The 56,335-nt window shown below is 67.7% G+C and carries 49 protein-coding genes (1 of these 49 cut by a window edge); 22 read left to right on the top strand and 27 right to left on the bottom strand.

Features of this window, described 5'->3' with window-relative positions:
- Window positions 1-518 carry the 3' portion of a YceI family protein gene (locus M2282_RS26375; protein ID WP_280811741.1) on the top strand. 112 nt of this gene lie to the left of the window's left edge, so 518 of the gene's 630 nt are visible here — the last part of the coding sequence; the start codon falls outside the window, past its left edge; it ends in the stop codon at window positions 516-518.
- Between the two features lie 19 nt (window positions 519-537).
- Entirely contained in the window at window positions 538-1,182 is a 645-nt protein-coding gene (locus M2282_RS26370) for a LysE family translocator (RefSeq protein WP_280811740.1), read from the top strand.
- A gap of 10 nt (window positions 1,183-1,192) precedes the next feature.
- On the opposite strand, the gene M2282_RS26365 is transcribed toward M2282_RS26370, so the two are convergent.
- The 7 genes from M2282_RS26365 to argS form a co-directional block, all read right to left on the bottom strand.
- Complete coding sequence (locus tag M2282_RS26365; protein WP_280811739.1) at window positions 1,193-2,794, bottom strand: phospholipase D family protein; 1,602 nt, start codon at window positions 2,792-2,794, stop codon at window positions 1,193-1,195.
- Between the two features lie 10 nt (window positions 2,795-2,804).
- Complete coding sequence (gene rpoN, locus M2282_RS26360; protein WP_280811738.1) at window positions 2,805-4,394, bottom strand: RNA polymerase factor sigma-54; 1,590 nt, start codon at window positions 4,392-4,394, stop codon at window positions 2,805-2,807.
- A gap of 18 nt (window positions 4,395-4,412) precedes the next feature.
- On the bottom strand, window positions 4,413-5,207 hold the full coding sequence (gene lptB / locus M2282_RS26355) for an LPS export ABC transporter ATP-binding protein (RefSeq protein WP_280811737.1): 795 nt from the start codon (window positions 5,205-5,207) through the stop codon (window positions 4,413-4,415).
- Complete coding sequence (gene lptA / locus M2282_RS26350) at window positions 5,204-5,920, bottom strand: lipopolysaccharide transport periplasmic protein LptA (protein WP_280811736.1); 717 nt, start codon at window positions 5,918-5,920, stop codon at window positions 5,204-5,206. Before lptA ends, lptB begins: the two co-directional genes overlap by 4 nt.
- Before the next feature lie 198 nt (window positions 5,921-6,118).
- Window positions 6,119-6,766 carry a thiol:disulfide interchange protein DsbA/DsbL gene (locus tag M2282_RS26345; RefSeq protein WP_280811735.1) on the bottom strand — a complete coding sequence of 216 codons (648 nt, stop codon included), beginning with the start codon at window positions 6,764-6,766 and terminating at the stop codon, window positions 6,119-6,121.
- 158 nt (window positions 6,767-6,924) lie between these two features.
- Window positions 6,925-7,692: an SPOR domain-containing protein gene (locus tag M2282_RS26340; RefSeq protein WP_280811734.1), complete on the bottom strand. Its 768-nt coding sequence runs from the start codon at window positions 7,690-7,692 to the stop codon at window positions 6,925-6,927.
- 11 nt (window positions 7,693-7,703) lie between these two features.
- Window positions 7,704-9,389 (bottom strand): arginine--tRNA ligase, encoded by a 1,686-nt coding sequence (gene argS, locus M2282_RS26335; RefSeq protein ID WP_280811733.1) that lies wholly within the window; start codon window positions 9,387-9,389, stop codon window positions 7,704-7,706.
- 131 nt (window positions 9,390-9,520) lie between these two features.
- Here argS and M2282_RS26330 point away from each other — a divergent pair, with 131 nt between their 5' ends.
- Window positions 9,521-9,865 carry a hypothetical protein gene (locus M2282_RS26330; protein ID WP_280811732.1) on the top strand — a complete coding sequence of 115 codons (345 nt, stop codon included), beginning with the start codon at window positions 9,521-9,523 and terminating at the stop codon, window positions 9,863-9,865.
- A 63-nt stretch (window positions 9,866-9,928) separates the two neighbouring features.
- Here the strand turns inward: M2282_RS26330 and M2282_RS26325 are convergent, their stop codons facing one another.
- From M2282_RS26325 to M2282_RS26305, 5 genes are read right to left on the bottom strand one after another with little or no spacing between them, the layout of a single operon-like run.
- Window positions 9,929-11,965, bottom strand: coding sequence for a fused MFS/spermidine synthase (locus M2282_RS26325; protein WP_280811731.1), 2,037 nt, complete (start codon window positions 11,963-11,965; stop codon window positions 9,929-9,931).
- A gap of 6 nt (window positions 11,966-11,971) precedes the next feature.
- Window positions 11,972-12,424 carry a DUF2214 family protein gene (locus M2282_RS26320; RefSeq protein WP_280811730.1) on the bottom strand — a complete coding sequence of 151 codons (453 nt, stop codon included), beginning with the start codon at window positions 12,422-12,424 and terminating at the stop codon, window positions 11,972-11,974.
- Window positions 12,425-12,476: 52 nt separating this feature from the next.
- Window positions 12,477-13,412 carry a LysR family transcriptional regulator gene (locus tag M2282_RS26315; protein WP_280811729.1) on the bottom strand — a complete coding sequence of 312 codons (936 nt, stop codon included), beginning with the start codon at window positions 13,410-13,412 and terminating at the stop codon, window positions 12,477-12,479.
- A 38-nt stretch (window positions 13,413-13,450) separates the two neighbouring features.
- The gene (locus tag M2282_RS26310; RefSeq protein WP_280811728.1) at window positions 13,451-14,641 is read right to left on the bottom strand and encodes a CaiB/BaiF CoA transferase family protein; all 1,191 of its coding nucleotides are present in this window, start codon (window positions 14,639-14,641) and stop codon (window positions 13,451-13,453) included.
- Window positions 14,634-15,569 carry a hydroxymethylglutaryl-CoA lyase gene (locus M2282_RS26305; protein ID WP_280811727.1) on the bottom strand — a complete coding sequence of 312 codons (936 nt, stop codon included), beginning with the start codon at window positions 15,567-15,569 and terminating at the stop codon, window positions 14,634-14,636. Before M2282_RS26305 ends, M2282_RS26310 begins: the two co-directional genes overlap by 8 nt.
- 118 nt (window positions 15,570-15,687) lie before the next feature.
- Between M2282_RS26305 and M2282_RS26300 the strand changes: the two genes are divergently transcribed.
- A complete protein-coding gene (locus M2282_RS26300; protein WP_280811726.1) occupies window positions 15,688-16,428 on the top strand; it encodes an IclR family transcriptional regulator in 741 nt (246 codons plus the stop codon).
- Window positions 16,429-16,566: 138 nt separating this feature from the next.
- Here M2282_RS26300 and hisC read toward each other — a convergent pair whose 3' ends face one another.
- The gene (gene hisC / locus M2282_RS26295) at window positions 16,567-17,544 is read right to left on the bottom strand and encodes a histidinol-phosphate transaminase (RefSeq protein ID WP_348541748.1); all 978 of its coding nucleotides are present in this window, start codon (window positions 17,542-17,544) and stop codon (window positions 16,567-16,569) included.
- A gap of 244 nt (window positions 17,545-17,788) precedes the next feature.
- On the opposite strand from hisC, the gene M2282_RS26290 reads away from it, so the two are divergent.
- Window positions 17,789-19,972 carry a malate synthase G gene (locus tag M2282_RS26290; protein ID WP_280811724.1) on the top strand — a complete coding sequence of 728 codons (2,184 nt, stop codon included), beginning with the start codon at window positions 17,789-17,791 and terminating at the stop codon, window positions 19,970-19,972.
- Between the two features lie 128 nt (window positions 19,973-20,100).
- Window positions 20,101-21,357, top strand: a complete 1,257-nt coding sequence (locus M2282_RS26285) for an MFS transporter (protein WP_280811723.1) — start codon at window positions 20,101-20,103, stop codon at window positions 21,355-21,357.
- Window positions 21,358-21,384: 27 nt separating this feature from the next.
- Here the strand turns inward: M2282_RS26285 and M2282_RS26280 are convergent, their stop codons facing one another.
- Window positions 21,385-22,176, bottom strand: a complete 792-nt coding sequence (locus tag M2282_RS26280) for a hypothetical protein (protein WP_280811722.1) — start codon at window positions 22,174-22,176, stop codon at window positions 21,385-21,387.
- On the bottom strand, window positions 22,169-22,396 hold the full coding sequence (locus M2282_RS26275; RefSeq protein WP_206176883.1) for a hypothetical protein: 228 nt from the start codon (window positions 22,394-22,396) through the stop codon (window positions 22,169-22,171). Before M2282_RS26275 ends, M2282_RS26280 begins: the two co-directional genes overlap by 8 nt.
- A gap of 402 nt (window positions 22,397-22,798) precedes the next feature.
- Between M2282_RS26275 and M2282_RS26270 the strand changes: the two genes are divergently transcribed.
- Window positions 22,799-23,371: a fasciclin domain-containing protein gene (locus M2282_RS26270; protein WP_280811721.1), complete on the top strand. Its 573-nt coding sequence runs from the start codon at window positions 22,799-22,801 to the stop codon at window positions 23,369-23,371.
- Window positions 23,372-23,396: 25 nt separating this feature from the next.
- On the opposite strand, the gene M2282_RS26265 is transcribed toward M2282_RS26270, so the two are convergent.
- Window positions 23,397-24,332, bottom strand: a complete 936-nt coding sequence (locus M2282_RS26265; RefSeq protein WP_280811720.1) for a LysR substrate-binding domain-containing protein — start codon at window positions 24,330-24,332, stop codon at window positions 23,397-23,399.
- 82 nt (window positions 24,333-24,414) lie between these two features.
- On the opposite strand from M2282_RS26265, the gene M2282_RS26260 reads away from it, so the two are divergent.
- From M2282_RS26260 to M2282_RS26245, 4 genes are read left to right on the top strand one after another with little or no spacing between them, the layout of a single operon-like run.
- A complete protein-coding gene (locus tag M2282_RS26260) occupies window positions 24,415-24,738 on the top strand; it encodes a DUF2917 domain-containing protein (RefSeq protein ID WP_280811719.1) in 324 nt (107 codons plus the stop codon).
- 32 nt (window positions 24,739-24,770) lie between these two features.
- Window positions 24,771-25,574: an enoyl-CoA hydratase-related protein gene (locus tag M2282_RS26255; protein WP_280811718.1), complete on the top strand. Its 804-nt coding sequence runs from the start codon at window positions 24,771-24,773 to the stop codon at window positions 25,572-25,574.
- A 54-nt stretch (window positions 25,575-25,628) separates the two neighbouring features.
- Window positions 25,629-26,885, top strand: coding sequence for a 6-phosphofructokinase (locus M2282_RS26250; RefSeq protein WP_280811717.1), 1,257 nt, complete (start codon window positions 25,629-25,631; stop codon window positions 26,883-26,885).
- Window positions 26,882-27,109 carry a cysteine-rich CWC family protein gene (locus M2282_RS26245; RefSeq protein WP_280811716.1) on the top strand — a complete coding sequence of 76 codons (228 nt, stop codon included), beginning with the start codon at window positions 26,882-26,884 and terminating at the stop codon, window positions 27,107-27,109. The genes M2282_RS26250 and M2282_RS26245 overlap by 4 nt, the downstream gene beginning before the upstream one ends.
- Here the strand turns inward: M2282_RS26245 and M2282_RS26240 are convergent.
- Entirely contained in the window at window positions 27,100-28,434 is a 1,335-nt protein-coding gene (locus M2282_RS26240; RefSeq protein ID WP_280811715.1) for a zinc-binding metallopeptidase family protein, read from the bottom strand. The two genes, M2282_RS26245 and M2282_RS26240, sit on opposite strands and share 10 nt — an antisense overlap.
- A gap of 131 nt (window positions 28,435-28,565) precedes the next feature.
- On the opposite strand from M2282_RS26240, the gene M2282_RS26235 reads away from it, so the two are divergent.
- The 5 genes from M2282_RS26235 to M2282_RS26215 all read left to right on the top strand — a co-directional run bounded on the left by M2282_RS26235 (window position 28,566) and on the right by M2282_RS26215 (window position 35,727).
- Window positions 28,566-30,059, top strand: coding sequence for a DHA2 family efflux MFS transporter permease subunit (locus tag M2282_RS26235; protein WP_280811714.1), 1,494 nt, complete (start codon window positions 28,566-28,568; stop codon window positions 30,057-30,059).
- Between the two features lie 70 nt (window positions 30,060-30,129).
- The gene (locus M2282_RS26230) at window positions 30,130-31,272 is read left to right on the top strand and encodes an ABC transporter substrate-binding protein (RefSeq protein WP_280811713.1); all 1,143 of its coding nucleotides are present in this window, start codon (window positions 30,130-30,132) and stop codon (window positions 31,270-31,272) included.
- Window positions 31,273-31,341: 69 nt separating this feature from the next.
- Window positions 31,342-32,109 (top strand): class II glutamine amidotransferase, encoded by a 768-nt coding sequence (locus tag M2282_RS26225; protein WP_280811712.1) that lies wholly within the window; start codon window positions 31,342-31,344, stop codon window positions 32,107-32,109.
- A 115-nt stretch (window positions 32,110-32,224) separates the two neighbouring features.
- A complete protein-coding gene (locus M2282_RS26220; protein WP_280811711.1) occupies window positions 32,225-34,426 on the top strand; it encodes a TonB-dependent receptor in 2,202 nt (733 codons plus the stop codon).
- The gene (locus tag M2282_RS26215; RefSeq protein ID WP_280811710.1) at window positions 34,426-35,727 is read left to right on the top strand and encodes a PepSY-associated TM helix domain-containing protein; all 1,302 of its coding nucleotides are present in this window, start codon (window positions 34,426-34,428) and stop codon (window positions 35,725-35,727) included. Before M2282_RS26220 ends, M2282_RS26215 begins: the two co-directional genes overlap by 1 nt.
- Here M2282_RS26215 and gshB read toward each other — a convergent pair.
- The gene (gene gshB / locus M2282_RS26210; protein ID WP_280811709.1) at window positions 35,690-36,643 is read right to left on the bottom strand and encodes a glutathione synthase; all 954 of its coding nucleotides are present in this window, start codon (window positions 36,641-36,643) and stop codon (window positions 35,690-35,692) included. The two genes, M2282_RS26215 and gshB, sit on opposite strands and share 38 nt — an antisense overlap.
- Before the next feature lie 182 nt (window positions 36,644-36,825).
- Here gshB and M2282_RS26205 point away from each other — a divergent pair, with 182 nt between their 5' ends.
- Both M2282_RS26205 and M2282_RS26200 read left to right on the top strand, forming a co-directional pair.
- Entirely contained in the window at window positions 36,826-37,239 is a 414-nt protein-coding gene (locus M2282_RS26205; RefSeq protein ID WP_280811708.1) for a nuclear transport factor 2 family protein, read from the top strand.
- Between the two features lie 10 nt (window positions 37,240-37,249).
- Window positions 37,250-38,173, top strand: coding sequence for a polysaccharide deacetylase family protein (locus tag M2282_RS26200; RefSeq protein WP_280811707.1), 924 nt, complete (start codon window positions 37,250-37,252; stop codon window positions 38,171-38,173).
- Window positions 38,174-38,198: 25 nt separating this feature from the next.
- Here M2282_RS26200 and M2282_RS26195 read toward each other — a convergent pair whose 3' ends face one another.
- The 6 genes from M2282_RS26195 to leuS form a co-directional block, all read right to left on the bottom strand.
- Entirely contained in the window at window positions 38,199-40,067 is a 1,869-nt protein-coding gene (locus M2282_RS26195; RefSeq protein ID WP_280811706.1) for a potassium transporter Kup, read from the bottom strand.
- Window positions 40,068-40,241: 174 nt separating this feature from the next.
- Entirely contained in the window at window positions 40,242-41,558 is a 1,317-nt protein-coding gene (gene gshA / locus M2282_RS26190) for a glutamate--cysteine ligase (protein WP_280811705.1), read from the bottom strand.
- Window positions 41,559-41,812: 254 nt separating this feature from the next.
- Complete coding sequence (locus tag M2282_RS26185) at window positions 41,813-43,105, bottom strand: glutamate-5-semialdehyde dehydrogenase (RefSeq protein WP_280811704.1); 1,293 nt, start codon at window positions 43,103-43,105, stop codon at window positions 41,813-41,815.
- Window positions 43,106-43,183: 78 nt separating this feature from the next.
- Window positions 43,184-44,257, bottom strand: a complete 1,074-nt coding sequence (holA, locus tag M2282_RS26180) for a DNA polymerase III subunit delta (protein WP_280811703.1) — start codon at window positions 44,255-44,257, stop codon at window positions 43,184-43,186.
- Between the two features lie 23 nt (window positions 44,258-44,280).
- Window positions 44,281-44,802 (bottom strand): LPS assembly lipoprotein LptE, encoded by a 522-nt coding sequence (gene lptE, locus M2282_RS26175; protein WP_280811702.1) that lies wholly within the window; start codon window positions 44,800-44,802, stop codon window positions 44,281-44,283.
- A gap of 11 nt (window positions 44,803-44,813) precedes the next feature.
- Window positions 44,814-47,444: a leucine--tRNA ligase gene (gene leuS, locus M2282_RS26170; RefSeq protein ID WP_280811701.1), complete on the bottom strand. Its 2,631-nt coding sequence runs from the start codon at window positions 47,442-47,444 to the stop codon at window positions 44,814-44,816.
- Between the two features lie 148 nt (window positions 47,445-47,592).
- On the opposite strand from leuS, the gene M2282_RS26165 reads away from it, so the two are divergent.
- Together M2282_RS26165 and M2282_RS26160 are read left to right on the top strand one after the other, a co-directional pair.
- Entirely contained in the window at window positions 47,593-48,567 is a 975-nt protein-coding gene (locus tag M2282_RS26165; protein ID WP_280811700.1) for a Bug family tripartite tricarboxylate transporter substrate binding protein, read from the top strand.
- Window positions 48,568-48,574: 7 nt separating this feature from the next.
- Complete coding sequence (locus M2282_RS26160) at window positions 48,575-49,639, top strand: NAD/NADP octopine/nopaline dehydrogenase family protein (RefSeq protein ID WP_280811699.1); 1,065 nt, start codon at window positions 48,575-48,577, stop codon at window positions 49,637-49,639.
- Here the strand turns inward: M2282_RS26160 and M2282_RS26155 are convergent.
- Genes M2282_RS26155 through M2282_RS26145 form a run of 3 tightly spaced genes read right to left on the bottom strand, consistent with a single transcriptional unit; the run spans window position 49,634 to window position 52,225 of the window.
- Window positions 49,634-50,227 carry a peroxidase-related enzyme gene (locus tag M2282_RS26155; protein ID WP_280811698.1) on the bottom strand — a complete coding sequence of 198 codons (594 nt, stop codon included), beginning with the start codon at window positions 50,225-50,227 and terminating at the stop codon, window positions 49,634-49,636. The genes M2282_RS26160 and M2282_RS26155 overlap by 6 nt on opposite strands.
- The gene (locus tag M2282_RS26150; protein ID WP_280811697.1) at window positions 50,224-50,751 is read right to left on the bottom strand and encodes a CMD domain-containing protein; all 528 of its coding nucleotides are present in this window, start codon (window positions 50,749-50,751) and stop codon (window positions 50,224-50,226) included. The genes M2282_RS26155 and M2282_RS26150 overlap by 4 nt, the downstream gene beginning before the upstream one ends.
- A 22-nt stretch (window positions 50,752-50,773) precedes the next feature.
- Entirely contained in the window at window positions 50,774-52,225 is a 1,452-nt protein-coding gene (locus M2282_RS26145; RefSeq protein WP_280811696.1) for an NAD(P)/FAD-dependent oxidoreductase, read from the bottom strand.
- A gap of 130 nt (window positions 52,226-52,355) precedes the next feature.
- Here M2282_RS26145 and M2282_RS26140 point away from each other — a divergent pair, with 130 nt between their 5' ends.
- The gene (locus tag M2282_RS26140) at window positions 52,356-54,032 is read left to right on the top strand and encodes an alpha-amylase family glycosyl hydrolase (protein ID WP_280811695.1); all 1,677 of its coding nucleotides are present in this window, start codon (window positions 52,356-52,358) and stop codon (window positions 54,030-54,032) included.
- Window positions 54,033-54,037: 5 nt separating this feature from the next.
- Window positions 54,038-56,212, top strand: coding sequence for a 1,4-alpha-glucan branching protein GlgB (gene glgB / locus M2282_RS26135; RefSeq protein ID WP_280811694.1), 2,175 nt, complete (start codon window positions 54,038-54,040; stop codon window positions 56,210-56,212).
- Window positions 56,213-56,335: the final 123 nt, after the last annotated feature.

Here is a 56,335-nt window from a genome sequence, read left to right as displayed (position 1 = left end):
AGAACGGCAACTACGTGATCGACCCCACGCACACCTTCGTGATGTACGAGATGGGCCACTACGGCACCACCACCAACCGCGGCCGCTTCAGCACCAAGGACGGCTCGGTGCAGATCGACGGTACGGGCGCGAGCGGCAAGGTCGACATCACGATGGACATCGGCACCATCAACACCGGCGTGGACTTGCTCAACCGCCACGTGCAGAGCAAGGATTTCTTCAACGTCGCCGAATTCCCCACCGGCCGCTTCGTGGCCGACCGCATCGACTTCAGCGGCGACAAGGTGGTCGACGTGCCGGGCACGCTCACGCTCATGGGCCAGACCAAGCCGGTGACGCTCAAGGCCGTTCGCTTCAACTGCTACCTGAACCCGCTGATCAATCGCCAGGTGTGCGGCGGCGACTTCGAGACCACCGTGCAGCGCAGCGACTGGGGCATCACCTGGGGCTTGAACTTCGGGTTCGAGAACAAGGTGAAGTTGCTGGTGCAGGTGGAAGCGGTGAACGTGCAGCAATGACGGCCCGCGCAGCCTTGCGATGATGGACACCACACTCTCCCTGCTCGGCATCGGCGGTGCCATGGCCCTGGGCGCGATGAGCCCGGGCCCGAGCTTCGTCATGGTTGCGCGCACGGCCGTGGCTTCGCGCAGCGACGGGCTCGCAGCCGCGCTGGGCATGGGTGCCGGCGGCATCGTCTTTGCCATTGCGGCGCTGGCCGGGCTGCAGGCGGCGTTTCTCGCGGTGCCGGGGCTCTACCTCGCGATCAAGGGCTTCGGCGGCGCGTACCTGATCTACCTGGGCTTTCGCATCTGGCGCGGCGCGCGGCAGCCGCTCGCGATGGCGCAGGACACGGACGCATCGCCCCGGCCGCAGGGCCGCGGCGGGCGCACCTTCCTGCTTGGGCTCGCCACGCAGGTCAGCAATCCGAAGACGGCGGTGGTGTACGCGAGCATCTTCGCGGCCTTCCTGCCGCGCGAGGTGCCGCTGGTGCTGGCGCTCGCGGTGCCGGTGGTCATCTTCTGCATCGAGACGGGGTGGTACACCGTCGTCGCGCTCGCGCTGTCATCGGCAGCCCCGCGTTCGGCGTACCTGCGCTACAAGGCCTGGATCGATCGCGCGGCCGGCGGCGTGATGGGGTTGCTGGGCCTGCGCCTGCTGTGGTCGGCCGTGCGCGGCAACTGAGCGATCGAAACTACAGCAGGCTCTCGGGCGTCAACGGCGCCAGCAGTTCGAGCATCGTGCGGTCCCAGAAGCCGGAGTCGGGCTCCTCGTTGAGCACCGTCGTCTTGCCCGCGTCCTCGCTGACCCACTCGATGTGCGACTCGCCACTTCCTTCGACGAAGCGCAACCGGTAGGCGCCCTGCTGTTTCAGCACATCGATGAGCTTGAGCGCCTGCTGCGCCATCTCGGCGCTGCGGATGAAGAGGCCGATCTCGGTGTTGTGGGTCTCCGAGCGCGGATCGAAATTCATCGAACCCACGAAGAGGATGCGCTGGTCGATCACCGCCGACTTGGCATGCAGCCGGCCCACCGAGGTGCCGAACAGGCCGAGCCGCACGCTGCGCCGGGTTCGGTTGGTGCTCAGCTCGTAGAGGTCGGCGCCGAGCTTGAGCATCTCGGGCCGGTAGCGGCGGTAGGCGGTGTGCACCAGCGGCTCGTCGGTGGCGGCCAGCGAGTTGGTGACCACGCTGATCTTCACGTTGCGCTGGCGGATCTCCTTCATCACCTCCAGCCCCGCGGCGCCCGGGATCAGGTAGGGCGAGACGATGGTCACCTCGCTGCGCGCGCGGCGCATCTGCTCGACCACGTTGTAGCGCACGCTGTCGACATCGAGCAGCGGCACGCCGCCGTACGACGCGGTCTTGCCGATCACGCGTTCGGGCGAATCGGCATAGGCCTCCGCCAGGGTCCAGATCAGGCCGAGCTTGCCGGCGTTCAGGTCGTCGGCCATCGGGCTGTAGCCGAGCAGGTCGTTGGGCGCGGGCTTCGGGGGCGGCGGCGTGGTCTCGGGGCCGGTGGCCGTGTCGAAGCGCTTCTGCAGTTCCTCGCGCGAGAGCTCGCTCGCGATGACCGACTGGACCGGCCGCACGTAGACGCTGTTCCAGTACTGGTCGAACAGCACGCCCAGGCGCGGGATCAGCGCGCCGGTCACGAAGGTGTCGAGGTCGATGAAGTTCTCGCCCGAGGTGCGCGTGAAGTACTGGTTGCCGATGTTGCGTCCGCCCGCCACCGCCATCGCCCCGTCGGCGATGAAGAGCTTGTTGTGCATGCGGCGGTTGACGCGGCTGAAGTCGAAGAGCGAGGCGGTGAAGCGCTTCAAGAGGCTGCCGCGCCCGGCCGGGAACGGGTTGAACAGGCGCAGCTCCACATTCGGCGTGGCGGCCAGGCCGAGCAGCAGCTCGTCTTCGCCGGACGTGTACAGGTCGTCCATCAGGAGGCGCACGCGCACCCCGCGCCGGGCCGCATCGCGCAGGGTGCGCAAGAGGTAGCGGCCGGTCTCGTCGTTCTCGATCTGGTAGTACTGCACGTCGAGCGTGCGCTGGGCGCGTCGCGCGAGCTGGATGCGGGTGTCGAAGGCGAAGTCGCCGCCGGGCATCAGGCGAAAGCCGCTGAGGTCGGGGTCGGGCTGCGAGGCCAGCGCGATCTTGCCGAGCGCGGTGTCCGCCGAGACGGCGATGGCCCTGGTGGGCGGGCGCGGCGCCTCGTCGGGCAAGGTGGCACAACCTGCGAACAGCGATGCGGCCACGATGGCGAAGACCCAATGCCCACAGCGCGACAGCAGGCTCCCGGTCATTGGCGGCTTTCTACAGGGCTTTGCGAAGGTTGGCGGGCGCGATGCGCAGCGCCTCGCGGTACTTGGCCACGGTACGGCGCGCGCACTCGATGCCCTGCTCTTTCAGCATCTCGGAGATCTGGCTGTCCGACAGCGGCTTCTTGATGCTCTCGGAACTCACGAACTGCTTGATGAGCGCGCGCACCGCGGTGCTCGATGCATTGCCGCCGGTCTCGGTGCCCAGCGCCGAGCCGAAGAAGTACTTGAGCTCGACCGTGCCGAAGGGCGTGGACATGTACTTGGCGGTGGTCACGCGCGAGATGGTCGACTCGTGCAGGCCCAGCTCGTCGGCAATCTCGCGCAGCACCAGCGGCCGCATCGCGAGCTCGCCGTGCACGAAGTAGCTCTTCTGCCGTTCGACGATGGCGTTGCTCACGCGCAGGATGGTGTCGAAGCGCTGCTGGATGTTCTTGATGAACCAGCGCGCCTCCTGCAGCCGCTGCGACAGCGCCTGGCTGCCTTCGCCCTTGTGCGCCTTGAGCGCACCGGCGTAGATGTCGTGCACGCGCAGGCGCGGCATCACCTCGGGGTTCAGCATGACGCGGAACTTGATGTTGGTGCCGCGGCCGGTCTTGGTGACGATGACGTCGGGAATGACGATGTTGCGTTCGACGTCGACAAAACGGCGACCCGGCTTGGGCTCCAGGCGCGCAATGATCTGCAGCGCAGAGCGCACCAGTTCTTCGTTGGTGCGCGTGAGCGTGGCCAGGCGCTTGAAGTCGCGCCGAGCGAGCAACTCCATCGGCTGCTTGCAGATCGCGATCGCGGTCTTGCGGATGAGCTCTTCTTCGTCGGTCTCGTCTTCGCTGGCCAGCGCACGCAGCTGGATGCCCAGGCACTCGCCCAGGTCGCGCGCGCCGACGCCGACAGGCTCCAGGCTCTGCAGCAGGCCGAGCGCCACCTGGAAGTGGTGCACCAGTTCGTCGAACTGGTCGTTGTCGTCGCCCGCAAGGCCCGAGGCCAGCGCGGGCAGCGAATCTTCGAGGTAGCCGTCGTCGTTGAGCGATTCGATCAGGAAGCGCAGCGCGGCGCTGTCGTTTTCATTGAGGCGCAGGCTCAGCGCCTGGCGGTGCAGGAACGATTGCAGCGACTCCTGGCTGCGCGCGAGTTCGGTGGCGTCGGCGCGTTCGTCGTTGCCCAGGTTGTTCTGGCGCGCGGGCGCGTCGCTGCCCCACTCGCTGTCGTCGGGCGCCATGTCGACGGTGCCGTCGCCTTCCCAGTCGGGCTCGCGCTCCGTGATCTCGGCGGCGGGGCCGTCGGTGTCGGGCGTCGAGGTGGTTTCAGTCGCGGTCGTTGCACTGCTGGTCGGGACCGGGGCGAAATCGCCTTCCCCGGTCTCGCCGCCGTCATCGCGCGGGACCGGCGTATCGACGGCATCGAGCCCGAATTCCTCGCGCGCCGCTTCTTCCGCGGTGCGCTCGAGGAATGGGTTCTCGTCCAGCATCTGCTCGACCTCCTGGCTCAGTTCGAGCGTGGAGAGCTGCAGCAGCCGGATCGACTGCTGCAGCTGTGGCGTGAGCGCCAGATGCTGCGAGACGCGAAGGGACAGCCCTTGCTTCATGAAGAACCCGACCCTCCCTTACATGCGGAAGTGTTCGCCCAGGTACACCCTGCGTACTTCGGCGTTGTCGACGATCTCCGAGGGTGTGCCTTGTGCCAGCACGTGCCCGTCGCTGATGATGAAAGCGTGGTCGCAGATGCCCAGCGTCTCACGTACGTTGTGGTCGGTGATGAGCACGCCGATGCCGCGTTCCTTCAGGAAACTGATGATCCGCTGGATCTCGATCACCGCGATCGGGTCGATGCCGGCGAAGGGCTCGTCCAGCAGGATGAAGCGCGGTTGCGTCGCCAGCGCGCGCGCGATCTCGACGCGGCGGCGCTCGCCGCCCGAGAGCGCGAGCGCGGGCGAATCGCGCAGGTGATCGACGCGCAGGTCGGTCAGCAGCTCGGACAGGCGCTCCTCGATGTGCTTCTTGGAAAGCGCCACCACCTTGCCGCTCTCGTCGGGTTCGCGCTGCAGCTCGAGCACGGCACGCACGTTTTCCTCGACCGTGAGCTTGCGGAAGATCGAGGCTTCCTGCGGCAGGTAGCTCAGGCCCATGCGCGCGCGGCGGTGGATCGGCATGTGGGCGATGGGTTCGCCGTCGATGGTGATCTCGCCCGCATCGGCGCGCACCAGCCCCACGATCATGTAGAACGACGTGGTCTTGCCGGCGCCGTTGGGGCCGAGCAGGCCGACGACTTCGCCCTTCTGCACGTCGAGCGAGACGTCCTTCACGACGGTGCGGCTGCCATAGCTTTTCTGCAGGCCGCGCGCGACCAGGCGGCTGCCCGGGACGGTGTTGGCTTCCTGGATTCCGGCGGTTTCGATCACTTGCGCCCTTCTCCCTCTCCACTCAGCGTGGTGGTCGAGCGCAGGCCGGTGCCGGGCGCGGGGGTGGGGGCCGGTGCCGCGGGCTTCGCGCCGGCCGGGGCCGAGGCGCCGGGCTTCGGTGCGGTGGCGGCCTTCGGGGTGAGGATGGTCTTGACGCGGCCGCTGGGCGTCGACGCGTTCACTGCCGTGTTCGGCGGCACGGTCGAGCCGTTGACCGTGTAGGTGTCGTTGCCCTGGTCGTAGACGATCAGCGCGCCCTGGCTCTCGTCGTTCGGCGTGGCGCCGAGCAGGCGGCGCATGGTGGCGTTGCGGATGAACTTGACGTTGTCGGCGCGGCTGTCGTACTCGATGACTTCGGATTCGCCTTCGATCCACTCGTCAGGCGCATTGCGCTTCTGCTTGTAGTAGGCGCGCTTGCCGGGTGCCGCCGTGACCACGCCGTACTGGTAGCCCTCGGCATCCTGCCGCACATCCATGCGCGCGCCGCGGATGATGATCGTGCCCTTCGTGACGAGCACGTTGCCGGTGAACACGCTGGTCTGTTTCAGGTCGTCGTAGCGCATGGCGTCGGACTCAATGTTCATCGGCTTGGCGCGGTCGGCGGTCTCGGCCAGGACGCCCGAGGCGAGGCCGGCCAGCAACAGCGCGCCGACGGCGAGGCGGCCGATGCGACGGATCAGGGGGGTGGTGGTGGAGTAGGAGGGCAATGTCATAGAGGCACGAAACTTGCTCTGAACCATTGTATGCGGCGGTTAACACCAGTTCACCAATGCAGATGAAAAAGGCCCGCCGAAGCGGGCCGGTGTCCCTCTCGGGAGACACCTGGGAACCGGCTGCGCCGGACCGCAGGTATCGCCCCCTGCAAGGGGGTGGGCGGCAGCGGACACGAAGTGCCGCGCAGCCCGAGGGGGTCAGCCCTTCTTTGCTTCGCCGACCAGGAAGTTGACGACCTGCAGCACGTTGGTCATGTTGCCGGCGGTCTCGCCGTCCACATACCAGCGGCCGGCCACGGCCATCGCCGGCACGCCGGCCACCTTGTAGGCATCGGTCATCTGCGAGGCGCGCTTGGCCTTGCTGGCCACGCCGAACGAGGTGAAGACTTCCTTGAACTTGGCGCCGTCGATGCCGTTGGCCGCGACCCAGGCAATGATGTTGGCATCGCCATTCACGTTCTGGCGCTGCTTGTGGATCGCATTGAAGACCTTCGGCTGGAATTCGTCGACCTTGCCCAGCGCCTCGAGCGCGTAGTACAGGCGCTGCTTGGCTTCGACGTCGTTGCCCACGAAAGGCACCGGGATGCGGCGGAAGGCGACTTCCTTCGGTGCCGTCTTGGCCCAGGCCTCGAGCGCCGGCTCGAAGTCGTTGCAATGGGGGCAGTTGTACGAGAAGAACTCGACCACCTCGACCTTGCCAGCCGGCGCATCGACCGGCACGCGCTTGTCGAGCACGAGGTACTCGGAGCCGGCCTTGGGGATGCGCGCCTGGGCGTGGGCCGGATTGGCGGCCAGCGAAAGCAGCCCGAGCGAAGTGGCGGCCAGCGAAAAGTCACGACGTTTCATTGAAAGGGTTCTCCTGTTGGTACGGCAGACTGAGCCGGCGTGCGGCGAGGAGTTCCTCGCAAGCGGACACGCGGCGCGCCCCCGGCGCTGAATGGTGGCGGCAAATGCCGCGCGGCGAAGCTTAAAGGCTATTTGCGGCAGCAACAGCGCCCGGTCGGTCAGCGCTGCACGCGGACCAGCGCCGATTCGAGGCCGCCGCCATCGAGCCGCTCCTTGAGGCGGTCGGCATCGTCCTTCTTGTTGAACGGGCCGGCGCGCACGCGGTAGACCGTGCGACCGGCCTGTTCGCGCTCGGTGACACGGGCCTCGACGCCCATCAGCGACAGCTTGGCGCGCTGCGCCTCGGCGTCGTCGGTGGTGCGGAAGGCGCCAGCCTGCACGAAGTACATGAACGGATCGGCGCCGGAAGACGTGGCCGCGGCGCTGTTGTTGCTGCTGCTTGGCGCGGCGGACGCCACGGTCGTGCTGCCCGAACTGGAACCCGCCCGGGCGCGGGCGAGGTCGCCCAGCGGATCGTTGGATGCGGGCAGCGCGTTGGCTTCGGCCGGCACCGGCGCGGCACGCGTCGGCTTGGGTGCGACCACCACGGGCACCGGCGCGGTGGCCGGGGGCGGCGTGCCGGGTGCGACGGCGGTGGTGCTGGTGGCCAGTTCGCCGGTGACCGGGTTGACCGGGCCGGTGGCGGCCGGCGGCGTCGGCCTGGCGGCGCCGGCCTTGCCGGCCAGCGGTGCGTTGGGGTCCCAGTCGCGGTTCTTGCGGGCTTCGGCTTCGTCCTGCTCGGCGCCGCCCTTCTGCGTCTTGGTCACGAACGGGATCGGCACCTTGGTCACATAGACCGCGATGCCCAGCGCCACGCCCAGGCCGATCACCAGGCCGATGATCAGGCCGATGACGATGTTGCCGCGTTGTCTGGTTGTCTTCTTCATGGGAGTGAGGTTCACATCTTGTTCGGCGCACTGACGCCGAGAATCGCGAGGCCATTGTGCAGCACCTGCGCGGTCGCGGCGACAAGCGCCAGGCGGGCCAGCTTGACCTTTTCGTCGTCCACCAGGATGCGTTCGGCGTCGTAGTAGCTGTGGTAGCTGGCGGCCAGTTCGCGCAGGTAGAAGGTGACGTCGTGCGGGGCGAAATCCTTCGACGCCGCGGTGAGCATGGCCGGGTACCTGGCCAGGAGCAGCATCAGCGCCTGCGCTGGAGGACTCTCGAGCGGCGACAGGTCCACATCCTTCAGCGTGGCGGCGTCGCCGCCCCAGCCAGCCAGCACCGAGCAGATGCGCGCATGCGCGTACTGCACGTAATAAACCGGGTTGTCGTTGTTTTTCGTCACCGCGAGGTCGACGTCGAAGGTGTACTCGGTATCGGGCTTGCGGCTCAGGAGGAAGAAGCGCACGGCATCGGTGCTCGTCCACTCGATCAGGTCGCGCAGCGTGACGTAGCTGCCGGCGCGCTTGCTGATCTTGACCTCTTCGCCGCCCTTCATCACGCGCACCATCGTGTGCAGCACGTAGTCGGGATAGCCCTCGGGAATGCCTTCGCCCGCCGCCTGCAGCCCGGCGCGCACCCGCGCGATGGTGCCGTGGTGGTCGGTCCCCTGGATGTTCACGACCTTGTGGAAGCCGCGCTCCCACTTGGCGATGTGATAGGCGACGTCGGGCACGAAGTACGTGTACGTGCCGTCCTTCTTCTTCATCACGCGGTCTTTGTCGTCGCCATAGTCGGTCGACTTGAGCCAGAGCGCGCCGTCTTCCTCGTAGGTCTTGCCGGCCGCCACGAGCTTGCCCACCGCGGCCTCGACGCGGCCGCTGGTGTAGAGGCTCGACTCCAGGTAGTAGTTGTCGAAGCGCACGCGGAAGGCCTGCAGGTCCAGGTCCTGCTCGCGGCGCAGGTACGCCACGGCGAATTCGCGGATGGAGTCGATGTCGTCGATGTCGCCGCTCGCGGTGTATTCGCGATCGTCTGACTTGACGGTCTTCTTCGCCTTGAAGTCCTCGGCGATGTCGGCGATGTAGTCGCCGTTGTAGGCCGGGGCTTTTTCGCCGCTCGGCCACTCGGCGTCGCCAGGCTTGAAGCCGCGGGCGCGCAGCTGGGTGCTGTTGGCCAGCGTCTGGATCTGCACGCCGGCGTCGTTGTAATAGAACTCGCGCCAGACGCTCTCGCCCTGCGAGGCGCGCAGGTTGCAGATGGCGTCGCCCAGCGCCGCCTGGCGGCCATGGCCCACATGCAGCGGGCCGGTCGGGTTGGCCGAGACGAACTCGACCAGCACCTTCTCGCCGGTGGCGGGTTGCTGGCCGAAAGTGTTACCTGCGGACAGCACCTCGCGCACGATCTGCTGCTTGGCGGCGGTCTTCAGGCGGATGTTGAGGAAACCGGGCCCGGCGATCTCGATGGCCTCGACCCATTGGCCGAAAGCGGGGGTGGCGAGCAGCGCAGCGCTCAGTTGCTCGGCCAGTTCGCGGGGCTTGCGCGCGAGCGGTTTGGCCAGCTGCATGGCGGCCGTGCTGGCGAAATCGCCATGCGCGGCCACCTTGGGCGATTCGAACGCGGCTTTGGCGCCGGCACCGGGGGAGAGGGATTCGAGCGTGTTCGCGAGCGCCGCGAGCAGCTCCTGTTTGACCAATAGCATCTGCGAATTTTACCGGGGGCAAACCCGGGCGCAGTTGACGATGGTCATCCGATCGTTGCCGCCGCCCGTTACGATGGGCAGCCCCGGGGCGGGGCACCTGTCACAACTCCACCTTGCAAGGACATATCACCATGAAGAAGTTCCTTTCCCTGATCGCCCTGGGCGCCTGCCTGACCTTCGGGGCCGCACAGGCACAAGACAAGGCCCCCGCGCCCGCTGTCGCCCCGGCCGCCGCCGCTCCCGCTGCAGCAGCACCCGCCGCCGGCGGCACCTGCGACGCCAAGGCCATCGACAAGAACGGCAAGCCCCTGGCTGGCGCCGCCAAGGCCAGCTCCATCAAGAAGTGCGAGAAGGAAACCAAGGCCGCTGCAGCTCCCGCCTGCGCCGCCAAGGCCATCGACAAGAACGGCAAGCCGCTGGCCGGCGCCGCCAAGAACAGCTTCATCAAGAAGTGCGAAAAAGACGCCAAGGCCTGAAGCCCGCGCCGCACTGAAAAAGGCCCGCCCCGTGCGGGCCTTTTTTCATGGCGCCCCGGTTCGCTACTTCAGCACGCCCAGCAGATTGTTGAAGTCGTCGGTCCAGGGCCGGGCGCCGGCCACCGGCGCAATGGCCGATGCCGCGGCACCCACCGGGTCGCGCGCCAGCGTCTCCGCCTCTCGCGCGACCAGCACCCAGTCGGTGTCGCGCAGCCAGGCGATCTCGGCGGTGTCGTCGTGCACCAGCTTCGCGTGCAGCCCCTTGGTCTCGGCGATCTTCGCGACCACAGGCGCCAGCGCGAGGAAGCGGTTGGTCACGTGGAAGGCGACGATGCCGCCGGGCCGCAGATGGCGCAGGTAGACATCCATCGCCTCCGCGGTGATCAGGTGGATCGGCACCGAGTCGCCCGAAAACGCATCGACCGCCAGCACGTCGAAGCCCTGCGCGGGCTCGCGCTCCAGCGCCAGGCGCGCGTCGCCCAGCACCCGCTCGATGCGGGCCGGGCTGTCGCGCAGGAAGCTGAATTCGGTGTCGGCCAGATCGAACACCTGCGGATTGATCTCGTAGACCCGGAAGACGTCGCCGGCCCGCCCGTAACCCGCGAGCGTTCCCGCGCCCAGCCCGATCAGGCCGACGCGGCGCGGCCCCGCGGGCGCGGCGGCGATCGCGCGGCCGATGCCCGACGTGCGGCCGTAGTACGACGTGGGCTCGCTGCGGCGCGCCGCCAGCAGGAACTGCTCGCCGTGCTTGACCGAGCCGTGGAACATCTGCCGAACGTCGTCGGCAGGGTCGTCGCGCCGGTGATCGACGGTCACCAGCGTGCCGTAGAAATTGCGCTGCATGACGCGCGCATCGGCCGAGTCGCCCTGCACCTGCAGCCAAAGGAACCACGCGCAGCAACCCGCGACGGCGACGCAAGCCACCCGCAGCCAGCGTCGGCTGGGCAGCACCGCGACCGCCAGCAGCGCCGTGAGCACCAGGCCGATGCCCAGCTCGTAGTAGGCCGGCAGCACGTGCGGCGCGACCAGCCCCACCGTCACGCCGCCCAGCGCACCGCCCAGCGACAGCATCAGGTAGAAGCGCGTGAGGTAGCGCGGCCCCGGCCGCAGCCGGGCCATCTCGCCGTGCAGGAACATGCACAGGGCGAAGAGGCCCGCCGCGTAGATCGGCAGCGCCGCCTTCACGCTGGTGCCGATGGCGTCCTGCAGGCCGAAGGCGCACAGCAGCAGCATCGCGGCGGCGAGCGGCAGGAACACGCCGCGGCGATACCAGCGGTCGCTCTCGAAGCACAGCACGAAGGTCAGCAGATAGAGCGTGAGCGGCAGCACCCAGAGAAAGGGAACGGCTGCCACGTTCTGGGTGATGTGGTTGGTCACCGCCAGCAGCAGCCAGGAGCCCAGCGCGGGCAATGCGAGCCACAGCAGGTAGTCGGCGGTGCGCAGCGGTTTCTCAGGGGCCGTGGCCGTATCGCCGGAAGCTTGATGCAGCGGCACGTCGGCCCAGCGGCGCGCCACGTACAGCGTGGTGCCGCTGCACAGCGCCACGAACGCCCCGTAGCCCCACGACCATCCGTGCGCCTGCTGCAGCAGCGAACTGCGCGGTTCGATCAGCACCGGATAGCTCAACAGCGACAGCAGCGACGCCAGGTTCGACAGCGAGAAATACCGGTACACCTGCGCGCCCCACGGCGTCCGCGCCACCCACGACTGCACCAGCGGTCCCGTGGTCGAGAGCAAAAAATAAGGCAGGCCGATGGTGCCGAGCAGAAGGCCCAGGATCCACAGCGTCGGGTCTTCGGCGCCGGTCGGCTTCCAGCGCACACTGGTCACGATCGGCAGGAAAGCCAGGCTCGCGAGCAAGAGCGCGACGTGCAGCGCCGCCTGGGTGCGCACCCGCAGATGGCGCGTGATCCAGTCCGAATATGCGTAGCCCGCGAGCAGCACGACCTGGAAGAACACCATGCAGATCGACCACACCGCGGCCGAGCCGCCGAACCACGGCAGGATCTGCTTGGCGATGAGCGGCTGGACCAGGAACAGCAGGAACGCGCTGCTGAAGATCGTGCCGGCAAACAGGAGCTGGATGCCGGCGGGTCCCATGCCGGCTTACTTGCCGAAGCCGCGCGCGAGGAACACCGCGACCAGTGGGATCAGCGCGATCAGGTGGGCCTGCACCATCACCAGCTTGCGCGTCTTCCTGATGTCGTCCTCGGCCGGCAGCTTGCCGGTGGCGCGCAGCGTCTTGCGCCAGCGGAAGTAAGTGAGCGTCGGAAAGATCGACAGCACGCCCACGATGATGAAGAGACCCAGCTTCACGTGCAACAGCGGGTTGGTCCAGTACCAGGCCGTGCCCTTCACGCCCCACCAGGTGCGCGCGATGCCGGTGGCAAGCACCGCGATGGCGGCGATGCCGTAGACCATGTCGACCTTGGCAAGCCGCTCGACCACGGCGGCGTTGAGCCACTGAACCCGGCACAGCGCCGCCTCGCTGGAGATGAACACGACCATCGTGAGGATCGCGAGCAGATGCACATAGGCGAGGATGGCTTCGAGGGTCATCGATGGCTTTCTTCCGGTACGGGTTGCAAATGCGAACAGATTGTGACGCTGCTCACGCTTCTTCCGGCCGTCCGCCCCAGAATTCCGGTTTTCCGTACTGGTCCTTGAGGAAATCAAGCCACAGTCGCACCCGCAGCGGCAGGTGCTTGGCGCCCGCGAACACCGCGTAGATGCCGTTGGGCGGTGCAGCGAATTCGTCGAGCACCGGCACCAGCAGGCCGGCGTCGATCTCGGCCTCGACTTCCCAGGTGCTGCGCCACGCGATGCCATGGCCGGCCAGGCACCAGTCGTGCAGCACCTGGCCGTCGGAGCAGTCGAGCGGGCCGCTCGGACGCAGATGGATCAGCTCCTGCACACCGGCTTCGGTGGTAATGCGAAAGGCCCAGCCGCGCGTCTGCGAGGCGTCGCTCGAGAGCGTGAGGCAGGCAAAGCGCGACAGCTCGCCGGGGTGCTTGGGCGCCCCGTGGCGGCGCAGGAAATCGGGCGTCGCCACGCAGCGGCGGCGGTTGTCGGCCAGGCGCACGCTCACGAGCGACGAATCGGGCAGGTCGCCCACGCGCACCGCGCAATCGAAGCTTTCGCCGGTCACGTCGACCACGCGGTCGCTGAGATTGAGCGAGATCGTCACCTCCGGATGCAGCGCATGAAAGCGCGGCACCAGCGGCGCGACGTGCCGTCGCCCGAAGCCGGCCGGCGCCGTCACGCGCAGATGCCCGCTGGCCTTGACACCGCCGGCGCTCACGCTGGCCTCGGCATTCGCGAACTCGGTCAGGAGGCGCTGGCAATCTTCGAGAAACGCACTGCCCTCGTGCGTGAGCGTGATGCGCCGCGTGGTGCGCACCAGGAGCTTGACGCCCAGCCGCTCCTCCAGCGCATCGAGCCGCCGCCCCATGATCGCGGGCGCCACGCCCTCGGCCTTGGCCGCGGCGGTGAGGCTGCCGCGGGCCGCGACCGAGACGAAGGATTCGAGTTGCTTCAGGCGGTCCATGGGGCGGGAACTATATAGATAGAGTCCGCCCCCCGGGGTCAGTCGCCCGCAGTGACGCCACCGGCCCTGAGCGCCGCGATCTCCGCGTCGCCGTAGCCCACTTCTTTCAGCAACTCGTTGCTGTGCTCGCCGATGTGCGGCGGCTGCAGCCGGATGCCGGGGCGCTGGCCACCCAGCGTGAACGGCGCGAGCGGCACCTTGGCCATGTGGCCGTCGTTCATGCGCACGGGCGCGAGGCCGCCGGTGGCGTTCAGGTGCGGGTCGTCGAACAGCTCCTCTGGCTTGGTGATGGGCGCGAAGGGCAGCTCGTTCTGCTCGAACACCGCGGCGAGCTCGGCCGCGCTGCGGTCCGCGAGGTGCGAGCGCAGGATCGGCATCATCCATTCGCGCGCGCGCACGCGGTCGTTGTTGGTCTTCAGGCGCGGATCGGCCAACATGTCTTCGAGGCCGAAGGCCTTGCAGAAGATGGCCCATTGCTTGTCGCTGACGGCCGCGAGGAAGATCTGCTCGCCGTCCTTCACCGTGAACACGTCGTACACGGCCCAGGCCGAGATGCGGCTGGGCATCGGGTCGGCGGCCTTGCCGGTGGCGGCGAACTGCATCATGTGCTGCGCGACGAGGAACACGTTGTTCTCGAACAGCGCGGCCTGCACCTCGCAGCCCTTGCCCGTGAGTTCGCGCTGGCGCAGCGCGGCCATGGCGCCGATGGCGCCGAACATGCCGCCCATGATGTCGTTCACGCTGGTGCCCGCGCGCAGCGGGTCGCCCGAGCGGCCGGTCATGTAGGCCAGGCCACCCATCATCTGCACCACCTCGTCGAGGGCGGTGCGGTGGTCGTAGGGGCCGGGCAGGAAGCCCTTGTGGCTCACGTAGATGAGGCGCGGATTGAGCTTGGCGAGCGTGTCGTAGTCGAGCCCCAGCTTCTTCATCGTGCCGGGCTTGAAGTTCTCGCTCACGATGTCGGCGGTGGCGATCAGGCGCAGCGCGGCTTCGACGCCCTCGGGCTTCTTCAGGTCGAGCGCGATGCTCTTCTTGTTGCGGTTGAAGGTTGGAAAGAACCCCGAGCCCGAGCCGAGCAGGCGGCGCGTGTTGTCGCCCTCGATGGGCTCGACCTTGATGACCTCGGCGCCCAGGTCGGCCAGCAGCAGGCCGCAGGTCGGGCCCATGACCATGTGCGTGAATTCGACGACGCGGATGCCGGCGTAGGGAAGAGGATTGGCTTCAGACATGTGCGATGTGTTCCTGGACAAAACCTTTGGGCAGCCCGGCTTCGGGCGTCATGCCGTAGACCGGTTCGCCGGGCAGGCCGGCCATGAGCGGCGCGCGCGCCGCGATGAGTTTCTGGATGTCGATGCCGGTGCGGACGCCCATGGCCTCGAACATGAAGACGAGGTCTTCGGTCACGGCATTGCCTGAGGCCCCGGGCGCATAGGGGCAGCCGCCGAGGCCGCCGAGCGAGGCGTCGAAGGTGCGCACGCCTTCGTCCCAAGCCGCCAGGCAGTTCGCGATGCCGAGGCCGCGCGTGTTGTGCATGTGGGCGGCGCCGGCGTGCACGCCGATTTCCGCGCGCAGGCGCTTGAAGAGCCGGCGCACCTGCGCGGGATTGGCGTAGCCCACGGTGTCGGAGAGGCCCGCCTCTTCGGCGCCGGCCTCGATGCATTGCGCAGCGAGGCGGATCACGTCGTCCTCGGGCACAAGCCCCTGCAGCGTGCAGCCGAAGGCGGTGGAGATGCCGGCCTCAAGCCTCACCTGCGGTGCGATCGCGCGGCGCAGGTCGGAGATGGCGCGCACCTCCTCGACCATCTCGGTGGGGGTCTTGCGCACGTTGGCCAGCGAATGGGCCACGCTGGCCGACACCGGCATCGTGAGCTTGTGCACGCCCGCTTCGAGCGCGGCCTGCGCGCCCTTGCGGTTGGGCACCAACGCCATCACGGTGAGGCCGGGCAGCGTGATCGCATGGCGCACCACCTCGGCGGCATCGGCCATCTGGGGCAGCAGCTTCGCGGGCACGAACGAGGCGACTTCGATCTCGCGCACGCCGGCGGCGTAGAGCGCGTCGATCCAGCGCAGCTTGTCTGCCGTGGGCATGGTGGCCTTGACCGATTGCAGGCCGTCGCGCGGGCCGACCTCGCTGATGAGGACATCGGGGGGTGTCATCGACTTCGTCTCCTTGGCGCGATCATGTTGCGGATCGCTTGACAGTTCTATCTTACAGAACTAAATTCTGCCAAACAGAATTAGACTGCCGATCGACTTTCCCTGTCAAGTCACGCCCATGCCCCGCAAAGCCCAGACTGAATCGGTTTCCGACCTCAATGCCGCCCCCGGCGGTGCCGCCGCGGTCGATCGCGCGCTGAGCTTGCTGTCGGCGTTCCAGGCGGGCGACGAGGCGCTGTCGCTTGCGCAGTTCGCCGAGCGCACACAGCTCTACAAGAGCACGGTGCTGCGGCTCCTGGCATCGCTCGAACATGCGCGGTTGATCCGCCGGCAGGACGACGGACGCTACGCGCTGGGCATGGAGATCGCGCGGCTGCACGGGCTCTATGCCGCGTCTCAGTCACTCGACCGCATCGTGCTGCCGGTGCTGCGCGCGCTGGCTGCGGCCACCGGCGAAAGCGCCGCGTACCACGTGCGGCAGGTGCAGGGCGAAAGCTGGGTGCGCCTGTGCCAGTTCCGCATCGATTCATCGCATGTGGTGCGCGACCATGTGCGCGCGGGTGACCTGCTGCCCAACGACCGCGGCGCCGGCGCGCGCGTGCTGATCGCCTTCGGGCCCGAGGCCGAGCGGCCGAGCGGTGCGAAGGAGCGCAAGCCCTACGACGCGATCCGCGCGCAGGGCTATTGCGCGCTGGTGGGCGACCGCACGGCCGAGCTCGCGGGCATTTCGGCGCCGGTGTTCCATGCGGATGGCGGGCTTGCCGCGGCCGTCACGCTGACGATGCCGACGCACCGGTATGACGAGGGCTACATCGAGCCGGTGCGGGCGGCGGCGAAGGAACTCGGCGGACAGGTCTGAGGCGTCTTCTTTCTTGCTCCTTCCCCTCCCGGGGGAAGGCTGGGATGGGGGCAAACGGCCTTCGATGAGCCGCTGGTCTTTGTTACGCCGCCGTGCCCCCACCCCAACCCTCCCCCGGGAGGGGAGGGAGAAATACGGTCAGCGCAGGGCGGCGAGCACGGCCCTGTTCTGCTCGGGCAGACCGACACTCACGCGCAGCCATTGCGGCAGTCCATAAGGCCCGAGCAGCGAGACCTCGATGCCCGCAGCCAGCAACCGCGCATGCACGGCCTGCGCATCGCCGACCTGCACCATCAGGAAGTTGCCGGACGACGGGACGTACGCGAGGCCCAGTTCGGTGAAGCCGGCAGCGAGCTGATCACGCCCGGCGGTGTTGAGTTCGTAGGTGCGCGCGAGGAATTCCGTGTCCCCCAACGCAGCCACCGCTGCGGCCTGGGCCGGCGTCGTCACATTGAAGCGCGGGCGCTGCGCATTCATGCGCGCCGCGAGCGCCGGCTGCGACACGCCATAGCCGATGCGCATCCCCGCCAGGCCGAAGGCCTTGGAGAAAGTGCGCGCCACGATCAGGTTCGGCAGGCGCCGCACCCATTCGATGCTGTCGTAGCGCTGCGCGGGCGAGAGGTACTCGGTGTAGGCCTCGTCGAGCAGCACCGTCACGTGCGTGGGCACCGATTGCAGAAAAGCCAGCAGCGGCGCAGCATCGATGAAGGTGCCCGTGGGGTTGTTCGGGTTGGCGACGAAGACCAGCTTCGTGTCGTCGGCGATGGCGGCCCGCATCGCGTCGAGGTCATGGCCGAAATCGCGCGAGGGCACGACGGTGGCGCGCGCATGGGCCTGCGCCGCGGCCTGCGCGTAGACGATGAAGCCGTACTGCGAATAGACGACGTTCTCGCCCGGCTTCAGAGTCACCTGCGCCGCGAGCGTGAGGATTTCGCTCGATCCGCTGCCCAGCGTGAGCCACTCGGGCGACACATCGAGCCGGGCGGCCAGTGCATTCTTGAGCGCGGTGCCGTTGCTGTCGGGGTAGTTGCCCGCGCCTTCAAGGGCGGCAGCGGCGGCGCGGCGGGCCGACTCGGGCATGCCGAGCGGGTTTTCGTTGGAAGCCAGGAGGATCATTTCGGCGGGGTCGGTCTTATTTAAGAAGTTAAATATATCCCGCGCCGGCGGCGCCTCCATCAGTGCCTACCCTTTGGGCAAAAAGCGGCGCCGTGCGGCCATTACCTTCATTTTTGTCATTGATAAATCCCGCTTTCGGCTCTTACTCCTTCGTAAAGTATCGAATAAAGTTGACCTACGTCATTGCGACACCCACGTCTTTAGCTTCCGTATTCCGCCGTATCCCGATTTCCAGGAGAGAAAAATGACCGCCCGCACCACCGCCCACGGACTCCAGGTCGCGACCGAGCTCCACCGCTTCATCGAAGAAAAGGTACTGCCCGCCACCGGCGTGGCCAGCGACGTCTTCTGGAAGGGCTTCGACGCCATCGTGAGCGACCTCGCGCCCAAGAACATCGCGCTGCTCGCCGAGCGCGACCGCCTGCAGGCCGAGCTCGATGCCTGGCACAAGAAGAACCCCGGTCCGATCGCCGACATGCCGGCCTACCGCGCCTTCCTCGAGAAGATCGGCTACCTGCTGCCGCAGCCCAAGGGCGCGAAAGCCACGACCGCGAACGTCGACGCCGAGCTCGCGCTGCAGGCCGGTCCGCAGCTGGTGGTGCCGATCCTGAATGCGCGCTACGCACTCAACGCCGCCAATGCGCGCTGGGGCTCGCTGTACGACGCGCTCTACGGCACCGATGCCATCCCCGAAACCGGTGGCGCTGAAAAGGGCAAGGGCTACAACCCGGTGCGCGGCGCCAAGGTCATCGAATTCGCGCGCAATGTGCTCGACCAGGCCGCGCCGCTGGCCAACGGCTCGCACAAGATGGCGACCGGCTACAGCGTGAAGGACGGCAAGCTGGTCGTCGCGCTGCAGAGCAGCAGCACTGGCCTCGCCGACCCCGCGCAGTTCATCGGCTACCAGGGCGATGCCGCAGCGCCGTCGTCGGTGCTGCTCAAGCACAACGGCATCCACCTGGACATCCGCATCGACCGCAGCACCGCCATCGGCAAGAGCGATGCGGCCGGCGTGAGCGACCTGGTGCTCGAAGCCGCGCTCTCGACCATCCTGGACCTGGAAGACTCGGTGGCCGTGGTGGACGCGGCCGACAAGGTGGTGGCGTATGCGAACTGGCTGGGCATCGTCGAGGGCTCGCTCACCGAAGAAGTCGCCAAGGGCGGCAAGACCTTCACGCGCGGCCTGAACGCCGACCGCGAATACACCGGCGCCGACGGCAAGCCGGTGAAGCTGCACGGCCGCTCGCTCATGTTCCTGCGCAACGTGGGCCACCTGATGACCAACCCGGCCATCCTGTATGCCTCCGGTCAGAGCGTCAAGGAGATTCCGGAAGGCATCCTCGATGCCGTGGTGACCACCACCATCGCCACCATCGACCTGAAGCGCAAGGGCAATTCGCGCACCGGCAGCATCTACATCGTCAAGCCCAAGATGCACGGCCCGGCCGAAGTGGCCTTCGCGAGCGAGCTGTTCGGCCGCGTCGAGCAACTGCTCGGCCTGCCCGCCAACACCGTCAAGCTCGGCATCATGGACGAGGAACGCCGCACCAGCGTGAACCTGAAGGCCTGCATCGCCGAAGCCGCCGCGCGCGTGGCCTTCATCAACACCGGCTTCCTGGACCGCACCGGCGACGAGATGCACACCGCCATGCAGGGCGGCCCGATGATCCGCAAGGGCGACATGAAGTCCAGCGCCTGGATCGGCGCTTATGAAAAGAACAACGTGCTGGTCGGCCTCTCGTGCGGCCTGCGCGGCAAGGCGCAGATCGGCAAGGGCATGTGGGCCATGCCCGACCTCATGGCCGCGATGCTCGAACAGAAGATCGCGCACCCCAAGGCCGGCGCCAACACCGCCTGGGTGCCCTCGCCCACCGCCGCCACGCTGCATGCGCTGCACTACCACCAGGTGAGCGTGACCGCGGTGCAGCAGGAGCTCGAAAAAATCGATGCCGACGGCGAACGCGACAACATCCTCAACGCGCTGCTGCAGGTGCCGATCGCACCCGAAGCCAAGTGGACCGCCGAAGAGCGCCAGCAGGAAATCGACAACAACGTGCAGGGCATCCTCGGCTACGTGGTGCGCTGGATCGATCAGGGCGTGGGCTGCTCCAAGGTGCCCGACATCCACAACGTGGGCCTGATGGAAGACCGCGCCACGCTGCGCATCTCCAGCCAGCATATCGCCAACTGGCTGCTGCATGGCGTGGTGACCAAGGCACAGGTCGACGAGACCTTCCAGCGCATGGCCAAGGTGGTGGACGAGCAGAACGCGGGCGATGCGCTGTACCAGCCGATGGCCGGCAACTTCGCGACCTCGGCCGCGTACAAGGCGGCGCAGGACCTGGTGTTCAAGGGCATCGAGCAGCCGAGCGGCTACACCGAGCCCCTGCTGCATGCATGGCGTTTGAAGGTCAAGGGCGAGGCCTGATCGGCGTGCGTCCGGCACTGCGCCGGACTTGAGCGAACGGACGGCGCCTTCGGGCGCCGTTCTGCATGGCGGGCGGCATGCCATTAGCATTCGTGCCGCCTCCCCTTCTTCCGGACTCTCCCTTCTCGATGAACACGAACGCGGCATCGCCGCCTCCGCCGCGCTGGTCGACCTCCGCGGCCGCCATGCTCGTGGCACTGGCCTCGGCCTTCGCACTGAGCCAGGCCTTTCGCACCGTCGGCGCCATGATGGCCACGCCCCTGAGCAGCCACTTCGGTCTCTCGCCGCAGCAGCTCGGTACCTGGGCCGGCACCTTCCACTTCATGTTCGGGATCATGCAGCTCGCGATGGGCGTGTCGATCGACATGTTCGGCGTGCGGCGCACGGTGCTCACCGCGTTTCCGCTGGCCATCGCGGGCGCCGCGTTGTGCGCGGTGGCGTCGAGCTTTCACATGCTGCTGCTGGGACAGGCGCTGATCGGCGTCGGCTGCGCGCCGGCGTTCCTCGCGTGCACGGTGTTCATCGCGCGGCACTTCGATGCCTCGCGCTTCACCGCGATGTCGGGGCTGGTGATGAGCCTCGCGGGCATGGGCATTCTCTTCACCGGCACACCGCTGGCGCTGCTGATCGAGGCCGCGTCATGGCGCGCCGGCTACACGGTGCTGGCCGCGTTCGCGGTGCTGTCGTGGATCGTCGTCTTCTGGCGCGTGCACGAACCGGCGCGCGCGGTGGATCGGGTTGAACCGACCGAACGCCAGTCGCTGCGCAAGGCCGTGCGTGAACTGCTGCCGTTGTTCGCGATGCCGCACACGCTGGGGCTGCTCTGCTTCGCCTGCGTGTCGTATGCGGCCTTCATCACGCTGCGCGGCCTGTGGCTCGGGCCGGTGCTGCACGAGCGACATGGCCTCTCGCTCGTCGCCAGCGGCAACGTGGCACTGGTGATGACGGTCACCGGCATGATCAGCCCGGCGCTGTTCGGCCGCCTGGACCCGGGCCCCGCACGACGCACGCGCTGGATGATGGGCTGCGCCTCAGCCGGCGCGCTGATGTTCGGCGCAATGGCGTTCACGCATTCGCGCGCGATCGATATCGGTTTGCCGATCGCCTACGGCCTGATCTCTGGCTACAGCGTGCTGCAGTACGCGTACACCAAGAACGGCTACCCCGCGGCGATGACGGGCCGCGCGATGGCGTTGATGAACATGGCGATGTTCCTCGGTGTCTCGCTCATGCAATGGACGACCGGCGTGGCCGCATCGTGGGGCGTGGCGCATGGCGTGGAGCCGTTCCGCGCGGTGTTTCTTACCGTGGCGGGGATGCTGGCTGCGGGGACGCTTGCGTTCTCTCTATTGCCGCGTGCGTCGGTGCCCGCACGCGCGTCCTGAGCGCACGGAGGACCGGAAGCACATCGCTCAGGCGCCGCCGCCGAGACGCGCCCGCACTTCGCGTCGACCCAGTTGCCGCTTGCCGATTGCGTAGACGTCGCTGCGACCGTACATCGCACGGTGGGTGGGCAGGGCGGGCGCAGGACGCTGGGCGGCGCCACTGGGGGTAACGAGGCAGCGACGCAGCACGTCGTAGCGCTTCTCTTCCGCCTGCGTCGCGCACGCTCTCTCAGGAAACTTCGCGAGCGTGATCTCGAACCAGCAGCCATCGACGCGATGCCATTGCGTGGTCTCGTCGATCACGTGATAGACCGCGCAGGGCTCGTCGCCACGTTGAGCGGCCCACGTCTTGCGGGCGGCCTTTCGTGCCGCCTTTGCCTCGGCCAGTCGCCGGTTGGGCAGCAGGATGCCGGTGACCGGATGCACGAACAGTTCGACGTTCGGCGCCTCGCGCAGCGGCACGCTGCGATGTGCGCCCCAACGATGCGGCGGAACGCACACCTCGCCGTCGCGCAGCTCGGCACGCCGCTCCACGAAGTCGTCGATGTGCAGGAAGATGTGCGCCTGCACGGTGCTGCGGCGGTCGATGCCGCTGTTGAGTTCGGCATACACCTTGTCCCAAGGTCGGTGCACCTGCTTGTGCAGCCAGCGCTTGAGCGGCGCGAGGTTTTCGTTGAACCCCTTCGGATGGTCGTAGCCGCGCTTCATGCCCAGGTGCGAGCCGCGATCGCGGCTGTTGCGAAAACCGCGCCCATCGCCTTGCACGCGCCAGCCGCGGCGCGGCCGCTCGACGATGACCTTGTCCATGTCGTCACGCATCGTCGCCCCCTCGCCCGACGCTGCGCGCAGCCTTCTGCAGCGCCACCTTCTGCGCACGCCGCTCCGCGCGATGCGTACGCAGGTGACGCCCGGCGCCCTGGCTGGATTCGCGGCGCGCCATCGCGGCCACCACGGGATTGCGAGGTGCCGAGGACGGCACCGAAAAGTAGAACCGGCCCAGGCGTTTCTCGTCGTCGCGGGCCTTTCGTTGAGCACTCATGTGCGCACACTCCAAAAACAAAAAGGCCCCGGCGAATGGCTGCGCGGGGCCTTTGTCGACGGGCCTCGGGCGGATGCATGGATGCACATCCGGCCGGGGCGGTCGGTGTGCGGGTCAGGTGTTCAGGAAACGGTTCATTGAGTTGGTTTGTCGCCCGGGAGGTTGCAGGTCGCCAGGCGCGGTGGAAAGAAACTGTTGCTGAAAAACGAAGGGCGGATTCTGGCGAGCACATGCGCGATGCGCAAGCGCCGGCCGCATGGCTGTGGCGCAAAGCCGACGCGCTGCCGCACGCTGAATCCAGTTGCATGGCCCCCCCGTATTGATCTCAAGCGCATCGCGCCTCCGAGCTGTTGGCGGTTTCCACAGAGAACCTCGACAACCATTTCTTTCCAGGAGACTTCCATGAAAAAACTCGTGATCGCACTCGGCGTTTCGGTCCTGCTCGGCGCTTGCGCGGGCGGCATGGGCATGAGCGGCAGCTCCGGCATGTCGTCGAACCCGATGGTCGGCGGCGCCGCGATGTACCCGACCAAGGACATCGTCGACAACGCCGTGAATTCGAAGGACCACACGACGCTGGTCGCCGCCGTCAAGGCCGCGGACCTGGTCGGCACGCTCAAGAGCCCGGGCCCGTTCACCGTGTTCGCGCCGACCAACGCCGCGTTCGCAGCCCTCCCCGCCGGCACGGTCGACACGCTGCTCAAGCCCGAGAACAAGCCGACGCTGACCAAGGTACTGACCTACCACGTGGTGCCCGGCAAGATGGACGGCCCGGCGCTCATGAGCGCGATCAACGCAGGCGGCGGCAAGGCCGTGCTGAAGACCGCGAGCGGCGGCACGCTCACGGCAACGATGAGCGGCAGCAACGTGCTGGTGACCGATGCCAAGGGCGGCACGGCGACGGTGACCATCGCCAACGTGTACCAGTCGAACGGCGTGATCCACGTCGTGAACAAGGTGCTGCTGCCGGGTTGATCGCCCGCGCTGCAGCGGACCTGCGTCAGGTCCGTTGCGCAGCCTCGGCTTCGTCGCGCAGCCACTGCGCGAAATCCTGCGCGTCGCGGTTGCTCGCGGCGCGCCTGGACATCTCGATGAAGTAACCGCGGTGCGATGCCGCGCCCTCGCCGAGCGGCGCCACGAGCCGGCCGTCGCGCACCAGTTCGCGCAGCAACGGCAAGCGCCCGATCACCACGCCCTGCCCCGCCACCGCGGCGGCCACCGCATCGGCGTACTGCGTGAAGCGCAGCGTGCTCTTCACGCGCAGGTCTTGCAGCCCCATCACCTTGAGCCACGGCTCCCAGTCGGCGGTCGGGGCTTCGCTGTGGTCCGGGTATTCGATGGTGAGGAGCGTGAGCCCGGAAAAGTCGGACAGCTCCCGCAGCGATGCGGCAACCTGCGGCGCGCACAGCGGGATCACCGATTCCTCGAACAGCGCCGGCCCGACACCGCGGGCAATGGGCGCGAAGCGCACCGCAAGGTCGAGCCGGCTCACGTCCAGGTCGAGCACGTCGAGCGTGGCCGACAGGCGCACGTCGACCTGCGGATGCGTGCCGGTGAAGCGCGCGAGTTTCGGAATGAGCCAGAGCGATGCAAAACCCGGCGTGCAGGTGATCGCCACCTGCCGCGGCGCGGCGCTCGCGCGCACGCGGGCCGTGGCGTCGCGCAGGCGCTCCAGGCTGTCGGTGACTGCGCGCTGCAGCACGCCGCCGGCCTCGGTGAGCGCCAGCGCGCGATGGCGGCGCTCGAACAGCAGCACGCCCAGGCTGGCTTCGAGCTGCTGGATCTGCCGGCTCACCGCCGACTGGGTGAGGTGCAACTCACCGGCCGCCAGCGTGAAGCTGAGCCGTCGCGCAGCGGCCTCGAAACTGCGCAGCAGCTCCAGCGGCGGGAGCTCGCCGCCGGGGGCGCCATGGGCTTTCGCATTCTCAGCAAGCATGCAACGAGTTCCGAATGACCGCGTGTAAGAGAGGGGCCGACTCACTATATTCATTCGTATCCCGAATGCAATGGAGCTTGCCATGAGCACCCAACCGAATACATCCTCCCGCTTCCACGTCAGCCTGCAGACGCGTGCCGTCTTTGCCGTGCCCGATGGCGCGGGCGTGGGCATCGAATGCCGCAGCGGCACTGTGTGGGTCACGCTGGACCGCGATCCACGCGACATCGTGCTCGAGGCCGGCGACCGCTTCGAGGGCACAGAGCACCGGCGCATCCTGGTGTCGGCGCTGCAGTCCTCGTGCATCACCGTGTCGGATGCGCAGCCGGCCGCGATGCCGCTCGCGCGGCCCGCCCGTGCGTGGTCGCCTTGGCGACTTCTGCCCCACGGGTTGTCCCCGGCTTGACCCGGGTGCCATCGGCATCGAACCTCGATGCCATGGACTCCCAAGCATTGATCCTCTACGAACTGGCCGACGGCATCGCGACGCTCACGCTGAACCTGCCGGCCAAGCTGAACCCCATCGCGCATGGCCTGCAGGTCGAACTGCGCGACGCGCTGGAGCGCATCCGCGACGACCACGCGGTGCGCGCCGTGATCCTCACCGGCGCCGGCAAGGCCTTCTGCGTCGGCGCCGACCTGAGCGCGATGGCGCCCGGGGAAGAAGGCAAATCCCTCGGCACGCAGACGGCCGAATGGATGCAGTCGCTGAGCAATCCTCTGATCGAGACGCTGCGCACGCTGCCGGTGCCGGTGGTGGCTGCAGTGAACGGGGCGGCGGCCGGTGCGGGCGTCGGATTGGCACTGGCGGCGGACGTGACGATCGCTGCACGCAGCGCGTACTTCTATCTGCCCTTTCTCCCTAAGCTCGGCATCGTGCCGGACCTGGGCTGCACCTGGGCCATTCCACGGCGTGCCGGCAAGGCGCGTGCGATGGGCATGGCGCTGCTCGACGAACGGCTGAGCGCAGGCCGCGCGGCGCAGTGGGGCCTGATCTGGGCCTGCGCCGACGACGAACAGTTGATGGACGAAGCACGCGCCATCGCACAGCGCCTTGCACGTCTGCCCGCGCATGCGGTCGTCGAGGCACGCGAAGCCTTCGAGGCCTCCGAGCGCCACACGCTGAAGGAACAGCTGCACTACGAAAGCGAACGCCAGCGCGAGCTGATCGACCGCCCGAGCTTCCGCGAAGGCGTGAACGCGTTCCTGCAGAAGCGGCCTCCCGCTTTCGAGAGCCGCTGACATCCCGACACGCCGGCACTGGCGCCTGTCATGGGCCTGCGGGAGAATGCCCGCATGCCCATCCTCAACGCCTTCTACGCCCAGTCGGGCGGCGTCACCTCGGTCATCAATGCGTCGGCCTGCGGCGTGATTGAGACGGCGCGAAAACACCCGGACCGCATCGGCAAGCTCTACGCCGGACGCAACGGCATCATCGGCGCGCTGACCGAAGAGTTGATCGACACCGGCGCCGAATCGGCCGAGGCCATCGCGGCCCTGCGTTCTACGCCTTCAGGCGCGTTCGGCTCGTGCCGCTACAAGCTCAAGTCGCTCGAGAAGAACCGCCGTGAATACGAGCGGCTCATCGAGGTCTTCAAGGCGCACGGCATCGGCTATTTCTTCTACAACGGCGGCGGCGATTCGGCCGACACCTGCTTCAAGGTGAGCCAGCTGTCGCAGTCGCTGGGCTATCCGCTGCAGGCGATTCATGTGCCCAAGACCATCGACAACGACCTGCCGCTGACCGACTGCTGCCCGGGCTTCGGCTCGGTCGCCAAGTACGTGGCGGTGTCCACGCTCGAAGCCTCGTTCGACGTGCGCTCGATGGCGGCCACATCGACCAAGGTGTTCGTGCTCGAAGTGATGGGCCGGCATGCAGGATGGATCGCCGCGGCAGGCGGACTCGCGGCGGACCACGGCATTCCGGTGGTGGTGCTGTTTCCGGAGATCGAATTCGACAAGCCGCGCTTTCTCGCGCGTGTCGATGAACTGGTGAAGCAGCACGGTTACTGCTCTGTCGTGGTGTCCGAGGGATGCCACCATCCCGACGGCACCTTCCTCGCCGAGCAAGGCACGCGCGATGCGTTCGGCCACGCGCAACTCGGCGGCGCTGCGCCGGTGGTGGCGCAGATGATCAAGGACGCGCACGGCCACAAGTTCCACTGGGCCGTGGCCGACTACCTCCAGCGCGCGGCGCGACACATCGCCTCGGCCACCGATGTGAAGCAGGCCTACGAACTGGGGCAGCGCGCGGTCGAACTCGCGCTCGAAGGCCGCAACGCGGTGATGCCGACGATCGAGCGCACCTCCGACGTGCCCTATGCGTACACGATCGGCAGCGCGCCGCTCGAATCGGTGGCCAATGTCGAGAAGCCGATGCCGCGCGATTTCATCTCGGACGACGGCTACGGCATCACCGAGAAATGCCGGCGCTACCTGCTGCCGCTGATCGAGGGCGAGGACTACCCCGCTTACCGCAACGGCTTGCCGGTGTATGTGACGCTGCAGAACGTCGCGGTGGCGAAGAAGCTGCCGGCCTTCGAACTCGCATGACGACCACCGCCGCTGCGGTCATCGACGCCACGCGCTGCCCGCTGTGCGGCGAGTCGAACCGCTGCGCGATGGAAGTGGAACGCGAAACGGGCCAGACGCAACCGCCCTGCTGGTGCATGCAGGTCGACTTCAGCAACGCCCCGCTCGCCCAGCTGCCGGCGTCGATGCGCGGCCTGGCCTGCATCTGCGCGCGCTGCGCCGCGGGAACGCCGCCTCAGGACTGAACGCCGCCCTGCGACTGCGATTGCGTTTGCGACTGCCCCTGTCCGGGTGCAGGCTCGACCGGCTCGGGCGCCGCCACATCGCTGGCCACCACCATCGTCGGCGCCGCCCCGGGCCGTTGCTCGGTGATCACGAGGTGGATGAACTGCAGCTTGCCCACCGCTGTGCGCGGCATCACGAAGGGGTAGTAGTCCGGCTGCCCCATGCTGCGCGACAGTTCGTTGAGCACGTTGGTGAGCAGCACCCAGCCGTTGACGAAATCCAGGAATTTCGCGGCGTCGGGATGCTCGGGCTGCCACAGGTCGTCGGCGGTGAAGAGGTCGCTCGCGAGTTCCACATTGGTTGCGTCGACGCCGAAGCTCATGGCGGTGTCCGCGGTGTCGGCCATGTGCAGGTAGTGGGCCCAGGTCTCGGCCCAGTCCTCCCACGGGTGCGTACTCGCATAGCTGCTCACGAAGCGGTCGGCCCAGTCGGGCGGCGGGCCTTGCTCGTAGTGCTTCTGCAGCGAGGCCGCGTAGTCGGCGCGCTCGTCGCCGAAGAGGGCGCGGTAGTCGTCGAGCCAGTGCGTGGGCTGCACCAGCAGGTCCCAGTAGTAGTGGCCGATCTCATGGCGAAAGTGGCCCAGCAGCGTGCGGTAAGGCTCGCGCATTTCGGCACGGATGCGTTCGCGCACCGCGTCCTCGGCCTCCTCGGCGTTGAGGGTGATCACGCCGTCTTCATGACCCGTCATCACGTGCGGTCCGCCCGGCATGTTGCTGAGGAAGTCGAAGGCCAGGCCGTGCACCGGGTCCGCATGCCGGCTCACCACCGGCAAGCCGAGTGCGAGCAGTTGCGAGATCAGGCGGCGCTTGGCCTGTTCGAGCTTGCCCCAGAAGACCCCGTGGGCCTCGACCGAGAGATCGGGAATGGTCCGCGTGACGCTGCAGGCCAGGCAGTAGCCGGGCGCCAGGCCATGCACGTCGACCGGCACCTCCTCGCCCTCGCGCGCGGCCGGCACCATCCAGCTGCAGGCGGCGGGGGTCATGAGGTTCGTGCAGCGGCGGTAGGTCTTGCCGTGCGGGTCGCCGAAGACGGTGAAGGTGTCGGGCAGCGCGCCGTCGCCTTCGGCGGGCGCCAGCGGCATCACGCCGAGGCGGTCGATCACGTAGCCGAGCGGCGTGTGGCAGGCCAGGCACTCGCTGTTGCGCAGGAACACGGGGCGGCCGCACTGACAGCGGTAGGCGCGGCTCATGGTGGGCGCGGCGAGTTCGGTCGCGAGCGTGGGCGCGGCATCCGGCCCGGCGTCGCCGGCCTGTTCGTTGATGGGATCGTTGATCGGGGAATCCATGTTGTTCTCTTCTTGCTGGGCTTGACGCGGAGGGGACAGCCGCTGCATTGTGGGGCGTGCCCCCGCGCCGTTCGCCAAGCAAACACCGATATGCTTGTAGGACGACGGACCCCGAGACATTCCGCCGCTCCATGACATCCCCACCCACGCCCGAAGCCACCGCCACGCCGGCCCCGCCCTCCATGGGCATCCTGCGCGAACGCTACGGCGAGCGCTATCGCTGGTATCTGCTGCTGTCGGTGATGGTGGGGACGATGGCCTCGATCATGTCGTCGACCATCGTCAACGTCGCGATCCCGGGCATGAGCCATCACTTCTCGCTCGGGCAGGAGCGCGCGCAGTGGGTGAGTTCGGGCTTCATGGTGGCGATGACGGTCTCGATGCTCACCACGCCGTGGCTGCTGTCGCGCTACGGCTACCGCCGCACCTATGTGGGCACGATGGTGCTGCTGCTCGTGGGCGGCGTCGCGGGCGGGCTGGCCAACAACTTCTCGCTGGTGCTGTTCGCGCGCGTGGCCGAAGGGCTCGCGGCCGGCGTGGTGCAGCCCATTCCGGCCATCATCATCCTGCGCGCCTTCGAGCCCCACGAGCAGGGGCGCGCGAGCGGCATCTTCGGCATGGGCGTGGTGCTGGCGCCCGCCATCGGGCCGAGCATCGGCGGGGTGCTGGTCGACCTGTTCGGCTGGCGCTCGATCTTCTTCATGGTGGTGCCCTTCTGCCTGGCCTCGATCTGGCTGGCCTACAAGTTCGTGCCCAGGACGGCACCGGGCGGCGTGGCCGCAGTGCGCGGCGGCGGGCTCGATGCGCGAGGCCTTGCGCTCGGCACCGTCGGCACGCTGTGCCTGCTGAATGGACTGGTCGAGCTGCGCGGCGATTCGCCGCTGCAGGCCGCGCTGCTGCTGGCCGGTGCGCTGGTGTCTTTCGTCGCCTTCGTGTGGTGGCAGCGACGGCTCGCGGCCTCGGGCGGCACGCCGTTGATGAACCTCGCGCTTTTCCAGTACCGGCAGTTCGCGATGGGCAGCGTGGTCGCCTTCATCTACGGCACGGCGCTGTTCGGCTCGACCTACCTGCTGCCGGTGTACATGCAGGTGGGGCTGAGCCTGTCGGCGTCGCATGTGGGCACCATTCTTCTGCCGGCCGGCATCGTGCTGGCCGTGACCATCGCGGGCGTGGGCCGGCTGGCCGACCGGCATCCGACCTGGGTGCTGGTGACCGTCGGCCTTGCGCTGCTGGCGGCCTCGTTCGCGCTGATGATGGTGCTCAGGCTCGACAGCGCGCTGTGGCTGCTGGTGGCATTCGCGATCGTCGGGCGCATCGGGCTGGGGTTCATCCTGCCCTCGCTCAACCTGGGCTCGATGCGGCCACTGGCCAAGCCGCTGATTCCGCAGGGCGCGAGCGCCATCAACTTCGTGCGCATGCTGGGCGGTGCGGCCGGCGTGAGCCTGTGCGCCATCGTGCTCGAGTGGCGGCTTGCCGCGCATGGCGATTCGCTGGCCAATCCGGTGAGCAGCCCGGCGCGGCTGGCCGCCTTCGACGAGGTGTTCGCGATGCTGGCCGGGCTGTGCGCGCTGGCCATCATTGCGGCATGGCAACTGCGCGAAGGGCCAACACGCAACACGGGGTAAACCCCGGCGGACCGGCGGGGCGGTTTCGCTTTCAATTGTTATCAGTTGTATCTGATAACGAAACGGTTCCATGCATCGCAGAAATTTCATTGCCGCCTCGGCTGCGGCAGCGGCCGGACTCGGCCAGTTTTCCCTTTCGGCCCAGGCGGCCGACAACGGCGTCACCGACGGTGAGATCGTCCTCGGCCACACCGGCATCCTGAGCGGACCGCTCGGCGTGCCGGTCAAGGTGGTGATGGCCGGAGCCGGGTTGGCCTTCGATGCGGTCAACGCGCAGGGCGGGCTGTCGGGCCGCAAAATCCGGGTGGTTTCGCTCGACGACGAGCTCAAGCCCGAGAAGGCCGCGGCCAACTACGAGAAACTGCTCGCGGAGCATCGCGTCTTCGCCTTCTTCGGTTGCGTGGGCTCGGGCACCACCGCCGCGGGCGCCAAGATCGTCAACCAGAGCGGCGCGCCGACGGTGGGCGGCTATGCGGTGTCCGATTCGGCCCGCGAGAAGATGGGCGCCGCCGGCTATTTCGTGCGCGCCACCTTCGCACGCGAGGCCCAGGCGCTGGTGCAGCACCTGACGACCATCGGCGTTTCGCGGATCGCGGTGGCCTATCTGGACAACCCCGGCGGCGCGGAAGTCGCCAAGCTGGTCGAGGTTGCGCTGGACACGCTCAAGCTGAAGCCCGAAGCCGCGGTGGCCGTCAAGGGCGACGGCACGACCAACGAGGCGGCCGGCAAGGCGCTCGCCGAGAGCAAGGCGCAGGCCGTGATCATGTACCTGGGTGGCGGCATCGGCGGCGAGGTGATGAAGGCGGCCTGGGCCGCGGGCGGGCGCCAGATGTACTACGGCATGTCGATCGTGCCGGGCGACGTCACCGCCAAGCTCGTGGGCGACAAGACCAGCGGACTGGCGATCTCGCAGATCGTGCCGTATCCGTGGAGCGAGGTCGACGCCACCGCGCGCGAATTCCGCCAGCTGGCCGAGCGCGCCAAGGTTGACCTGGGCTACCTGAGCTACGAGGGTTATGTGAACGCGCTCGTGATGATCGAGGGCCTGCGCCGCACCGGCCGCGACCTGACGCGCGCCAGGCTGCACGCTGCGATGAAGGCGATGAAGCTGCGCATCGGCGGCATGGAGATCGACTTCACCGGCGCGAGCAACACGGGCTCGCGCTTCATCGAGATGGTGCGCGTGACCAAGGAAGGCAAGTTCATCCGCTAGCTGCAGCCTCGCGGTCGGGTAAATGACACCGCGGACGAGGCCGGCGGGAATCGCGGTCTAATCGCCTGCATGTGTCAATTGCTAGGGATGAACTGCAACACGCCGACCGACGTGACCTTCAGCTTCACGGGGTTCGCGCAGCGTGGCGGCCGCACCGACCACCACGCCGACGGCTGGGGCATCGCGTTCTTCGAAGACCGCGGGCTGCGCCATTTCGTCGATCACCAGCCGGCCTGCGAATCGCCGGTGGCGGAACTGATCCGGCGCTACCCCATACAGAGCCGCAACGTCATCGCGCACATCCGCAAGGCGACGCAGGGCGAGGTCAATCTGCAGAACTGCCATCCTTTCGTGCGCGAACTGTGGGGGCGCTACTGGGTGTTCGCGCACAACGGCGACCTGAAGGACTTTCGTCCGCGCCTGCATGGCAACTTCCATCCCGTGGGCAACACCGACAGCGAACACGCCTTCTGCTGGCTGATGCAGGAACTGGCGAAGTCGCACGCGGGCGTGCCCAGCATCGAGGAGCTGACGCTCACGCTGCGCGAACTGGCGCCGCAACTCGCGAGCCACGGCACCTTCAACTTCATGCTGTCCAACGGGCAGGCGCTGTGGGCGCATGCATCGACGAACCTCTGGTACGTGGAGCGGCGGCATCCGTTCGTGACCGCTCAGCTGTCCGATGAAGACCTGGAAATCGATTTCGCCCAGCACACCACGCCGACCGACCGCGTGGCCGTGGTGGTGACCACGCCGCTCACGACCAACGAGACGTGGACGCAATTTGCGCCGGGCGAATTGCATGTGTTCGTGGACGGGCAGCGGTCAGTCACCTGAGGTTTGACGAAACCTTTTGGTTGACACTTTTTTGCAACAATGCAAAAAAGTATCGATGGATCGGGTGTGCGAGAGAATAATAACCGTTCTCATTTGCACCCTATCAGACCGTTCCATGCCCGCTCGTTTCTTCCATCTGCGTCCGACCGCGGTCGCCTCGCTGCTTGCCCTCAACGCCCTGACGGCGATGGCCCAGACCTCCGGCGCCGAACCGGCATCCAGCGGCACCCTGGCCACCGTCAACGTCGAAGCCAGTGCCGACGCGTCGGCCGAAGGCCTGACCAAGCCCTACGCCGGCGGCCAAGTGGCGCGCGGTGGGCGGGTGGGCATCCTGGGCAACCAGGACATGATGAGCACGCCGTTTTCGAGCACCAACTACACCAACGAACTGATCCAGGACCAGCAGGCCAAGAGCGTCGCCGATGTGCTGCTCAACGATCCCTCGGTCCGCCAGGCGCGCGGCTTCGGCAACTTCCAGGAGCTCTACGTGGTGCGCGGCTTCCCCGTGTACTCGGACGACGTGGCCTACAACGGCCTCTACGGCATGCTGCCGCGCCAGTACATCGCCTCCGAATTCTTCGAGCGCGTGGAAGTGTTCCGCGGCGCCAACAGCTTCCTGAACGGTGCCGCGCCCGGTGGCAGCGGCATCGGCGGCGCGATCAACCTGCTGCCCAAGCGCGCGCCCAACGAGCCGCTCACCCGCGTCGGCTTCGGCGTGCAGAGCGGCGGCCAGGGCTTCGTGAACCTCGACCTGGCACGCCGCTTCGGTCCCGACGACAGCCTGGGCGTTCGCGTGAACGCCGTGCGCCGCGAGGGCGGCACGGGCGTGTTCAAGGAAAGCCAGCAACTGAGCGCCTTCGGCGTGGGCCTCGATTGGCACAGCCGCAACGTGCGCCTGTCGGCCGACTTCGGCTACCAGGACTATGACCTGAAGGACGGGCGCCCGAGCCTCACGCCCTCGTCGACGCTGCCGATCCCGCGCGCGCCCGACGCCAGGAGCAACTTCGCCCAGCCCTGGACCTACTCGAAGGAAAAGGACAAGTTCGCCACATTCCGCGGCGAGGTCGACATCACCGACAACATCACGGCCTGGGCCGCCGGCGGCGTGCGCCGCAGCGACGAAGACAACGTGCTGTCGAACCCGACGCTGGTCAATTCGTTCGGCAACACCAGCAACACGCGCTTCAGCAACACGCGCAGGGACCGCATCGGCACCGCCGAGATCGGCGTGCGCGGCAACTTCGTCACCGGCCCGGTGAAGCACACCGTGGTGGCCTCGGCCGCCACGTACAGCAACGACCGCGACAACGCCTACACGATCTCGCGCGGCGCCGTTCTCAACAACATCTACGCGCCCTTCTTCTCGCCCTATCCGGTCGCCAACAGCTTCACCGGCAACACGCTGGAAGACCCGCGCCTGACCGACAAGATCGACACCTCGAGCATCGCCATTGCCGACACCATGTCCTTCATGGACGACCGCCTGCTGGTCACGCTAGGCGCACGCCGCCAGACCATCGAGCAGACCAGCTTCGCCTACACCACGCTCAAGCAGTCGAGCACCTACGACAAGAGCAAGACCACGCCCGTGGCCGGCGTCGTGTTCAAGATCACGCCGACCGTGTCGGCCTATGCCAACTACATCGAAGCCCTCGTCAAGGGCAACGTGGCGCCCGGCACGGTAAACAACCGCCCGGTCACCAACGCAGGCGAGGTATTCGCTCCTTACCAGGCCAAGCAGAAGGAAATCGGCATCAAGTACGACGGCGGCACGCTGGGCGCGAGCGCCGCGTTCTTCACCACCGACCAGCCGGTCTACCAGTACTCGGGCCAGAGCTACGGCCTCTACGGCAAGCAGCGCAACCAGGGCCTGGAGTTCTCGGTGTTCGGCCAGCCGGCCAAGGGCCTGCGCCTGCTCAGCGGCCTGACGCTGCTGGACGCCAAGCAGAAGAACACGCAAGGCGGCGCCACCGACGGCCTGGCCGCCATCGGCGTGGCCAAGCAGCAGGCCAACCTCGGTGCCGAGTGGGATGTGCCGGGCGTGCGCAACCTGTCGCTGAATGCGCGCCTGCTGTACACCTCCAAGCAGTACGCCAACGCTGCCAACACGCAGCAGATCCCGGGCTGGACGCGCTTCGACATCGGCGCGCGCTACCTCGTGGACCTGGGCAACGGCCGCGCGCTCACGCTGCGCGCGCGCATCGACAACCTGTTCAACAAGTCGTACTGGGCCTCGGTGGGTGGCACGCAGGGTTCCAACTACCTGACGCTGGGCGCACCGCGCACCTTCGCAGTGAGCGGCACCATCGACTTCTGATGCGCGCCTTCGCGACCGCCATCCACCGCTGGGCGGGCCTGGCGGTCGCCCTCTTCCTCATCGTCTCGGGCCTGACCGGTGCCGTCATCTCGTGGGACCACGAGATCGACGGCTGGCTCAACCGCAAGCTCTACGACACGCCAAGCCGCGGCCCCTTCAAGGACCCGTTCGATCTGGCCGCAGCGGTCGAGGCGCACGACCCGCGCGCACGGGTCGCGTACATGCCGCTGGGCTTCGAGGAAGGCCACGCGGCCGGCTACTTCGTGCAGCCGCGCACCGACCCGGCCACGGGCAAGCCCTTCAAGCTAGGCTACAACCAGGTGTTCGTCGATCCGGTCACGGCCGAAGTGCGCGGCCGCCGCGACTCGTCGGCCGTCTCGCTCAAGCCCGAGACGCTGATGCCGTTCCTGCGCAAGCTGCACTACATGCTGCACGTGCCGGCGATGTGGGGCACCGACCGCATCGGCTGGTGGATCATGGGGACGGTGGCGCTGGTGTGGCTGCTCGACAGCTTCGTTGCGCTCTACCTCACGATGCCCCGTCGCCTGCGCCGGGCCGTGCATCCGGCGCACCGGCCGGCAACCGCCTGGTGGCAGCGCTGGAAGCCGGCGTGGACCGTGCGCTGGGCGGCCGGCGGCTACAAGCTCAACTTCGATCTGCACCGCGCGGGCGGGCTGTGGATCTGGGGGCTGATCATCGTCGTGGCCTTCACCTCGTTCTCGCTGAACCTCTACAAGGAGGTGTTCCACCCGATGCTCTCTCTGGTCTCCAGGACCACGCCGGGGCCCTCGGCGCTGGTGCCGCTCGCACCGCTGGGCACGCGCATCGAGCCCACCATCGGCTTCCGGGAGATCGTGGCCGAGGCCGAGGCCGAAGCCCGGCGCCGCGGCTGGACGACCCCGCTGGGCGGCGCGTTCTACAACGCGCGCGGCGGCTTCTACAACATCTCTTTCTTCGACCACGCCACGCACGACGACAGCGACGGCATGGGCCTGTCGAACCTCTATCTGGACGGGCGCGACGGCCACATCATCGGCAGCAACCGGCCGTGGCACGGCACGGCAGCCGACGTGTTCGCGCAGCTGCAATTGCCGCTGCACGGCGGGCGCATCCTGGGCATGCCGGGCCGCATCATGATGTCGGCGCTGGGGCTGGTGGTGGCGATGCTGTCGATCACCGGCATCGTCATCTGGGCGCGCAAGCTGCGCTCACGGCGGCTGCAGGCCCGGCGCGAGCGCGAAAGCCGCGCGTCGGCGCCTGTGCTCAGGCAGGACGCAGCGTTTTCTCCAGCGCGTCGATGAACATGGCCGGCACGTCGAAGCCGGTCTGCTCCGTGATTTCCTGAAAGCAGGTCGGGCTGGTCACGTTGATCTCGGTGACCGAATCGCCGATCACGTCGAGCCCGATCAAGAGCAGCCCGCGCGGCGCGAGCACCTTGCCGATCGCCTCGGCGATCTCGCGGTTGCGCGCGGTCAGCGGCTGGGCCACGCCCTTGCCGCCCGCCGCCAGGTTGCCACGCACCTCGGTGCCCTGCGGAATACGCGCCAGCACGAACGGCGCCGGCTCGCCCGCGATGATCAGGATGCGCTTGTCGCCCTGCACCACCTCGGGCACGAAGCGCTGCACCATGATCGTCTCGGCGCCGTCCTTGTTGAGCGTCTCGACGATGGAGCCCAGGTTCAGCGCGTCCTGTTTCACCCGGAAGATGCCCATGCCGCCCATGCCGTCGAGCGGCTTGAGGATGATGTCGCCGTGCTCCGCATGGAAGTCGCGCACCGCCTGCGCACTGCGCGTGACCAGCGTGGGCGTGACGAACTGCGGAAACTCCATGATCGCGAGCTTTTCGGGGTGGTCGCGCAGCGCGCGCGGCGAGTTGACCACCTGCGCGCCCTCGCGCTCGGCCTGCTGCAGGAGGTGCGTCGAATAGATGTATTCGGCGTCGAAAGGCGGGTCCTTGCGCATCAGCACCGCGTCGAAGTCCTTCAGCGCCTTCGACTCGGTGATGTCGACGGTGTACCAGTCCTTCGGATCGCCAGTCAGCGTGATCTGCTGCACCGTCGCCGTGACCAGCCCCCCCGACTTCCACTGGATGTCCTGCGGCAGGCAGGCCGCGATGCGGTGGCCGCGGCGCTGGGCCTCGCGCATCATCGAGAAGGTGGTGTCCTTGTAGATCTTGAAGTGATCGAGCGGGTCGGCGACGAAGAGGATGTTTTTCACGAGACGTTCTTTCCGGCGCCGGGTGCGGCGGCCGCGTTGGTTTCTGGCGCGATGTTGCCGCAAGCGCCGATGCCCTTGCCGATGGAGGCCTTTGCCATTTTCTCCATAAGGCACAGGAATTGCGGCGGTTCGGGGTTCGCTTTTTCGCCATGCATCGCCTTGGCCCCCACGATGGAGACCCCATGAACACACCCGTCCTGCCAGATCCCGCCGCAGTGGTCGACGAATTCCTCCGGCTGGTGATGATCCCCGACCCGCAATCGGCCTCGCGTTTCACCGCGCCCGACATCCGCATCCGCTTCACCGGCAACCGCGAGATGCACGCCCCCGGCGACACCTCGGCCTTCAACGCCAAGCGCTACGCCTGGGTCAAGAAGAAGATCGAGCGCACCGAAACGGTGGCCGGCGGCACGCCCGAGGCCACCGTGGTCTACAGCCTGGGCACGCTCTACGGCGCCTGGCCCGACGGCACGGCCTTCGAAGGCAACCGGTACGTGGACCGCTACGTGGTGAGCCACGGGCTCATCGTGCAGATGGACGTGTGGAACGACAGCGCCGAGTGGCTGCTGGTGCGCGCCGGGCTCGCGGTGCTGTGAGGCGAACCGCATGACCACGCGCTGGCCCGATCTGCTGCCCACGCACGACCGCTTCGACTACCGGCCGATCACGCGCCGCCCCGACTACGTGTGGCCGAACGGCGCGCGGCTGGCCGTGTACCTCGGCTTCAACATCGAGCACTTCGCCTTCGGCGACGGCCTGGGCGCCTGCATCGGCCCGGCCTCGCCGCAGCCCGATGTGCTGAACCACGGCTGGCGCGAGTACGGCAACCGCGTGGGCGCGTGGCGCTGCCTCGAGCTGTTCGATGCGCTCGCGCTGCCCACCGGCGCGCTCATCAACACCGCGCTGTACGACCACTGCCCGGAACTGGTCCAGGCCTTCGTGGCGCGTGGCGACGAGCTGATCGGCCACGGTCACAGCAACGCGGAGCGCCAGGGCGCGCTCGCCGAAGAACACGAGTGTGCCCTGCTGCTGCGCTGCCGCGAACGCATGCTGCGCGAGAGCGGGCAGGCGCCCGCGGGCTGGCTGTCGCCGTGGATCTCGGAGAGCGCCGTCACGCCCGACCTGCTCGGCGAGACCGGCTACGGCTACACGCTCAACTGGTGCCACGACGACCAGCCGGTGCGCATGCGCACGCGCGGCGGCGGCTCGATCTGGTCGGTACCCTATCCGCAGGAGCTCAACGACATCCCGATGATCGTGGGCCGGCTGATGGACGCGAAGGATTTCAGCGCGATGGTGGTCGACAACTTCGACGAGATGCTGATGCAGTCACGCGCGCAGCCGCTGGTGATGGGGCTGGCGCTGCATCCGTACATCGTGGGCCAGCCGTACCGGCTGCGCCGCCTGCGCACGGCGCTCGCGCATCTGGCGCGTGCGCGGGATCGCGGGGAGATCTGGTTCACGACGCCGGGGGCGATCGCAGCGCACATGACGCAGCTTGCGGCAGAGCGGCCGGAAGACTTCGGCTGAAGAGGCACCCGCCCCTTCTTCCGCTTCAGATCTCGATCTTCGACCCCAGCTCCACCACCGCATTGTTCGGCAGCCCCAGGAACGCGGCCGCGCCGCTCGCGTTGTGGTGCATCTGCGCGAACAGCTTCTCGCGCCACGGTGCCATGCCGCTGCCCAGCGTCGGGATCACGACGTCGCGCGAGAGGAAGTAGCTCGTCGCCATCGGCTCGAGCTGGCATCCGCGCAGGCGCGCATGCTCGAGCGCGCGCGGCAGGTCGATGTCGTTCTTGAAGCCGTAGTGCACGATGACCTGCCAGCAGTGGTGGCCCAGCGCCTCGATCTCGATGCGCTTGTCCATCGGAATCCAGGGCACCTCGTGGTTGCGCACGGTGACGAACATGTTCTGCTCGTGCAGCACCTTGTTGTGCTTCAGGTTGTGCAGCAGCGCGTTGGGCACGACGCCCGGCTCCGCGGTAAGGAACACCGCCGTGCCATCCACGCGCGCCGGCGGGCTCACGAACACGGAATCGAGAAACGATTTCAGGTCGATCGCATCCGCATGCTGCGCCTCGCCCATCAGGCGCCGGCCTTCCTTCCACGTGATCATCAGCGTGAACACGAAGCCGCCGATCAGCAGCGGGAACCAGCCGCCTTCGAACAGCTTGAGCAGGTTCGACGCGAAGAACAGGAAGTCGACCACGAAGAAGACCGCGGTCGATGCGATGCACAGTGCCAGCGGCAGCTTCCACGCATAGCGGATCACGAAGAAGGTCAGGATCGTGGTGATCAGCATGTCGGTTGTCACCGCGATGCCGTAGGCCGCGGCCAGGCTGCTCGAGGTGCGGAACATCACCACCGCCAGCACGATGGCCACGAACAGGCCCCAGTTGACCAGCGGGATGTAGATCTGCCCGGCCGTGCGCACGCTGGTGTGCTCGATGTTCAGGCGCGGCAGGTAGCCCAGCTGGATGACTTGGCGCGTCACGCTGAACGCACCGGTGATGAGCGCCTGCGATGCGATCACCGTCGACAGCGTGGCCAGCATGACCAGCGGAATCAGCGCCCACTCGGGCGCCATCATGAAGAACGGGTTCTTCACCGCCTCGGGGTTCTCCAGCAGCAGCGCGCCCTGGCCGAGGTAGTTGAGCGTCAGCGCCGGCATGACGACCGAGAACCATGCGATGCGGATCGGCTTCTTGCCGAAGTGACCCAGGTCGGCGTACAGCGCCTCGGCGCCGGTCACGCACAGCACCATCGCACCCAGCAGGATGAAGCTGGTGCCCGGGTTGTCCCAGATGAACTTCAGCGCATACCAGGGGTTCAGCGCCTTGACGATTTCGGGGTGGTGCAGGATCTGCCACACGCCGAGCACCGCGATGGCAGCGAACCACGCGAGCGTGACGGGCCCGAAGAACTTGCCGATGCCCGCGGTGCCGCGCTTTTGCACGGCGAAGAGGCAGAACAGCACGACCAGGGTGATCGGGATCACGTAATGCGCGAAGTGCGGCGACACCACCTCCAGGCCCTCGACCGCCGACAGCACCGAGATCGCCGGGGTGATGACCCCGTCGCCGTAGAAGAGCGACGTGCCGAAGATGCCGACCACCAGCAGCAGATGGCGCAGCCTGGGCTTGTCGGCCACCGCCCGGGAGGCCAGTGCGAGCATCGCGACCAGGCCGCCCTCGCCTTCGTTGTCGGCGCGCAGCACCAGCACCACGTACTTGATCGAGACGATGACCGTGAGCGTCCAGAAGAACATCGACAGGATGCCGTAGACGTTCTCGACGGTGAACGGCACGTGGCCGTGGCCGAACACTTCCTTGACCGCATACAGCACGCTGGTGCCGATGTCGCCATAGACAACGCCGATGGCGCCGACGATCAGGCCGGCAGAGATTGATTTGGGGGCTGACACGAAGTCGATGGGAAAAGGGCTGGCCGTTGTGGATCGACGCGTCAGACACGCGGGGGCGTCGTGGCGGCGGAACATTCGTTCCACCGCGCGTCACCCCTCCCGCCCTTTTGTTTCCGTTGCTGTGGGGCCGCTATTTTGCCGTTGCCCGGTGACGCCGCAAGCCGACGACGGCAATCATTCGTAGATTTCGGCGTCCGGGTCGGTCGCTTCCATCTCGTAGCTGGCCGCGACCATGGCCAGGCGGCCGACCACGCCGTACATGTAGAAGCGGTTCGGCGCGCTCGCGCCGGGCTTGGCACCAGGCTGGGGCATGTGCGTGCTTTCCGAGAAGGCCAGCGGCACGTAGCTCGCGCCCGGCAGCTTGAGGTTTTCGTCGGCGGCCTGCTCGGCATGCACCCGGTAGAAGCCGCCGACCACGTAGCGGTCCATCATGTAGACCACCGGTTCGGCCACGCCGTTGTGCACGCGCTCGTTGGTCAGCACGCCTTCCTGGACGATCAGTTCGGTCGGCTCGCGCAGGTCGCGGCCCGCGGACGTCTTTGCCGCCGAGGAAGTGCTGGTGCGCGACTTGCCGATCAGCGATTCGACTTCCTTGGCATCGCGCACCGTCACGACGCCCGGGCTGCCGCTGCCGCTGTGGCCGCCCTTGACGACCACGAACGGCTTTTCGTTGATGCCGTATTCCTTGTACTTGCGGCGCACCTTGGTGAGCACCGCGTCCACATGGCTGGTGAGCACGTCGATGCCGCGGCCCTCGGCGATGTCGACGCCTTCGGCCCGCGCATAGATCGGGTTGATGAGCCAGGGGTCGATGCCCAGCAGCTTGCCCAGGCGCTTGGACAGCTCTTCATAGCTGTGCAGGTGATTGCTCTTGCGACGAACCGACCAGCCCGCGTGCAGCGGCGGCAGCAGGTACTGCTCGTGAAGGTCTTCGAGGATGCCCGGCGTTCCCGCAGAAAGCTCGTTGTTGAGCAAAATTGTGCAGGGATCGAAGTTCTTCAGCCCCAGTCGACGCTTGCCGCGCACTACCGGCTCGAGAGTCACGGTCTCACCGTTGGGCAGCTCGATCTTCTTGGGCGACTTGATGGCCGGGTCGACGGAGCCGATCCGCACGTTGAGCCCCGCCATGTGGAAGATGCGCACCAGTTGCGCGATATTAGCGAGATAAAAGGTATTTTTGGAGTGATTTTCCGGAATGACGAGCAGGTTGCGCGCCTCCGGACAGATCTTCTCGATGGCCGCCTGCGCGGCCTGCACCGCCAGCGGCAGCATCTCCTTGGTGAGGTTGTTCCAGCCGCCCGGGAACAGGTTGGTATCGACCGGCGCAAGCTTGAAGCCCGCATTGCGGATGTCCACTGAGCTGTAGAACGGCGGCGTGTGCTCCATCCATTCGAGGCGGAACCAGCGCTCGATGGCGGGCATCGAGTCGAGCACCCGCTGCTCCAGTTCGTTGATCGGGCCGGTCAGGGCGGTGACTAGATGCGGAACCATGCGGCGGCCTTCTTCGATTTGTTAGAGGCTGAGAGGCAATTCGGCGTGGCCGAGCAGCCTCCGCGAATGGGTCCAATCAAGGCGCAAAGCGCAGCCATAGCTCGGGCTATGGCGAGCATTTGCAACGCAGAGTGGGCCCGTTTGCGGGGGATGAGCGGTCATGTCGGATTGCCTCTCAGCCTCTCAGAGGTGGAGCGGGATTGTAGGAATTGGGGGTACATGCCCCAATGACAAGACCGCGGGAGCAGCACGCATCAGCTTCGCACTTCGCCCTGGCCGAGCACCACGTACTTGAGCGAGGTCAGCCCTTCGATGCCGACCGGTCCGCGGGCGTGGAATTTGTCGGTGCTGATACCGATCTCGGCACCCAGGCCGAACTCGAACCCGTCCGCGAAGCGGGTGCTCGCATTGACCATGACGCTGGCCGAATCGACCTCGCGCAAAAATCGCTGCGCATGCACATGGTCGCGCGTGACGATGGCATCGGTGTGGTGGCTCGAATAGCGGTTAATGTGCGCAATGGCCTCGTCCACGCCGGCCACGACCTTGATGCTGATCACGGCGGCGAGGTATTCCTCGGACCAGTCGGACTCGACCGCATCGACCACCTTGGCGGCCGGATCGGCGCCCTCGTCCGCTCGCAAGATGCGGGCGGCGGCCGGGTCGCAGCGCATTTCCACGCCCTTGGCGGCGAAGATGGCGGCGATCTTGGGCAGGAAGTCTTCCGCGACCGCCTCCGACACCAGCAGGCCTTCGGCGGCATTGCAGGGGCTGTACTTCTGGGTCTTGGCGTTGTCCACGATGCGCAGCGCCATGTCGAACTCGGCCGTGTCGTCCACGTAGACGTGGCAGTTGCCGTCCAGGTGCTTGATGACCGGCACCTTGGCATCGCGGCTGATGCGCTCGATCAGCCCCTTGCCGCCGCGCGGAATGATCACGTCCACGAACTCGGGCATGGCGATCAGCTGGCCCACGGCCTCGCGGTCGGTGGTCTGCACCAGTTGCACCGCCTCGACCGGCAGGCCGGCTTCGGCCAGCGCCTCGGACACCAGCAGCGCGAGCGCCTTGTTCGATTCGATGGCTTCCGAGCCGCCGCGCAGGATGGCCGCGTTGCCGCTCTTGATCGCCAGGCTCGCAGCCTCGATGGTCACGTTGGGGCGGCTCTCGTAGATCATGCCGAACACGCCGATCGGCACCCGCATCTGGCCCACGCGGATGCCGCTGGGCTGCTGCTTCATGCCGATGATCTCGCCGATCACGTCGGCCATGCCGGCGAGCTGCTCGCAGCCCAGGGCCACGGTCTCGATGACCTTCGGGGTGAGCTTGAGGCGGTCGACCATCGGGGCCGAAAGGCCGGCGGCGGTGGCGCGTTCCAGGTCCTTCTGATTGGCGACCGCCAGCACCGGGCCGGCTTCGCGCAGACGCCGGGCGAGCGCCTTCAATGCTATGTTTTTAGTAGCTGCATCCGCACGGGCCATGAGGAAAGCAGCGGTCTTTGCCTGCAGCCCGAGGGCCTGCATGTGCTCGCTGACGTTGAACGCATTCATGCAAACATTTTCCCACGCCGACCTGTGGCCCGGCTTACACAGGCCTTTTGGTGCCTGGAGCCACCAAAGAAAGAAAGCTCAGGCGCGGCGCGCGGCCGCCGGTGCGCTGCTGCACGCGCGACACAGCATCAGCGCCAGCCGCTGCAGGGCCTGCCAGCCGCTGGCGGGCCAGTCGGGCTGCTTCAGGCCCTTGCAGATGCCGTCCACCAGATGCGCCGCTCGCAGCAGCCGGGCCAGCATGCGGTCGTCCAGCCGCGGCAGCACGCGCTCGAAGGCACGCTCGCGCGGGCCCCAGATGCGGTTCTCGCGCAGCGCCATCGGCAGCGGGCGGCCGGCGGCCATGGCGTCTTTCACCCGCTTGAGCGCGCGGATGTCTTCGGCGATGGTGTAGTGCACCAGCACCTCGGCCTCGCCCTCGGCCTGCAGGCCGTCGAGCATGCGCGCCACGCGCTGCGGATTGCCGGCCAGCACGGCTTCGGAGAGCTTGAACACGTCGTAGCGCGCCACGTTGTTGACCGCGCCCTCGACCTCCTCCCAGCTCAGTTCGCCTGCCGGATGCAGCAGCGCGAGCTTCTGGATTTCCTGGTGCGCCGCGAGCAGGTTGCCTTCGACGCGATCCGCAAAGAACTGCAGCGTGCGCTGGCCTTCGTCGCCCGGCATCACGCGCTGGCCCTGCAACCCCAGGCGCTGCGCGATCCACTGCGGCAGCGCGGCGCGCTCGATGGGGTCGACCTGCAGGCTCACGCCGTTGTTCTCCAGCGCCGAGAACCAGGCGCCGGTACGCGTGGCCTTGTCCAGGCGCGGCAGCATCACCAGCGTGAGCGTGCTGTCGTTGCCGGGGGCGGCCTCGGCCAGTTGCTGCAGGGCCGCGCTGCCGTCCTTGCCGGGCTTGCCCGAGGGGATGCGGATCTCGACGATCTGCTTGTCGGCGAACAGCGAAAGCGAGCCCCCCGCCGCCAGCACCGCGCTCCAGTCGAAGTGCGCGCCAGCCACGGTGTAGGAGCTGCGCTCGGTGTAGCCCTGCGTGCGCGCGGCCGCGCGGATGGCATCGGCCGCTTCCTGCGCGAGCAAGGGCTCGTCGCCGTGGATCGTGTAGAGCGGCTTGAGCCCCTTCTGCAGGTGGGCCCCGAGTTGGGCGCTGGCAAGTTGCATGGAATCGCTGCGGCGCGGGGCGCCTAGAGTTCCTTGACGGCCGCGAGGCGGCGCATCAGCTGCTGCGCGATGTCCGACTGCATGTCGCGGAACAGCAGCTCGGCCTCGCCTTCCTTGGCGAGCGCATTGGTCTCGTTGAAGCTCAGGTCTCGCGTCTGCGACACCTCGGAGGCCGCCAGCAGTTCCTTGCCGCCGGGCGTCTTCAGGCTGAAGCGCACGCGCAGGCGCAGTTGCAGCTCGCGCAGCGCGCCGGCGGAGTTGGTCGAGATGACGAAGCGGTCGCGGTCTTCGCCGAGCACCACCAGCACCGCGTCGGCGGTCTTGGCGTCTTCCTTGGGCACCAGCGTCACCGTGCCGGCCGCGCGCAGTTCGCGGCGGACCTGGTTGATCAGCGCGGAATTGCCCTCGACCGACAGCGTCTTGAATGCGAAGACCGGCGCCTTGCGCAGCTCGAAGCCGCAGCCGGCCAGGCCCACGCTGGCGCCCACGGCTGTCAGGCCGAGAAGAAAGCCGCGGCGCGGCAACGAGGCATTGCGTTTGTTCATGCTTCTATCGTTCAAAGGACCACGTTGACCAGACGGCCGGGAACCACGATCACGCGCTTGGGCGGCGCGCCCTCGGCGAAGGCGACGAAGTCGTCGCAGGCGAGCGCGAGCTTCTCGATCTCGTCCTTGGAAGCGCCGGCCGGCACCAGCAGCTTGCCGCGCAGCTTGCCGTTGACCTGCAGCATGAGCTCGATCTCGTCCTGCACCAGCGCCTGGACATCGACCGTCGGCCAGGCCGCATCGAGCAGGCCGCCCAGGTCCTTGTCGTAGCCGAGTTCGTTCCAGAGCTGCTGGGCGATGTGCGGGGTGGCGGGGTACAGGCAGCGCAGCAGGATGCCCAGGCCCTCGCGCACCGCGGCCGCATCGCCCGCGCTGCCGTCGGGCTTGAAGCCTTCGAGCGCGTTGAGCAGCTTCATCGCGCCCGACACCACGGTGTTGTATTGCATGCGCTGGTAGTCGTAGTCGACCTGGCGCAGCACCGTGTGCACCTCGCGGCGCAGCGCCTGCGCGCCCTTGCCGAAAGTCTGTCCGCCCGCCTTGGCCGGCGCGACATCCGCCTGCGCCACGCCGAAGTTCCACACCCGGCGCAGGAACCGGTAGCTGCCTTCGACGGCCGCGTCGTTCCACTCGAGCGTGGCTTCGGGCGGCGCGGTGAACATGGTGTACAGGCGCGCGGTGTCGGCGCCGTATTTCTCGATCAGGTCCTGCGGATCGACGCCGTTGCGCTCGCTCTTGCCCATCTTGCCCACGCCGCCGTATTCCACCTTCGTGCCGTCGGCCGTGGTGCCGCCGGTGATGCGGCCTTGCGCGTCGAGCACAGGCGTGACTTCGGAGGGCGGGAAGTAGTCCTTGCCGCCCTTCTCGTTGCGCTTGTAGAAGATGTGGTTGAGCACCATCCCCTGCGTCAGCAGCTTGGCGAAGGGCTCGTCGGCCTTCACCAGGCCCAGGTCGCGCATCACCTTGGTCCAGAAGCGCGCGTACAGCAGGTGAAGAATCGCGTGCTCGATGCCCCCGATGTACTGGTCCATCGGCATCCAGTAGTCGGCGCCCTCGGCGACCATGGCCTGGTCGTTCTTCGGATCGCAGTAGCGCATGAAGTACCACGACGAATCCACGAAGGTGTCCATCGTGTCGGTCTCGCGCCGCGCGGCCTTGCCGCAGACCGGGCACACCACGCCGGCGTGAAAGCCTTCGTGCTTGTTCAGCGGATTGCCGGAGCCGTCGGGCACGCAGTCGGTGGGCAGCACCACCGGCAGGTCCTTCTCGGGGACCGGCACCGCGCCGTGCTCGTCGCAATGGATGATCGGGATCGGCGTGCCCCAGTAGCGCTGGCGGCTCACGCCCCAGTCTCGCAGGCGCCAGGTGGTCTGCAGTTCGCCCAGGCCCTTCTGTCCCAGCGCATGCGCCACGGCGGCCACGGCCTCCTTGTACGACATGCCGCTGAAGTTGTCGGAGTTGATGGTCACGCCGCGCTGCTTGTCGCCGTACCAGTCCTGCCACTTGTGATAGTCGAAGTGCGGCTCGTCGTCGACCAGCACGACCTGGATGATCTCGATGCCGTACTTGTTGGCGAAGGCGAAATCGCGCTCGTCGTGCGCGGGCACGCCCATCACGGCGCCATCGCCGTAGCCGATGAGCACGTAGTTGCCGACCCACACCGGCACCTGTTCCTCGGTGATCGGGTGCTTCACGGTCAGGCCCGTGGGCACGCCCTTCTTCTCCTGGGTGGCGAGCTCGGCCTCGGTGGTGCCGCCGTTCTTGCACTCCTCGATGAAGGCCGCGACCTTCGGGTCGAGCGTGGCCGCGTGCGCGGCCAGCGGATGCTCGGGCGCCACGGCGCAGAAGGTCACGCCCATGATCGTGTCGGCACGCGTGGTGAACACGTACATGCGGCCGTCCTGGATGAGCTTTCCGCTCGCGTCCTGGATGTCATGCGTGAAGGCGAAGCGCAGGCCCTCGCTCTTGCCGATCCAGTTCTCCTGCATCAGCTTCACGCGCTCGGGCCAGCCCGGCAGCTTGTGCTGGGTGTGCTCGAGCAGTTCCTCGGCGTAGTCGCTGATCTTGAGGTAGTAGCCGGGAATCTCGCGGCGCTCGACCGTGGCACCGGTGCGCCAGCCCTTGCCGTCGATCACCTGCTCGTTGGCCAGCACGGTCTGGTCGACCGGGTCCCAGTTCACCACCTGGGTCTTGCGGTAGGCAATGCCCTTCTCGAGCATCTTCAGGAACAGCCACTGGTTCCATTTGTAGTAGCTCGGATCGCAGGTGGCGATCTCGCGGCTCCAGTCGATGGCCAGGCCCATGGCCTGGAGCTGGCCGCGCATGTAGTCGATGTTCTCGTAGGTCCACTTGGCCGGGGGCACGCCGTTTTTCAGCGCCGCGTTCTCGGCCGGCAGGCCGAAGGCGTCCCAGCCCATGGGCATCAGCACGTTGTAGCCGCTCATGCGCAGGTAGCGCGTGAGCATGTCGTTGATGGTGTAGTTGCGCACATGGCCCATGTGCAGCTTGCCGCTGGGGTACGGCAGCATGGAGCAGGCGTAGTACTTCTTGCGGCTCGCGTCCTCGGTGACGCGGTAGGCATCGGCGGCGGTCCATTGCGCCTGGGCAGCGGACTCGACGTCGCTGGGTTTGTAGCTGGGGTTCATGTCGGCTCGGCAAGAGCCCGGCGCGGGGCGCACCGGGAAGGCGGATTATCGCTTTCAGGCGGGCGTCCGGCCGCCAGACTCTAGACTTGAGGCACGTAACCTGCGTGTTGCGCGGGTAACGCCTGCTTTTCGCCCCGCCTGGAGCCCCATGAAACTGCGCCTCAAACACCTCGCCCTGGGCCTCGCGGCCGCCGCCAGCCTCGCCGCCACGCCCCTGTGGGCACAACAGAACGACAAGCCGCTGCGCATCGTCGTCCCGTTCGCCCCCGGCGGCGCGCAGGACGTCATCGCCCGCTACCTGGGCGCCAAGCTCACCGACCGGCTCGGCACCCCGGTGATCATCGACAACAAGGCCGGCGCCGGCGGCATCGTCGCCGCCGATGCGGTGGCCAAGGCGACCGACGGGGCCACCGTGCTGCTGGCCACGGGCGGTGCGGTCACCATCGCCCCCCATCTGCAGGCCAAACTGCCCTACGACCCGGTGCACGAGCTGGTGCCCGTGGCCCTGGTCGCCGACACGCCGATGACGCTGTCCGTGCGCACCGAAAGCCCCTACAAGACCATCGCCGACGTGCTGCGCGACGCCAAGGCCCGGCCGGGGCAGGTCACCTACGCATCGACCGGCAACGGCACGGTCTCGCACCTCACCGGCGCGCTGCTGGCGCAGGCGAGCGGCGTGGACCTGCTGCATGTGCCCTACCGCGGCGCGGCGCCGGCGCTGACCGACCTGCTGGGCGGGCAGGTGGCGGTGATCGTCACCAGCGTCGCCTCGATCGAGCCCATGGTCGCGAGCGGCAAGGCGCGGGTGCTCGGCACCTTCTCGCGCGCGGCCCTGCCCAGCATGGGCACGGCGCCGACGGTCGGCGAAGCCACGCGCCTCGCGGGCATGGAGGTGCCGGTCTGGGTCGGCGTGATGGCGCCTGCGCGCATGCCGGCCGCGGGCATCGACAAGCTCTCCGCAGCATTGGTCGAGGTGTGCAACCTGCCGGAAACGAAGCAGCGCTTCGCCCAGCTGGGCGCGATCAACACCTGCGGCAATGCGGCGGCGCTCGGCAAGGTGGTGACGGAAGACAGTCAACGCTGGGCCAAGGTGATCAAGCAAGGTGGAATCAAGGTTGACTGAGGCTGCGATGGAAAAGTATCGCGTCGGCATCGCGGGCACCGGCGCCATCGCGCTGGCCTGCGCCGCATGGCTGCGCCAGGCGGGCCACGGCGTCACGCTCTGGTCGCCGGGCGGACAGGGCGCCGAGGCCTTGCGCACGCAGCCGCTGGAGGCGGGCGGCGTGCAGCCCTGCACCGTGACGGTCGAGGTCGCCGACGATGCGGCGCAACTCTGCCACGCATCGGACGTGCTGCTGCTCGCCCTGCCGGTCAACGGGCACAAACACGTGATGGACGCGCTCCTGCCCTTCCTGCGCGACGGCCAGACCGTGATCGTGAGCTCGATGGCTTCGCTGTCGTCGCTCTACCTCCACGAAGCCGCACGGCGGGCAGGCAAGCAGGTGACGGTCGCGAGCTTTGGCACGACCGTGCTGACCGCGCGCCGCGAATCGGGCACGCAGGTCAAGGTGATGACGCGGCGCAAAGCGGTCGGCGTGTCGGCGCTTCCGGGCACGGACGTCGCAGAGGCCGTGGCCCTCTGCACCGCGCTGTTCGGCGAAGGCTTCTTCCCGCAGGACAGCGTGCTCGCGAGCGCGCTGGCCAACGTCAACCCGCAATCCCACGGCCCGCTCGCTGTCTTCAACTGGACCCGCATCGAACGCGCCGAGAACTGGCCGCAGTACCACTGCATGACGCCCGGCGTGTCGCGCGCGATCGAGGCGCTGGACCTGGAGCGCCGCGCCGTGGCGAAGGCCTTCGGCATCGAGCTCGGACCCATCGAAGAGCACTTCGCGCGCTCCTTCGGCACCGCATCGGCGCGGCTCGAGGACATCGCCGCCGAACTGCACGCCAAGCGCGGCGGCCCGCCCGGCCCGGTGCGCACCGACACCCGCTACGTGACGGAAGACATGCCCTACGGCCTGGCCTTCGTCGAGGCGCTGGGGCAGATCGCCGGCGTGCCCACGCCCGCGACGCGGACCATCGTGGACGCCGCCTCGCTGGTCAATGGCATCGACTTCCGCCAGCAGAACGATCTGCTGGCGCCGCTGGGCCTGGCGCGCGAAACCATCGCCGGGCTGCTCTCGCGCCTATGACCCGTCGGCGGGAAAGACCGGCTCGCCCAGGTTGAGCATCAGCCGGTTGGCCCAGGCGAACAGGGCCACCGAATGAATCAGGTCGAGGATTTCGAGTTCCTGGAGCCCGGCCTCTTTCAGCACCCGGATGTCCTCGGCCGACACCTTGTCCGGCTCCGCGCCCAGCTTGATCGAGAACTCGACGATCGCTTTCTCGCGCGGCGAGGTGCCAGCCGACGCGGGCTCCTCGAACACCTGCCCGATCACGTCGTTGCGCTTGGCCAGTTGCTCGAAGCGCTGCGCATGCACCGACGCGCAATACACGCAGCCGTTGACGCGCGACTCCACCGTGGCACCCAGCTCGCGCTCGGCGCGCGGCATGCCGCCCGGCGCGAACATGATCGCGTTGAAGGCGATGGAGCGCTGCAGCAATATCTCGGGCTGGTGCGCGAGCAACAGGAAATAGGGCGAGGTGCGCGCCTGCGGGCTCATCTCGTCCAGCGCGGCCAGCTGGGCCGGCGTGGCGGTGTCGACGCTCACGGTGTCGAGCCACGGCTTCCACTTCAGCACCTCGGTGGTGAAGCCCTTGATGCGGATCGGAGCCGTCATGCCGAAACCTCCGCGGCGGCCAGCGCCTTGAGGCCCGCGACGAGGCGGATCTGGTAGGAGAGAAAAGCGATCAGCTGGCTCAACGCCACGAGCGCCGGCGTCGAGAGGCCATGCGCAGCCAGGGCCTCGATGGCCGCGCGGTCGCCCTCGATCGGGCGTTCGATGAGCTTGCCGGTGAAGCTCAGCATCGCGCGCAGCCGTGTATCTGCGAGCGAGGCGATGTCGCCGCGCTCCACCGCATCGGCCACCGCGGCGTCGGCGTTCTCGGCGGCCAATTCCTCGCGGTAGTGCGCGGCCAGGTTCGGCGCCTTCGAGACGCGGCAGGCATGCAGCGCGACCAGCAGGCGCTCGGTGCGGGTCAAGCCCTCGACCGCGTGCGAGAACATTGCGTCGTGGCTGCTCTGGGTGGCGGCCACGACCTTGTCGCGCTGCCGGCGCAGCGTCCAGGTCGGCTGGTCTGGCGCGAGGGGCACGGCGTCATCGACCACGTCGATGGCCGGCAGCGCCACGGAAAGATTCGTCATGCGGTTCCTTGATGAAGAAAGTTCAGATGCGTTCACCGGGCGGCAGCGCCGGCACCCACTCGTCGCCGAACAGCTCGGGCTCGCTGTAGGCCTCGAGGTTGGCGAAGTGATGGTCGAAGTCCTCGCGATAGAACAGGCTCGCGATGCCGCTCGCCAGCCGCCTGGCGCCATCGCTGATCGCGGGGATGTCACCCGACACCGTGCCGTGCGACAGCGCCGCCGGGTAGCAGAAGCAATGGATGCGCTCAAGCCCCGGGCATTCGCCCGCCACGCGCTCCTGGAATTCGAAGACGGCTCCGAGGTCCGGCGAATCGGACAGCTCCTGGTCCTCGTCGCCGGGCGCGGGCACGAAACGGTCCTTCCACGCCCGGATGTGGGCGGCAATGGCATCGAACTCGGGGCGGTTCGGCCAGTCGACCTTGAAGCCGGTCGAGACGATCAAAAAGTCGAATTCGAAATCGCCCTTGGGCGTCGCCACGCGCATCGAATCGCCCTCGGGCGTGACCGAAAGGATCGGGCAGCCGAAGTTGAAGAACGCATTCGGAAATGCCGACACCCGCAGCGTGCTGCCGTGCGGCGGCGGCACGTTCGCGACGTTGATGTAGTGGCGGATGCGCCATTTCAGTTCGTCGGGCAGATCGAAATGCCCCTGCGTGAGGCCCGGCACGCCGGCGCCCTTGCCCTTGTTGACGCGCGGAAGATCCGGCCGGCGGATCAAGAGCTCAACGCTGCGCGCGCCGGCCTCCAGCGCGGTGGCCGCGCTGTCCATGGCCGAGGAGCCCGCGCCGACCACGCCGACGCGCAGGCCGGCGAGCTGCCCGTAGTCCATCTCGTCGGACGAGTGCGCCCATTGCGAGCGCGGCAGCGCGTTGACGAACGCCGGAACCGCCGGGCCGCCCAGGCCGTCGCGGCCGGTGGCCAGCACGACGCGGCGCGCGAGCACGCTGCGGTCGCCGGCCGGCGTTCGCAGATCGAGCCGCACTGCCGTGCCATCGGGCAGCGGGTGGATGCCGGTGACCGCGGTGTCGTTGCGTACGTCCACGTTCATCACGCGGCGATACCAGCTCAGGTAGTCCATCCACTGGAGGCGCGGGATCTTGTCCATCGCCATCCAGGCTTCGCGCCCGAACTGCGCTTCGAACCACGCGCGGAAGGTGAGCGCCGGCAAGCCCAGCGCGGGACCGGTGAGTTCCTTGGGCGAGCGCAGCGTCTCCATGCGGGCGGTGGTGGCCCAAGGGCCTTCGCGGCCGGCGGGCGAGCGGTCGAACACCACGGCGCGGATGCCCTGCTGCGCCAGCGCCACCGAGGCGGCGAGGCCGGCCTGCCCGCCGCCGATGACGGCCACGTCCAGCATGGCCTCGCCCGCCACCTGCCGCACGGGCATCCACTGGCGGCCGGGGAAGCCGAGGTATTCGAGGTCCTGGGCAAGGCGCGCCTCGAGCGCGGCGAGGGATGAAGCGGAATCTGATGTCATTTGGAAGAACGGAAACAGCGCCCAGTGTAGAAAGCTTCGCGGCCTGCCGAATCGCGCCCGATTGCCCGCAAGTGCGTATGACTGGCCCGGATTTCGCATGCCACAATGAATTCCGACCACAGGGGCAGGCATGGGCAGCAGCAGCAAGAGCAGCAACAGCGAATGGTGGCGTGGCGCAGTGATCTACCAGATCTACCCGCGCAGCTTCATGGACAGCAACGGCGACGGCATCGGCGACCTGCCCGGCATCACGGCCCGGCTCGACCATGTGGCCAGCCTCGGGGTCGATGCCATCTGGGTCTCGCCTTTCTTCCGCTCGCCGATGAAGGACTTCGGCTACGACGTGTCCGACTACCGGGCGGTCGATCCGATCTTCGGCACGCTCGCCGACTTCGACGCGATGCTCGCGCGCATGCATGCGCTGGGGCTCAAGCTCATCATCGACCAGGTGCTCTCGCACACCTCCGACCAGCACGCATGGTTCGTCGAAAGCCGCAGCTCACGCGACAACCCCAAGGCCGACTGGTACGTGTGGGCCGACCGCAAGCCCGACGGCACGCCGCCCACCAACTGGCTCTCGGTCTTCGGCGGCTCGGCCTGGCAGTGGGATTCGCGCCGCAGGCAATACTACCTGCACAGCTTTCTCACCGAGCAGCCCGATCTCAACTTCCATTGCGCCGAAGTGCAGGAGGCCTTGCTCGGCGAGGTGCGCTTCTGGTGCGAGCGTGGCGTCGATGGCTTTCGCTTCGACGCCTGCAACCACCAGTTCCACGACGCGCTGCTGCGCGACAACCCGCCGGCCTCGCTCGCATCCATCGACGAAGTGAGCACGGTGCGCGCCGACAACCCGTACGCGATGCAGCAGCACCTGTACGACAAGAGCCAGACCGAGAACCTGGCCTTCCTCGAAAACCTGCGCCGGCTGCTCGACGGCTACGGCGCGGTCGCGCTCGGCGAGGTCGGCGACGAGAACGCGCCGCCCGTCATGGCGCAGTACACCGAACTGGGCAAGCGCCTGCACCTGGCCTACAGCTTCAGCCTGCTGACGGCGGACCACAGCACAACGCACCTGCGCCACCAGGTCGAAGCGCTCGACCACGCGCTGGCGCCCACGGGCGGCTGGGGCTGCTGGGCGGTGTCGAACCACGACGTGCCGCGCGTGGCCACGCGCTGGAGCGGCGGCGGTGCGCCCGACACACGGCGCGACCGGCTCTGGCTCGCCCTGCTGCTCGCGCTGCGCGGCAGCGCCAGCATCTACCAGGGCGAGGAGCTCGGCCTGCCCGAAGCCGAGGTGCCCTTCGGACTGCTGCAAGACCCCTACGGCCGCGCCTTCTGGCCCGAGTTCAAGGGCCGCGACGGCTGCCGCACGCCGATCCCGTGGCAGGCCGACGCACCCCACGGGGGCTTCACCGCCGGCACGCCGTGGCTGCCCGTCTACGGCCCGCACCTGCCGCTTGCCATCGACAACCAGGCCGACGACCCGGGCTCCATGCTGGCGTTCAGCCGCGCCCTGCTGCACTGGCGCCGCACACAGCCGCTGCTGCGCACAGGGGCCATTGCGTTCATCGACGCGCCCGATCCAGTGCTGTGGTTCGAGCGGCGCGAGGGGAACCAAAGGCTGCAGGCGATCTTCAACCTGGGGAGCGAACCCGTGTGGCTCCCGCTGCGCGATGCGCTGGTGCCGCTGCCGGGCCATCCACTGGGCGCGACCGCCTACGTGCAGGGCAATGGCGAAAGGCGCATGCTGGCGCTGGCGCCCTACGGCGTCTTTTTCGGAACACCTGCCAACGACGAAGGACACAGCTGACCGCCATGCCACCCAAGCCCCTGCCCGCCTCCGAAGTCCGCGCGCTGATGCGCGCCGAACATGGCGACCCGTTCGCCGTGCTCGGGCCGCACGAAACCCGCGAAGGGCTCGAGGTGCGCGCGCTGATGCCCGGCGCGCAGAGCGTGGCGGTGATGCATTCGCGCACCGGCTGGCCGCTGGCGATGCTCGCGCGGCAGGAAGGCTCCGACCTGTTCCGCGGGCTGGTGCCGGCCGCGGAGGCGCGCCTGGGCTATTCGTTTCAGGTCGACTGGGGCTCGCACACCTCGCGGCTCGAAGACCCGTACCGCTTTCCGTTCGTGCTCGGCGAAACCGATGTGTGGCTGCTGGCCGAGGGCACGCACCTGCGGCCCTGGGAGCGGCTGGGCGCGCACCTGCGCGAGATGGATGGCGTGAAAGGCGTGGCCTTCGCGGTCTGGGCGCCGAATGCGCGGCGGGTGTCGGTGGTGGGCGACTTCAACAACTGGGACGGCCGTCGCCACATGATGCGGCTGCGCCGCGAATGCGGCGTGTGGGAGATCTTCGCGCCGCATGTGGCGACGGGCGACAGCTACGAGTTCGAAATTCTTTCCTCGCAAGGCGAGGTGCTGCGCAAGGCCGACCCGTTCGCCTTTTCCTCGCGGCTGCGGCCCGACACCGCCTGCGTGGTTGCGCCGTTGCCGGCCGCGGTGACGATGCCCGAGGGCCGCGCCGAGGCCAACGAGCGCCATGCGCCGATCAGCATCTACGAAGTGCACCTGGGCTCGTGGCGCCGCAAGAACGACGGCCAGGAGTGGCTCGACTACCGCGAGCTGGCCGACACGCTGGTGCCTTATGTGCGCGACATGGGCTTCACGCACATCGAGCTGCTGCCGGTCAGCGAGCACCCGTTCGACGGCTCCTGGGGCTACCAGCCGATCGGGCTCTACGCGCCGACCTCGCGCTTCGGCACGCCCGGCGACTTCCGCCATTTCGTGGAGGCCGCGCATGCGGCCGGACTGGGCGTGATCCTCGACTGGGTGCCCGCGCATTTCCCGACCGATGCGCACGGGCTCGGCCGCTTCGACGGCACGGCGCTGTACGAGTACGCCGATCCGCGCGAGGGCTTTCACAACGACTGGCAGACGCTGATCTTCAACTACGCGCGCACGGAGGTGCGCAACTACCTCGTCGGCAATGCGCTGTACTGGCTGGAGCGCTATGGCATCGATGGCCTGCGGGTCGATGCGGTGGCCTCGATGCTGTACCGCGACTACAGCCGCAAGGCCGGCGAGTGGGTGCCGAATGCGCAAGGCGGCCGCGAGAACCTGGAGGCCATCGATTTCCTTCGCCGCATGAACCGCGTGGTGGGCATCGAGCGGCCCGGCGCGGTGACGCTGGCCGAGGAATCGACGAGCTTCCCCGGCGTGACCCGTCCGCCGGAAAACGGTGGGCTGGGCTTTCACTACAAGTGGAACATGGGGTGGATGAACGACACGCTGGCCTACGCCGGCACCGACCCCGTCTACCGCAAGCACCATCACCAGCAGATCACCTTCGGGCTGATGTATGCGCACACCGAGAACTTCGTGCTGCCGCTCTCGCACGACGAAGTGGTGCACGGCAAGGGTTCGATGATCGGGCGGATGCCGGGCGACGAGTGGCAGAAGTTCGCGGGGCTGCGCAACCTGTACGGCTATCTCTGGGGGTATCCGGGGAAGAAGCTGCTGTTCATGGGTTGCGAGTTCGCGCAGGTCGCCGAGTGGAACGCGGACCGCAGCCTCGACTGGCACCTGCTGGAGCGGGCGTCGCACCAGGGCGTACGGCGGCTGGTGCGGGACCTGAACAATGTGTACCGGCATTTTCCGGCGTTGCATGAGCTGGACAACGAGGGGGCCGGGTTCGAGTGGATCGTGCATGACGATGCGGATCAGTCGGTGTTTGCGTTTGTTCGTCGTGCGCGCGACGGAGCGTTTGTGATGGTGGTGTGCAACTTCACGCCGTTGCCTCGGCATGCGTATCGGCTTGGGGTTCCTGTTGCGGGGGCTTACCGGGAGATCATCAATACAGATGGCGCCGTTTATGGCGGAAGCGGTGTGGGGAACGGGATTGTTGAAAGCTCGCCTGTGGCTTGGCATGGGAAGGCGGATTCGGTTTCTGTCAGCTTGCCGCCTCTTGCTACTGTGATGTGGGTGTTGGTTTGATGGGGTTGGGATTGTTTTTTTTCCCGGAGCCGGGTCTCGCCCCGGCGGGCGACTTACTTTCTTTTGCTTCGCCAAAAGAACGTAAGCAAAGAAAAGGCGACCCTGCTGTCTGCGTCCCTACGC

It is taken from the genome of Variovorax boronicumulans (genome assembly GCF_029892485.1).
GTDB classification, from domain to species: domain Bacteria; phylum Pseudomonadota; class Gammaproteobacteria; order Burkholderiales; family Burkholderiaceae_C; genus Variovorax; species Variovorax boronicumulans_B.
This window is presented reverse-complemented; position numbering and strand designations above follow the sequence as displayed.

What these genes read in the sequence shown, in the direction of transcription:
- M2282_RS26370 (WP_280811740.1), top strand. Translation starts at nt 538, where the DNA reads ATGATGGACACCACACTCTCCCTGCTCGGCATCGGCGGTGCCATGGCC.
- M2282_RS26365 (WP_280811739.1), bottom strand. Translation starts at nt 2,794, where the DNA reads ATGACCGGGAGCCTGCTGTCGCGCTGTGGGCATTGGGTCTTCGCCATC.
- rpoN (WP_280811738.1), bottom strand. Translation starts at nt 4,394, where the DNA reads ATGAAGCAAGGGCTGTCCCTTCGCGTCTCGCAGCATCTGGCGCTCACG.
- lptA (WP_280811736.1), bottom strand. Translation starts at nt 5,920, where the DNA reads ATGACATTGCCCTCCTACTCCACCACCACCCCCCTGATCCGTCGCATC.
- M2282_RS26345 (WP_280811735.1), bottom strand. Translation starts at nt 6,766, where the DNA reads ATGAAACGTCGTGACTTTTCGCTGGCCGCCACTTCGCTCGGGCTGCTT.
- M2282_RS26340 (WP_280811734.1), bottom strand. Translation starts at nt 7,692, where the DNA reads ATGAAGAAGACAACCAGACAACGCGGCAACATCGTCATCGGCCTGATC.
- argS (WP_280811733.1), bottom strand. Translation starts at nt 9,389, where the DNA reads ATGCTATTGGTCAAACAGGAGCTGCTCGCGGCGCTCGCGAACACGCTC.
- M2282_RS26330 (WP_280811732.1), top strand. Translation starts at nt 9,521, where the DNA reads ATGAAGAAGTTCCTTTCCCTGATCGCCCTGGGCGCCTGCCTGACCTTC.
- M2282_RS26325 (WP_280811731.1), bottom strand. Translation starts at nt 11,965, where the DNA reads ATGGGACCCGCCGGCATCCAGCTCCTGTTTGCCGGCACGATCTTCAGC.
- M2282_RS26320 (WP_280811730.1), bottom strand. Translation starts at nt 12,424, where the DNA reads ATGACCCTCGAAGCCATCCTCGCCTATGTGCATCTGCTCGCGATCCTC.
- M2282_RS26315 (WP_280811729.1), bottom strand. Translation starts at nt 13,412, where the DNA reads ATGGACCGCCTGAAGCAACTCGAATCCTTCGTCTCGGTCGCGGCCCGC.
- M2282_RS26310 (WP_280811728.1), bottom strand. Translation starts at nt 14,641, where the DNA reads ATGTCTGAAGCCAATCCTCTTCCCTACGCCGGCATCCGCGTCGTCGAA.
- M2282_RS26305 (WP_280811727.1), bottom strand. Translation starts at nt 15,569, where the DNA reads ATGACACCCCCCGATGTCCTCATCAGCGAGGTCGGCCCGCGCGACGGC.
- M2282_RS26300 (WP_280811726.1), top strand. Translation starts at nt 15,688, where the DNA reads ATGCCCCGCAAAGCCCAGACTGAATCGGTTTCCGACCTCAATGCCGCC.
- hisC (WP_348541748.1), bottom strand. Translation starts at nt 17,544, where the DNA reads ATGATCCTCCTGGCTTCCAACGAAAACCCGCTCGGCATGCCCGAGTCG.
- M2282_RS26290 (WP_280811724.1), top strand. Translation starts at nt 17,789, where the DNA reads ATGACCGCCCGCACCACCGCCCACGGACTCCAGGTCGCGACCGAGCTC.
- M2282_RS26285 (WP_280811723.1), top strand. Translation starts at nt 20,101, where the DNA reads ATGAACACGAACGCGGCATCGCCGCCTCCGCCGCGCTGGTCGACCTCC.
- M2282_RS26280 (WP_280811722.1), bottom strand. Translation starts at nt 22,176, where the DNA reads ATGCGTGACGACATGGACAAGGTCATCGTCGAGCGGCCGCGCCGCGGC.
- M2282_RS26275 (WP_206176883.1), bottom strand. Translation starts at nt 22,396, where the DNA reads ATGAGTGCTCAACGAAAGGCCCGCGACGACGAGAAACGCCTGGGCCGG.
- M2282_RS26270 (WP_280811721.1), top strand. Translation starts at nt 22,799, where the DNA reads ATGAAAAAACTCGTGATCGCACTCGGCGTTTCGGTCCTGCTCGGCGCT.
- M2282_RS26265 (WP_280811720.1), bottom strand. Translation starts at nt 24,332, where the DNA reads ATGCTTGCTGAGAATGCGAAAGCCCATGGCGCCCCCGGCGGCGAGCTC.
- M2282_RS26260 (WP_280811719.1), top strand. Translation starts at nt 24,415, where the DNA reads ATGAGCACCCAACCGAATACATCCTCCCGCTTCCACGTCAGCCTGCAG.
- M2282_RS26255 (WP_280811718.1), top strand. Translation starts at nt 24,771, where the DNA reads ATGGACTCCCAAGCATTGATCCTCTACGAACTGGCCGACGGCATCGCG.
- M2282_RS26250 (WP_280811717.1), top strand. Translation starts at nt 25,629, where the DNA reads ATGCCCATCCTCAACGCCTTCTACGCCCAGTCGGGCGGCGTCACCTCG.
- M2282_RS26245 (WP_280811716.1), top strand. Translation starts at nt 26,882, where the DNA reads ATGACGACCACCGCCGCTGCGGTCATCGACGCCACGCGCTGCCCGCTG.
- M2282_RS26240 (WP_280811715.1), bottom strand. Translation starts at nt 28,434, where the DNA reads ATGGATTCCCCGATCAACGATCCCATCAACGAACAGGCCGGCGACGCC.
- M2282_RS26235 (WP_280811714.1), top strand. Translation starts at nt 28,566, where the DNA reads ATGACATCCCCACCCACGCCCGAAGCCACCGCCACGCCGGCCCCGCCC.
- M2282_RS26230 (WP_280811713.1), top strand. Translation starts at nt 30,130, where the DNA reads ATGCATCGCAGAAATTTCATTGCCGCCTCGGCTGCGGCAGCGGCCGGA.
- M2282_RS26225 (WP_280811712.1), top strand. Translation starts at nt 31,342, where the DNA reads ATGTGTCAATTGCTAGGGATGAACTGCAACACGCCGACCGACGTGACC.
- M2282_RS26220 (WP_280811711.1), top strand. Translation starts at nt 32,225, where the DNA reads ATGCCCGCTCGTTTCTTCCATCTGCGTCCGACCGCGGTCGCCTCGCTG.
- M2282_RS26215 (WP_280811710.1), top strand. Translation starts at nt 34,426, where the DNA reads ATGCGCGCCTTCGCGACCGCCATCCACCGCTGGGCGGGCCTGGCGGTC.
- M2282_RS26205 (WP_280811708.1), top strand. Translation starts at nt 36,826, where the DNA reads ATGAACACACCCGTCCTGCCAGATCCCGCCGCAGTGGTCGACGAATTC.
- M2282_RS26200 (WP_280811707.1), top strand. Translation starts at nt 37,250, where the DNA reads ATGACCACGCGCTGGCCCGATCTGCTGCCCACGCACGACCGCTTCGAC.
- gshA (WP_280811705.1), bottom strand. Translation starts at nt 41,558, where the DNA reads ATGGTTCCGCATCTAGTCACCGCCCTGACCGGCCCGATCAACGAACTG.
- M2282_RS26185 (WP_280811704.1), bottom strand. Translation starts at nt 43,105, where the DNA reads ATGAATGCGTTCAACGTCAGCGAGCACATGCAGGCCCTCGGGCTGCAG.
- holA (WP_280811703.1), bottom strand. Translation starts at nt 44,257, where the DNA reads ATGCAACTTGCCAGCGCCCAACTCGGGGCCCACCTGCAGAAGGGGCTC.
- lptE (WP_280811702.1), bottom strand. Translation starts at nt 44,802, where the DNA reads ATGAACAAACGCAATGCCTCGTTGCCGCGCCGCGGCTTTCTTCTCGGC.
- leuS (WP_280811701.1), bottom strand. Translation starts at nt 47,444, where the DNA reads ATGAACCCCAGCTACAAACCCAGCGACGTCGAGTCCGCTGCCCAGGCG.
- M2282_RS26165 (WP_280811700.1), top strand. Translation starts at nt 47,593, where the DNA reads ATGAAACTGCGCCTCAAACACCTCGCCCTGGGCCTCGCGGCCGCCGCC.
- M2282_RS26160 (WP_280811699.1), top strand. Translation starts at nt 48,575, where the DNA reads ATGGAAAAGTATCGCGTCGGCATCGCGGGCACCGGCGCCATCGCGCTG.
- M2282_RS26155 (WP_280811698.1), bottom strand. Translation starts at nt 50,227, where the DNA reads ATGACGGCTCCGATCCGCATCAAGGGCTTCACCACCGAGGTGCTGAAG.
- M2282_RS26150 (WP_280811697.1), bottom strand. Translation starts at nt 50,751, where the DNA reads ATGACGAATCTTTCCGTGGCGCTGCCGGCCATCGACGTGGTCGATGAC.
- M2282_RS26145 (WP_280811696.1), bottom strand. Translation starts at nt 52,225, where the DNA reads ATGACATCAGATTCCGCTTCATCCCTCGCCGCGCTCGAGGCGCGCCTT.
- M2282_RS26140 (WP_280811695.1), top strand. Translation starts at nt 52,356, where the DNA reads ATGGGCAGCAGCAGCAAGAGCAGCAACAGCGAATGGTGGCGTGGCGCA.
- glgB (WP_280811694.1), top strand. Translation starts at nt 54,038, where the DNA reads ATGCCACCCAAGCCCCTGCCCGCCTCCGAAGTCCGCGCGCTGATGCGC.